The sequence below is a fragment of the Paenimyroides baculatum genome (genome assembly GCF_008629655.1).
Taxonomy (GTDB): Bacteria; Bacteroidota; Bacteroidia; order Flavobacteriales; family Flavobacteriaceae; genus Flavobacterium; species Flavobacterium baculatum.
This window is the reverse complement of record NZ_VWSG01000001.1, coordinates 1-57,671: the sequence shown is the minus strand read 5'-3', so window position 1 is coordinate 57,671 and position 57,671 is coordinate 1. Positions and strand designations below refer to the sequence as shown.

The 57,671-nt window shown below is 34.7% G+C and carries 52 protein-coding genes, 4 tRNA genes, 1 rRNA gene and 1 riboswitch (1 of these 58 running past the window's edge); of the genes, 24 read left to right on the top strand and 33 right to left on the bottom strand.

Translation table 11 applies throughout. From position 1 onward, the window contains the following. Positions 1–787, top strand: the 3' end of a protein-coding gene (locus F0460_RS00285) for a transglutaminase domain-containing protein (RefSeq protein WP_190304054.1). The gene continues 1,178 nt to the left of window position 1, outside the view; only the last 787 of its 1,965 coding nucleotides appear in the window; the start codon falls outside the window, past its left edge; its stop codon occupies positions 785–787. Beyond that, positions 774–2,735, top strand: coding sequence for a DUF3857 domain-containing protein (locus tag F0460_RS00280; protein ID WP_150009319.1), 1,962 nt, complete (start codon positions 774–776; stop codon positions 2,733–2,735). The genes F0460_RS00285 and F0460_RS00280 overlap by 14 nt, the downstream gene beginning before the upstream one ends. Positions 2,736–2,767: 32 nt before the next feature. Here F0460_RS00280 and F0460_RS00275 read toward each other — a convergent pair whose 3' ends face one another. Both F0460_RS00275 and brnQ read right to left on the bottom strand, forming a co-directional pair. Beyond that, positions 2,768–3,718 (bottom strand): hypothetical protein, encoded by a 951-nt coding sequence (locus F0460_RS00275; protein ID WP_223810737.1) that lies wholly within the window; start codon positions 3,716–3,718, stop codon positions 2,768–2,770. A 10-nt stretch (positions 3,719–3,728) separates the two neighbouring features. Next, positions 3,729–5,024 (bottom strand): branched-chain amino acid transport system II carrier protein, encoded by a 1,296-nt coding sequence (brnQ, locus tag F0460_RS00270; RefSeq protein WP_150009318.1) that lies wholly within the window; start codon positions 5,022–5,024, stop codon positions 3,729–3,731. 374 nt (positions 5,025–5,398) lie between these two features. Here brnQ and F0460_RS00265 point away from each other — a divergent pair, with 374 nt between their 5' ends. The 3 genes from F0460_RS00265 to F0460_RS00255 all read left to right on the top strand — a co-directional run bounded on the left by F0460_RS00265 (position 5,399) and on the right by F0460_RS00255 (position 8,364). Continuing rightward, positions 5,399–5,653: a hypothetical protein gene (locus F0460_RS00265; protein WP_150009317.1), complete on the top strand. Its 255-nt coding sequence runs from the start codon at positions 5,399–5,401 to the stop codon at positions 5,651–5,653. A 110-nt stretch (positions 5,654–5,763) separates the two neighbouring features. Beyond that, on the top strand, positions 5,764–7,518 hold the full coding sequence (gene aspS, locus F0460_RS00260; RefSeq protein WP_150009316.1) for an aspartate--tRNA ligase: 1,755 nt from the start codon (positions 5,764–5,766) through the stop codon (positions 7,516–7,518). Between the two features lie 129 nt (positions 7,519–7,647). Next, positions 7,648–8,364 carry a hypothetical protein gene (locus F0460_RS00255; protein WP_150009315.1) on the top strand — a complete coding sequence of 239 codons (717 nt, stop codon included), beginning with the start codon at positions 7,648–7,650 and terminating at the stop codon, positions 8,362–8,364. Between the two features lie 38 nt (positions 8,365–8,402). Here F0460_RS00255 and F0460_RS00250 read toward each other — a convergent pair. From F0460_RS00250 to pth, 6 genes are all read right to left on the bottom strand, one after another. Continuing rightward, a tRNA-Ser gene (locus tag F0460_RS00250) sits at positions 8,403–8,489 on the bottom strand. 45 nt (positions 8,490–8,534) lie between these two features. Further along, positions 8,535–10,028, bottom strand: a complete 1,494-nt coding sequence (locus F0460_RS00245; protein WP_150009314.1) for a carboxypeptidase-like regulatory domain-containing protein — start codon at positions 10,026–10,028, stop codon at positions 8,535–8,537. 86 nt (positions 10,029–10,114) lie between these two features. Then, positions 10,115–11,074 carry a T9SS type A sorting domain-containing protein gene (locus tag F0460_RS00240; RefSeq protein WP_150009313.1) on the bottom strand — a complete coding sequence of 320 codons (960 nt, stop codon included), beginning with the start codon at positions 11,072–11,074 and terminating at the stop codon, positions 10,115–10,117. Positions 11,075–11,172: 98 nt separating this feature from the next. Continuing rightward, positions 11,173–11,370, bottom strand: a riboswitch (cobalamin riboswitch). 6 nt (positions 11,371–11,376) lie between these two features. Further along, a complete protein-coding gene (locus F0460_RS00235; RefSeq protein WP_150009312.1) occupies positions 11,377–11,805 on the bottom strand; it encodes an energy transducer TonB in 429 nt (142 codons plus the stop codon). A 46-nt stretch (positions 11,806–11,851) separates the two neighbouring features. Further along, on the bottom strand, positions 11,852–12,376 hold the full coding sequence (locus F0460_RS00230) for a hypothetical protein (protein WP_150009311.1): 525 nt from the start codon (positions 12,374–12,376) through the stop codon (positions 11,852–11,854). A gap of 4 nt (positions 12,377–12,380) precedes the next feature. Further along, entirely contained in the window at positions 12,381–12,947 is a 567-nt protein-coding gene (gene pth / locus F0460_RS00225) for an aminoacyl-tRNA hydrolase (RefSeq protein WP_150009310.1), read from the bottom strand. A 105-nt stretch (positions 12,948–13,052) separates the two neighbouring features. Here pth and cls point away from each other — a divergent pair, with 105 nt between their 5' ends. After that, a complete protein-coding gene (gene cls / locus F0460_RS00220; protein WP_150009309.1) occupies positions 13,053–14,519 on the top strand; it encodes a cardiolipin synthase in 1,467 nt (488 codons plus the stop codon). A gap of 34 nt (positions 14,520–14,553) precedes the next feature. Beyond that, positions 14,554–15,027: a hypothetical protein gene (locus F0460_RS00215; RefSeq protein ID WP_150009308.1), complete on the top strand. Its 474-nt coding sequence runs from the start codon at positions 14,554–14,556 to the stop codon at positions 15,025–15,027. Position 15,028: 1 nt separating this feature from the next. On the opposite strand, the gene F0460_RS00210 is transcribed toward F0460_RS00215, so the two are convergent. The 6 genes from F0460_RS00210 to F0460_RS00185 form a co-directional block, all read right to left on the bottom strand. Next, positions 15,029–15,589, bottom strand: coding sequence for a hypothetical protein (locus tag F0460_RS00210; RefSeq protein ID WP_150009307.1), 561 nt, complete (start codon positions 15,587–15,589; stop codon positions 15,029–15,031). Further along, the gene (locus tag F0460_RS00205) at positions 15,567–16,139 is read right to left on the bottom strand and encodes a hypothetical protein (RefSeq protein WP_150009306.1); all 573 of its coding nucleotides are present in this window, start codon (positions 16,137–16,139) and stop codon (positions 15,567–15,569) included. The genes F0460_RS00210 and F0460_RS00205 overlap by 23 nt, the downstream gene beginning before the upstream one ends. A 147-nt stretch (positions 16,140–16,286) precedes the next feature. Further along, positions 16,287–17,687, bottom strand: coding sequence for a TolC family protein (locus F0460_RS00200; RefSeq protein ID WP_150009305.1), 1,401 nt, complete (start codon positions 17,685–17,687; stop codon positions 16,287–16,289). Between the two features lie 2 nt (positions 17,688–17,689). Then, the gene (locus tag F0460_RS00195; protein WP_150009304.1) at positions 17,690–20,833 is read right to left on the bottom strand and encodes an efflux RND transporter permease subunit; all 3,144 of its coding nucleotides are present in this window, start codon (positions 20,831–20,833) and stop codon (positions 17,690–17,692) included. Between the two features lie 11 nt (positions 20,834–20,844). Beyond that, positions 20,845–21,999, bottom strand: coding sequence for an efflux RND transporter periplasmic adaptor subunit (locus F0460_RS00190; RefSeq protein ID WP_150009303.1), 1,155 nt, complete (start codon positions 21,997–21,999; stop codon positions 20,845–20,847). Then, the gene (locus tag F0460_RS00185) at positions 21,989–22,471 is read right to left on the bottom strand and encodes a hypothetical protein (RefSeq protein WP_150009302.1); all 483 of its coding nucleotides are present in this window, start codon (positions 22,469–22,471) and stop codon (positions 21,989–21,991) included. The genes F0460_RS00190 and F0460_RS00185 overlap by 11 nt, the downstream gene beginning before the upstream one ends. 237 nt (positions 22,472–22,708) lie before the next feature. Between F0460_RS00185 and F0460_RS00180 the strand changes: the two genes are divergently transcribed. The 3 genes from F0460_RS00180 (at position 22,709) to F0460_RS00170 (ending at position 23,000) form a co-directional block, all read left to right on the top strand. After that, positions 22,709–22,781 (top strand) — tRNA-Gly (locus tag F0460_RS00180). A gap of 38 nt (positions 22,782–22,819) precedes the next feature. Further along, positions 22,820–22,892, top strand: a tRNA-Gly gene (locus F0460_RS00175). Between the two features lie 35 nt (positions 22,893–22,927). Beyond that, a tRNA-Gly gene (locus F0460_RS00170) sits at positions 22,928–23,000 on the top strand. A gap of 38 nt (positions 23,001–23,038) precedes the next feature. Here the strand turns inward: F0460_RS00170 and F0460_RS00165 are convergent. From F0460_RS00165 to F0460_RS00155, 3 genes are all read right to left on the bottom strand, one after another. Then, entirely contained in the window at positions 23,039–23,965 is a 927-nt protein-coding gene (locus F0460_RS00165) for a hypothetical protein (protein ID WP_150009301.1), read from the bottom strand. Between the two features lie 82 nt (positions 23,966–24,047). Continuing rightward, positions 24,048–24,437, bottom strand: a complete 390-nt coding sequence (gene mscL, locus F0460_RS00160; RefSeq protein WP_150009300.1) for a large-conductance mechanosensitive channel protein MscL — start codon at positions 24,435–24,437, stop codon at positions 24,048–24,050. Between the two features lie 57 nt (positions 24,438–24,494). After that, complete coding sequence (locus F0460_RS00155) at positions 24,495–26,921, bottom strand: bifunctional UDP-N-acetylmuramoyl-tripeptide:D-alanyl-D-alanine ligase/alanine racemase (RefSeq protein ID WP_150009299.1); 2,427 nt, start codon at positions 26,919–26,921, stop codon at positions 24,495–24,497. Between the two features lie 109 nt (positions 26,922–27,030). On the opposite strand from F0460_RS00155, the gene F0460_RS00150 reads away from it, so the two are divergent. The 3 genes from F0460_RS00150 to dnaG all read left to right on the top strand — a co-directional run bounded on the left by F0460_RS00150 (position 27,031) and on the right by dnaG (position 31,376). Next, on the top strand, positions 27,031–27,831 hold the full coding sequence (locus F0460_RS00150) for a sulfite exporter TauE/SafE family protein (RefSeq protein WP_150009298.1): 801 nt from the start codon (positions 27,031–27,033) through the stop codon (positions 27,829–27,831). Positions 27,832–27,907: 76 nt separating this feature from the next. Beyond that, positions 27,908–29,317: an MBL fold metallo-hydrolase gene (locus tag F0460_RS00145; protein ID WP_150009297.1), complete on the top strand. Its 1,410-nt coding sequence runs from the start codon at positions 27,908–27,910 to the stop codon at positions 29,315–29,317. A gap of 91 nt (positions 29,318–29,408) precedes the next feature. Next, the gene (dnaG, locus tag F0460_RS00140) at positions 29,409–31,376 is read left to right on the top strand and encodes a DNA primase (RefSeq protein WP_150009296.1); all 1,968 of its coding nucleotides are present in this window, start codon (positions 29,409–29,411) and stop codon (positions 31,374–31,376) included. 124 nt (positions 31,377–31,500) lie between these two features. Here the strand turns inward: dnaG and nadE are convergent, their stop codons facing one another. Beyond that, positions 31,501–32,307 carry an NAD(+) synthase gene (gene nadE / locus F0460_RS00135; protein WP_150009295.1) on the bottom strand — a complete coding sequence of 269 codons (807 nt, stop codon included), beginning with the start codon at positions 32,305–32,307 and terminating at the stop codon, positions 31,501–31,503. Positions 32,308–32,367: 60 nt separating this feature from the next. Here nadE and gldB point away from each other — a divergent pair, with 60 nt between their 5' ends. From gldB to F0460_RS00120, 3 genes are read left to right on the top strand one after another with little or no spacing between them, the layout of a single operon-like run. Beyond that, positions 32,368–33,327 carry a gliding motility lipoprotein GldB gene (gldB, locus tag F0460_RS00130; RefSeq protein ID WP_150009294.1) on the top strand — a complete coding sequence of 320 codons (960 nt, stop codon included), beginning with the start codon at positions 32,368–32,370 and terminating at the stop codon, positions 33,325–33,327. After that, complete coding sequence (gene gldC, locus F0460_RS00125) at positions 33,327–33,662, top strand: gliding motility protein GldC (protein ID WP_150009293.1); 336 nt, start codon at positions 33,327–33,329, stop codon at positions 33,660–33,662. The genes gldB and gldC overlap by 1 nt, the downstream gene beginning before the upstream one ends. 17 nt (positions 33,663–33,679) lie before the next feature. Further along, entirely contained in the window at positions 33,680–33,967 is a 288-nt protein-coding gene (locus tag F0460_RS00120) for a hypothetical protein (RefSeq protein ID WP_150009292.1), read from the top strand. A gap of 6 nt (positions 33,968–33,973) precedes the next feature. Here the strand turns inward: F0460_RS00120 and F0460_RS00115 are convergent, their stop codons facing one another. From F0460_RS00115 to F0460_RS00090, 6 genes are all read right to left on the bottom strand, one after another. After that, positions 33,974–34,960: an FAD:protein FMN transferase gene (locus F0460_RS00115; RefSeq protein ID WP_223810736.1), complete on the bottom strand. Its 987-nt coding sequence runs from the start codon at positions 34,958–34,960 to the stop codon at positions 33,974–33,976. A gap of 1 nt (position 34,961) precedes the next feature. Continuing rightward, positions 34,962–37,154, bottom strand: a complete 2,193-nt coding sequence (locus F0460_RS00110) for a PepSY domain-containing protein (protein ID WP_150009291.1) — start codon at positions 37,152–37,154, stop codon at positions 34,962–34,964. 7 nt (positions 37,155–37,161) lie between these two features. Then, on the bottom strand, positions 37,162–37,647 hold the full coding sequence (locus F0460_RS00105; RefSeq protein WP_223810735.1) for a DUF2271 domain-containing protein: 486 nt from the start codon (positions 37,645–37,647) through the stop codon (positions 37,162–37,164). A gap of 19 nt (positions 37,648–37,666) precedes the next feature. Beyond that, positions 37,667–39,142, bottom strand: coding sequence for an ankyrin repeat domain-containing protein (locus tag F0460_RS00100; RefSeq protein WP_150009290.1), 1,476 nt, complete (start codon positions 39,140–39,142; stop codon positions 37,667–37,669). Between the two features lie 80 nt (positions 39,143–39,222). Continuing rightward, complete coding sequence (locus F0460_RS00095; protein ID WP_150009289.1) at positions 39,223–40,566, bottom strand: hypothetical protein; 1,344 nt, start codon at positions 40,564–40,566, stop codon at positions 39,223–39,225. Between the two features lie 3 nt (positions 40,567–40,569). Next, the gene (locus tag F0460_RS00090; RefSeq protein WP_150009288.1) at positions 40,570–43,008 is read right to left on the bottom strand and encodes a TonB-dependent receptor; all 2,439 of its coding nucleotides are present in this window, start codon (positions 43,006–43,008) and stop codon (positions 40,570–40,572) included. A gap of 153 nt (positions 43,009–43,161) precedes the next feature. Between F0460_RS00090 and rpe the strand changes: the two genes are divergently transcribed. Beyond that, positions 43,162–43,824: a ribulose-phosphate 3-epimerase gene (rpe, locus tag F0460_RS00085; RefSeq protein WP_150009287.1), complete on the top strand. Its 663-nt coding sequence runs from the start codon at positions 43,162–43,164 to the stop codon at positions 43,822–43,824. Between the two features lie 13 nt (positions 43,825–43,837). On the opposite strand, the gene F0460_RS00080 is transcribed toward rpe, so the two are convergent. Then, entirely contained in the window at positions 43,838–45,724 is a 1,887-nt protein-coding gene (locus tag F0460_RS00080) for a TonB-dependent receptor plug domain-containing protein (protein WP_150009286.1), read from the bottom strand. Between the two features lie 77 nt (positions 45,725–45,801). Between F0460_RS00080 and F0460_RS00075 the strand changes: the two genes are divergently transcribed. From F0460_RS00075 to F0460_RS00060, 4 genes are all read left to right on the top strand, one after another. Beyond that, on the top strand, positions 45,802–47,292 hold the full coding sequence (locus F0460_RS00075; protein WP_150009285.1) for an aminotransferase-like domain-containing protein: 1,491 nt from the start codon (positions 45,802–45,804) through the stop codon (positions 47,290–47,292). A gap of 48 nt (positions 47,293–47,340) precedes the next feature. Beyond that, entirely contained in the window at positions 47,341–48,009 is a 669-nt protein-coding gene (locus F0460_RS00070) for a hypothetical protein (RefSeq protein WP_150009284.1), read from the top strand. Between the two features lie 62 nt (positions 48,010–48,071). Continuing rightward, positions 48,072–49,349: a DUF4026 domain-containing protein gene (locus F0460_RS00065; RefSeq protein WP_150009283.1), complete on the top strand. Its 1,278-nt coding sequence runs from the start codon at positions 48,072–48,074 to the stop codon at positions 49,347–49,349. A 22-nt stretch (positions 49,350–49,371) separates the two neighbouring features. Beyond that, the gene (locus F0460_RS00060) at positions 49,372–50,094 is read left to right on the top strand and encodes an MBL fold metallo-hydrolase (RefSeq protein WP_150009282.1); all 723 of its coding nucleotides are present in this window, start codon (positions 49,372–49,374) and stop codon (positions 50,092–50,094) included. Here F0460_RS00060 and F0460_RS00055 read toward each other — a convergent pair. Together F0460_RS00055 and F0460_RS00050 are read right to left on the bottom strand one after the other, a co-directional pair. Further along, positions 50,091–50,636, bottom strand: coding sequence for a DinB family protein (locus tag F0460_RS00055; protein ID WP_150009281.1), 546 nt, complete (start codon positions 50,634–50,636; stop codon positions 50,091–50,093). The two genes, F0460_RS00060 and F0460_RS00055, sit on opposite strands and share 4 nt — an antisense overlap. A 55-nt stretch (positions 50,637–50,691) precedes the next feature. After that, a complete protein-coding gene (locus F0460_RS00050) occupies positions 50,692–51,225 on the bottom strand; it encodes a Crp/Fnr family transcriptional regulator (protein ID WP_150009280.1) in 534 nt (177 codons plus the stop codon). 86 nt (positions 51,226–51,311) lie between these two features. Between F0460_RS00050 and F0460_RS00045 the strand changes: the two genes are divergently transcribed. Beyond that, positions 51,312–51,800: an SRPBCC family protein gene (locus F0460_RS00045; protein ID WP_150009279.1), complete on the top strand. Its 489-nt coding sequence runs from the start codon at positions 51,312–51,314 to the stop codon at positions 51,798–51,800. A gap of 9 nt (positions 51,801–51,809) precedes the next feature. Next, positions 51,810–52,583 carry a hypothetical protein gene (locus F0460_RS00040; protein ID WP_150009278.1) on the top strand — a complete coding sequence of 258 codons (774 nt, stop codon included), beginning with the start codon at positions 51,810–51,812 and terminating at the stop codon, positions 52,581–52,583. Positions 52,584–52,606: 23 nt separating this feature from the next. Here the strand turns inward: F0460_RS00040 and F0460_RS00035 are convergent, their stop codons facing one another. Both F0460_RS00035 and F0460_RS00030 read right to left on the bottom strand, forming a co-directional pair. Beyond that, positions 52,607–53,056, bottom strand: coding sequence for a hypothetical protein (locus tag F0460_RS00035; RefSeq protein ID WP_150009277.1), 450 nt, complete (start codon positions 53,054–53,056; stop codon positions 52,607–52,609). Between the two features lie 4 nt (positions 53,057–53,060). Beyond that, positions 53,061–53,618 carry a DUF4256 domain-containing protein gene (locus F0460_RS00030; protein ID WP_150009276.1) on the bottom strand — a complete coding sequence of 186 codons (558 nt, stop codon included), beginning with the start codon at positions 53,616–53,618 and terminating at the stop codon, positions 53,061–53,063. 109 nt (positions 53,619–53,727) lie between these two features. On the opposite strand from F0460_RS00030, the gene F0460_RS00025 reads away from it, so the two are divergent. Next, positions 53,728–54,636 (top strand): DUF808 family protein, encoded by a 909-nt coding sequence (locus tag F0460_RS00025; RefSeq protein WP_150009275.1) that lies wholly within the window; start codon positions 53,728–53,730, stop codon positions 54,634–54,636. Between the two features lie 30 nt (positions 54,637–54,666). On the opposite strand, the gene F0460_RS00020 is transcribed toward F0460_RS00025, so the two are convergent. From F0460_RS00020 to rrf, 4 genes are all read right to left on the bottom strand, one after another. Continuing rightward, positions 54,667–55,461, bottom strand: coding sequence for a class I SAM-dependent methyltransferase (locus F0460_RS00020; protein WP_150009274.1), 795 nt, complete (start codon positions 55,459–55,461; stop codon positions 54,667–54,669). 2 nt (positions 55,462–55,463) lie between these two features. Continuing rightward, a complete protein-coding gene (locus tag F0460_RS00015; RefSeq protein ID WP_150009273.1) occupies positions 55,464–56,171 on the bottom strand; it encodes a hypothetical protein in 708 nt (235 codons plus the stop codon). Positions 56,172–56,173: 2 nt separating this feature from the next. Beyond that, positions 56,174–57,289: a YARHG domain-containing protein gene (locus F0460_RS00010; protein ID WP_150009272.1), complete on the bottom strand. Its 1,116-nt coding sequence runs from the start codon at positions 57,287–57,289 to the stop codon at positions 56,174–56,176. Between the two features lie 299 nt (positions 57,290–57,588). After that, positions 57,589–57,671 (bottom strand): 5S ribosomal RNA (rrf, locus tag F0460_RS00005); the annotation flags it as partial.

The following is a 57,671-nucleotide window of genomic DNA, read 5'->3' as shown; positions in this document are numbered from 1 at the left end:
ATATATTAAAGACGGAAAGAAAATATACCTTGATGCTACAGATGCAAATGTACCTTTTGGCATGCCTTCTGGTTTTATTCAAGGTAAAGAAGCGCTTATTGCTCAAAACAGTTCGTACATTATAGCAACAGTACCGGAAGTTGATGCGCAGTTAAACAACATTACTGATGTAATAGATATTTCATTATCCGAACAAAAAATTATTGGAAAAGGTGTGTACGCTGCAAATGGTTTGGCAGCAACACAGTGTCGTAATGTAATTGGCGACAATGCACGCCATAGAAAAGAGTATGTTTTTTCTTTATTGGAAAAAGGAAATAACAAGTTTAAGCTTTCTGATTTTACCGAAAAAGATTTCGACAATAACGAACAACCTTACACCATTACCTATATTTTTGAATTAGATAATTACGTAGTAAGTTCTGGTGACGAAATGTATGTAAATCTTACCTTAGACAAACCTTTTCAAAACGATGCTTTTGAACCTACCCGTTCACAAACATACGATCACGAATTTTTAAGTAATCAGTCATACCGCGTTTCACTAAAAATTCCAAAAGGAACCGAAATAACATATTTACCAGAAAACGCATCTTTTTCTAACGATTTAATAGCTTTTAACTTTAGCTATTCTAAAAAAGATGCCACTATAGAATTAAATTACAATGTGCAAATAAAGCAAACACTAATTGCCCCTCAACAATTTGCTTTGTGGAACGAATCATTAAAAAAACTAAAAGAAAACTATTTAGAAACCATTATAATCAAAAAAAATGATAAAAATTAAAAGTGTACTACTAACCCTTTTCATTTCTGTAAGTGTATGGAATATGAAAGCACAGAAATTTGAGTTTAAGAACTACGAATTTTCAACAGCAGAATATAAAATAGATCCAAAATTTCAAAAAGAAGAAGAAATTATTTTAGAGCGCCACATTAAATCTGAATTTGTTTTTGAAGATGATACAGCATCGGAATACCGCCTTGTACATGAAAAAAAATTAATAAATTCTGATAATGCCATTGAACGTAACAACAAAGTTTACATTCCGGCCGGCATGAACGACAATCTTATTGCCAATAAATTACGTGTTATACTTAAAAATGGCAAAATTATAGAGTTGAAACAATCTGATATTAAAGAAGAAATTGACGAACAAAGGCAAACAAAGTATAATTATTTTGCAGTAAACGGATTAGAGAAAGGAGCAATTATAGAAAAATTTCACATTATAAAAAAAGAACCCGAAATTTCTGGTAGCTCCTTAAAATTACAAAGTAATGCTCCTGTTTTAAGAACCACAATAGAACTTATTTACCCAGAACGTTTACTGTTTAGTTCGGCATCATACAACGGATTCCCTAAAGCCGAAAGCAAACTAAAAAGCTATAAAGAAAAAAACTCACTTTTTGTAGAAGCTTTCAATATTCCGTCTATTCCTGATAACGAACGCCAAAGCAATATGCTTAAAAACAGTCAACGCTTTAGTTATAAATTAGACGAAAACATTTCTACGAATACCAAAAACATACACAATCATTCCGATTATGCTAAAAGCTTATACGAAGCTTATCACCGCGAACTTTCAAAAGCAGAAGAAAAAGCATTAGAAAATTTTATAAAGAAATTTCAAAAAACATCAGATCCACTTGCGCAAATTCAGAATATCGAAAAAAACATAAAAGAAAATATACAGTACAATCGATATTTTTCGGCAAATGAAAATTTAGCAGACATCATTAAAAACAAACAAGGAAATTTGTTCGATCTATTAAAACTATATGCTAATGCGTATAAAAAAATGAATGTTCCTTACGAAATTGTTTTTACAACAGACCGTTTCCAGAATATTTTTGATCCAAATTTTGAATCGTATCTTAATTTTAAAGAAGTACTTTTTTATTTCCCTACAGCCGATGTTTATGTAGAACCAGGAGCACCAGCCTACAGAACACCAATGTTTGATGACCAATTTGCCGGAAACCATGGCTTATTTGTAAAAACGAAAACCTTTGGTGGTATTAAAGTTCCCGTTTCAGAAATAAAAACAATTGAATTCCCTAAAAATCAAAGCATGTCTGTTATGGATATTCATGTTGATTTTTCTAACAGCGTTACAGATCCTGCGTTAGCATCAAAAATTAAATTCAATGGTTATGAATCATTAAATTTTCAACCAGCAAAAGATTTTTCTGATCCTACGGAATATCAAGAGATGTTAACTTTTATAGCGAAAAATTATATATTTGAATCAGAAATTGCATCGGTAGAAGCTAAAAACGAAGGTTTAGAATTTGTAGGAAAAGAACATTTTGTGATAGATGTTAAAGCCAATGCAAAAGATTTAATTACCAAAGCCGGAAACAATTATATATTTAAAGTGGGTGAAGTAATTGGTAAACAAATGGAAATGTACGAAGAAAAAGAACGTGTTTTACCTATAGAAATAGACAATCCACATTCTTATGACAGAACCATTACATTAACGCTTCCTGCAGATTATAAGATTAAAAACCCAGAAGTTTTTAATATGAATCAATCGTTAACCTATCAAGGAAAAGTTGTTGCCGATTTCATATCATCTTACGAAATTAAAGGCAACCAGTTAATTGTAAAAAATACCGAACATTATGAATTTGTAGAACTGCCAGCAAGCGTGTATCCACAATATCAAAAGATTATAAACGCAGCTGCAGATTTCAACAAACTGTCTGTGATATTAGAAAAGAAATAATATAAAAAAACCAACCTTAACGGTTGGTTTTTTTATGTTTCTATATTAATCTTGATCGATTTTAGTAATCGCTTTTCAAAATCGGAAATAATTTTTTCAGCCCAAAAATTCGCATACAAATTCATTTTAGAATTCAATCTGTAATCACAAGACAAAATTACTTTTGCTTTATTCGTATCTATTTCGATTAAACTATAACTTATTTTTCCAAATTTGAAATAATCGCTCTGTACCAAATGAATATCTGTTGGCTGATTTCTTAATTGCGATTTATCTAAATGAATTTGAAAACTTACAAATTCATTTTCTTTCAACGTATCAACACTTTCATATAACTCAAAATCGTCCGTAAAATATCCAATTCTATATCGATTTTCGCCATCGCTATACATTTTGGAATTCAATGGTTTTGGAATTCCTACTATTTGAAAGAAACCATTTCCATACTGTTTTTCATTTATGGTTTGAACTTCAAGCAAATTTGGAAAAATCTCTGATTTGTTTTTGTTGATAATTATCGAATGCTCAACCTTAAATTCTTCTGATTTATTTGGAATAATATTTTCAATAGGATTCAATATCAATGGTAATAAAAAGATCGAATAAATCTTTTTGTTAATCATTTTATCCTTCATATAAGTACCCAACAGAATACCAATTACTCCTGCCGCTATAAAAAAGGGAATACCAATTATAAACAAACAAAAAACATCTTCAAGACCAGTAACCAATGTAATAATCAAGAACAAAAAGATAGTTAAAACAGGATACAAAAATAATTTTAGTGGCGATAAATAAATTTTGCTAGACGAAAACATAATGGGAAATAATCCTATAAGCGCAGGAATAACCCAAATAAAAGTTATGCTGTAAACATTATAAAATCCGTCTAAATATTCCACATCAGAAATTAATCTGAAAACAAGCCCATAAATTATTCCCAATATAAAACCGAGATATTGAGTATTTGATTTAATTTTCATCTTGAGCAATCTACTTCCTATTCAAATTTCTACCTAAAGCAAAACAAGTTATTACAAATGTAAGTATTGCAGGTATTACCCATTCCAAATTAAATCGAGCAAAAGGCATCATATTTAAAAGTTGTGTGAAAGTTTCTTCATTAGGAAACCAACCTGCAAGCACTCGTAAAGACGATATAACCATGGTTACAATCAACGTTATAAAATAAGGTTTCTGATTTTGGATGGTTCTTCCGAATAACAGAACCGAAAGTATAAGCACTAAAGTTACCGGATAAATAAAGTTTAACAAAGCAGCAGCATATTCAATAATACCATCAACCCCTGTAATTGCTAATAAGGTTGATACAAGCGTTATTGATATTACACCTTCGATATATCCTAGTTTGCCTTTGGTCAATCGTTCAAAAAAGTTTGCAGAACCTGCGGTTAATGCAATTGCTGTTGTGATACACGCCAAAATCATTAAGATCGATATTAAATAAACTCCGTTCGATCCAAAATACTGTGTGGCAAGGTAGATCAATAAAGAAGACCTTGTAGTGTTTGCAGCATCAACTGTAGCATGTGCACCCAGATAAAACAAACCGCCGTAAACCAACAACATACAGATCGCTGCCAATATTGCCGATTTTACAACCACTTCAATTTTATCTTTTACATGCGTATAACTTTTACGATTGGCACCTGCTATCAATAAAACTGCGAAAATTAATCCTGCCAAAACATCCATTGTCTGATAGCCTTCTTGAAAACCAACGTAAAAACGGTCTTCAATAATTGTTGGATCAATGTTTACAGTCGATCCCATAAACAAACCCGGGACAATTAACAAGGCTAGGAAGAAAAGCAAAATCGGAGCGAAAATTTTTCCTAAAATTCCGGTAATTCTATTTAAAGAAAACGACGCACCCATTACAGCTCCAAAAAACAATACACACACCCAAACCGGCTGTGCATCTGGGATTATCGGCTTAATGGCAACTTCAAAAACCGATGCGCCCGAACGAGGCAAGGCAATTAGCGGACCAATACATAAAACGTTTATTGTTGATAAAATATAAGCCAGTTTTACGTTGGCACGCGAACCTAAATCGGTAAAATAATTACCCGAAACGGCTACTGCAAAAATTGCCAAAACGGGAGCTAAAATAGCGGTTAACGAAAAACCTGCAAACGTAGCCGTCCAATCTGTACGGGTTTGCAAACCTAAATAGGCAGGTAACAGTAAATTTCCTGCACCAAAAAACATAGCAAATAATGCCATTCCTAAAAAAAGAATGGTTTTACGTTTTCTTATATCCATGAATTTTTAAATTAATTTTCATTTTTTATCAAACATAATCATTTTTTTTAACAAAACCTTAAGTATTCTATCATAAAACACAATTTTTTAATAGAAATAAAACGTTTTGTTCTTTTTAAACAATTATTACTTTCTTCCGAATGTAAATCATAACCATCTGTATTATAACAATTTGTGATATTAAGCAATTTAATATAACATCAAGCGTTGTAGAATATTACAAGGAAACCCGCAAAGTATTGTTGTAAGTGAAAAATCTTATAAGTAAAGAATGCGAGATTTCTAGTAAATCTTATTTTTTTTGAAATGGAATGTATCTTTTTATGTAAATATTTAATCAATACCTTTAATTAAATATAAAAAAATGTATAATTATGATTAAAAATGAAATCCATCAAAAATTTGACGAAATGTTTGCACCTGTTCAAAGGAGAATAAAAGGTCTGTCTGGTATTGAATCATTTTCAGAAAAAAATGAATTACTTCATAAATTTATTACAAGTCCTGAATTTGAAAAATTTAAAAACGAATACACCTCGAAATATCCTGAAAATTCGCCTGAAAGTATAGAAGTTGTAGAAGCTATTTGTGAAATTCACAATAAAGCAATCAATGATTCGCTCTCATAAAAAGCCACACAGTTTAGAATTGGTTTTTTACATTTAAATTGGAATTGCAATTAAGCAAGCTGTTCGAACAAATTTATTTACATTTGCACAAACAATTTTTTTTTAGAAAAATGTACAGAAGTCACAATTGCGGCGAACTACGTTTAGCCGATGTAAATAAAGAAATTACGCTTGCGGGATGGGTTCAAAAATCTCGTGATAAAGGTTTTATGATTTGGGTTGATTTACGCGACCGTTACGGAATTACCCAGTTAATTTTTGATGAATCACGCACCGAAGAAACCGTTATGCAGCTTGCAAAATCGTTAGGTCGTGAGTTTGTTATTCAGGTTAAAGGAACGGTGATTGAGCGTGAATCTAAAAACGCAAATATCCCGACTGGTGAAATTGAAGTTTTGGTGAAGGAATTTAAGGTTTTAAACGAATCGCAGCTTCCGCCTTTTACCATTGAAGACGAAACCGACGGTGGTGAAGACATTCGTATGAAATACCGTTATTTGGATATTCGTCGTAATCCGGTTAAAAACAGCTTGTTGTTCCGCCATAAAGTAACACAAGAGGTTCGTAATTACTTATCGAATTTAGATTTCTGCGAGGTTGAAACGCCTTATTTAATAAAATCTACACCAGAAGGTGCACGCGATTTCGTTGTACCTTCACGTATGAATCCGGGTCAGTTTTACGCTTTGCCACAATCACCACAAACATTCAAACAATTGTTGATGGTGGGTGGAATGGATAAATATTTTCAAATTGTGAAATGTTTCCGTGATGAAGATTTACGTGCCGACCGTCAGCCTGAATTTACACAGATCGATTGTGAAATGTCGTTTATCGAACAAGAAGATATTTTAAATGTTTTTGAAGGATTAACGCGTCATTTATTAAAGAACATTCACAACATAGAAATAGAAAAATTCCCACGTATGACGTTTGATGAAGCGATGAAAACATACGGTAACGACAAACCGGATATTCGTTTCGGAATGAAGTTTGGCGAATTGAACGCTGTTGCACAACACAAAGAATTCCCTGTTTTCAATTCGGCAGAATTAGTAGTTGGAATTGCCGTTCCGGGAGCTGCATCATATACTCGCAAAGAAATTGATGCGTTGATTGACTGGGTGAAACGTCCGCAGGTTGGTGCATTAGGAATGGTGTATGTAAAATGCGAAGCAAACAATCAGTACAAATCATCGGTAGATAAATTTTACGATCAGGAAGATTTAGCGAAATGGGCTGAAGTTACCGGAGCTAAAGAAGGCGATTTAATTTTGGTATTATCGGGAGCTGCAAACAAAACACGCAGCCAGTTATCGGCATTGCGTATGGAATTAGGAAACCGAATGGGCTTTCGTAAACCAAACGAATTTGCCCCTTTATGGGTTGTCGATTTTCCGTTGTTGGAATGGGACGAAGATTCGGAACGTTTTCATGCAATGCACCATCCGTTTACATCACCAAAACCAGAAGATATGCACTTGTTAGATACCGATCCGGGTAAAGTTCGTGCAAACGCTTACGATTTGGTATTAAACGGTAATGAAATTGGCGGTGGATCGATCCGTATTCACGACAAAGACATGCAGGCTTTAATGTTTAAACATTTAGGTTTTACTACAGAACAAGCACAAGAGCAATTTGGCTTTTTAATGAATGCTTTCCAGTTTGGCGCACCACCACATGGCGGTTTGGCTTTTGGATTGGATCGTTTAACAGCGATTTTAGGCGGACAAGAAACCATTCGCGATTTTATTGCATTCCCTAAAAACAATTCGGGCAGAGATGTTATGATTGATGCACCTGCAACTATTGATAACGCTCAATTAGATGAATTATCAATTATGCTGAATGTAAAGGCATAGTTTTTAAGTTCTAAATATAAAAACGTCCATTGATTAATTTCAATGGACGTTTTTGATTTAAGAGATAATATTGTATTTTACAATTTAATAAAAAATACAGCCAATAAATTCAATATAAAAACAAACATTATGAACAATATAGATTTAAAAATTTATGTCGATAATGCAATGAAAACGCTTACCGCTTTATCTATTGATTTTATTACAATAATTAAAAATATTGAAGCAAATCAAAAAGACGCAAACTTCATTAGATCAAAACTCAATAGTTCACAATTGTCTTTTAGAGAATCTATATTTATAGATAATATTCTAATCGAGTATTTAGGAACTAATATTTCAAGCGTTATTGATTCAAAGCAATTTGATAATAAACGTAGGAAAGATAGAGAAATTTCGGATTATGATGTCTTAAAATTAGCTACCAGAATAAGTGGTAAAGAGAAAATTCTAAATGCTAAACAATTTAGTATTACTAAAATTAGAGAAATTCATAAAAAAATAGATTATAACAAATTAGTTGAAATTAAAAAAATCCGTGACCAGCATTATTCACATATTGATAGAAAAAGGAAAGATGGCACTGATATACTCGTTAAAGATATTGTAGACATAACTAGTTTATTTTTGAAAATGTTTGATGAAATATATAAAGCAATTAAAGGAAAATCAATTTATGATTTCCCTGTAGATTATCAATTGTTTGACTTAAAATTAAAATCTTTTAAATATGATATGATGATGAAATATTTAAGCGAGTCAAAAAATCCAGAATTAAACATCTTAAAATCTATGGATCAATATGATACCTTTGAAGATTCTTATAAAAATTTATTCAGCAAATAGTTAAAAACAAAATCCCTCACAACTGAAGGATTTATTTGCAGAGAGAAAGGGATTCGAACCCTCGATGCAGTTACCCACATACAAACTTTCCAGGCTTGCTCCTTCAACCACTCGGACACCTCTCTGTTTAGGATCGTAAATTTACAGTAAAGTTGATCTTGAAAAAAGTTTTAAGGCTTTTTAAATCCTTGCTTTAATATTTTTGAGACTACGTTTTTATAGAAGATGTCATTAAACTGATTGCCATACTTTTCACTAAATTCCTTTTCTTTTTTAACAAAATTTTCTTCGCGTTCTTTAATAGCATCGTGTAATGTATTTCTCTTATTATACATTGTTATGGCTTGTTCTGTTGTTTCAAACTTTGTTTTGCTTATATTTTCTTTAATCCAAGTTTCAAAATCGTTGTTTGAAAGTGTTTCATTTTCTTCTTTCAGCAAAGCAGTGAATTGCCTTTTAATCACACTGTACTCCATATATTCGTTAGATCCATAAAAAGCAGCGGCGGCAGTTTCAAACGCAACATATTCTTTATCATCTAAAATATTCTTAACCTTTTTAGGTACTATAGCTTTTTTCTCTGCAATAAAATCCACAGGTAACATATCTGCAGTTTTTAAGTCGGCAAAAAATCCGCTAAAATATACATCATTCGGGTTTAGTAAATGTCCGCCTTTTTGGACAAGAACACATTTTTGTTGAAAATACAATTGAGATTGCTCTTTAGTTTCTCTGTTGAAAACTACAAACGGCACTTCGATTTCGGTAGTATCCTTTTTCAATTTGGAATTTAGATTACCGCCTTTTATAACTACACCTGATGAATCGGGTCTTTTACGAGTAGGCATTTTTATTATACAAAGTTTATAACCATCGCTTTCAGGTTCTACTTTAAAATATTCTTCTACATTAACGCCCAAACCATTAACTGCAAGCATATAATCAGAATTTTCAAGATTTTCAGTAATTAAATCACTAAAAAAAGCAACGCTTGAATTGTTAAAGGTTTCTGCTCGGTTAGCTATTGTCTTTCTATTAGGTGTTCCATTTTCATTGAACAAAGAATATCCAAAATAATTACTGTTCATGTAATTTTTAGGATCTAACGTTTGATAATTGAACTGTACCTGAAATGATTCTAAGTGAAATTTTATGGTATATCCCAGATTTTCATTGCTGATAATGATCGGTTTATCTGAATGTGCGAATAACTGATTGGTTTTTGTATCGAAATAAAAAACTAAATCATTCTCGTTTAAAATTTTTGTTCGTTTGGCATTTTTGGTATTTCCTATGAAAAAGTGCTTAAAAGCTTTGAGCATCTGCTTTCGTGTAAAAACATTTTTATCGATCACCAGCTCATCTAAAATGGTTTCTTCGGGTTTCAGTCGGATCTTTAAATCAGTAGTTGCATCGGGGTTCGACACAAGGAAATATTCGTATCCAAAAGCACTTACAACCAATTGGTTTTTATTGTTTGCCAGAATATTTATTTGGAAATTTCCTTTGGCATCAGTTTCGGTTGATATAGTTGTATTATCTAAAAAAACCGACGCTGCTTCTACAGGCTTGCCGTTTTCTGCACTTACAACAACTCCTTTAATTGTTTGTGCGTTTGTAAATACACTTAAAAAACAAAATATCAATATGTAAAAATGCCTCATAATTAAAAACTTAACTTCTTAAAAACAAAAAACTACCTTAGAATATTCTAAGATAGCTTTTTTAGAAAGATTAACTCAAATCGATCTTATTTTTTTACGAATTTTAATGTAGCCGAACCTTTTAAAGTTTCAACTTTTAAAATATAAACACCTGCTTTTAATGCAGAAACATTAAGTGTTTGTGTGCTTGCCTGTAGTACTTTTTGCCCTGCAATATTATAAGCTATCACATTTGTAATAGTTTCGGCTGTTTGAATATTTAATATATCTGACGCTGGGTTTGGATAAACGCTTGCCTGAATAGTATTATGAGATGGATTAGAACTTGCTACTTTTTCGTTGATTACACCTACTGCCTGTAAATCGAATCCCCCAGAAGCAAACGGCGTTGGATATGAATCGTTTATTAAATTACCAAAACTATCTAACGTTCCGTATTGCGGATCTATTGTTCCAACAACATCAATTACTTTAACGTGTGTAATATTCTGTTTATCTAATAAAGGGTTTGCGGTAATTTCACTTAAATCGAACGGAGTGCCGTAAGTTCCGGCATATTTTCCTGCAATGTTGTTTAGATTCTCTGCTAATGGAGTTCCGAATGAACCAACCTGTGTAGCCGTTTGTGTTAAACTGTGCGTTGGAAAACCAAAAAAGTTAATTCCGTCTGAACTTACCTCAACAACTGCCAGTTCAAGAAAAGAAGTTCCTCCATTTTCAAAAACCGCAAAGTCGAATCCAGGGCCATCGTAAATAGGTTTAGCAAAAGTAAGTACTGCTGTACCTTTATCGCCCAAACTTACAATAGGTCCCGTTGGCGCGCCCAAAGCATCGTTTGGATTTCCTATAGAAACAACTCCCAAACTTGGGTTTGCAATATTCATGTAGCCTCTTTCAACAGTAATTCCAGTAGCCCATGCAACATAAGCAGTTGAATCTTTATGAATGGCGGTGGTTCCTGCAACACCTGCCTGCGGCGGATAAGAAGTTTGTGCAAAAATAATCTGCGTAAAAAACAGTAAGAATAACAAAGTAATTCTTTTCATAATATAGAAAATTTAAAGTTTTGTTCCCGAAACTTTATAGGAATATATTGTTATGAAAAGATTTTTTAAGAAGATTTCCCTAACACTTTTATTCCCGAAAGTTAAAAAATGATCAGGCAGGTCTCCTGGCTTGCATCTTATTGTAGGTCTTCCCAGAAAAAAATCCAGTGACGTTTTTAATTTACAATAAGTATGGTAGCATACAGTTGCGGGTACAGCTCAAGATTCGATGATATCTTACTTGATTCCCTTTTAAAGAACATGACGAATGTTCTACCAAAATCGGCACGAAGGTACAAAATTTATTCTAATGCTAAACGAATGGGAATACGAAAGCGGATACGTTCTGGTTTTCCATCAATCAAGATAGGTTTTAACCGTAATTTTCTTACAACGCGAATAGCTTCTAAATCGCATTCTCTGCAAACTCCTTTGTAAATAGTTGCTTCTTGCACCGTTCCGTCTTTTTCAACTACGAAATTAACAGAAATGGTTCCGCTAATTTCATTTTCGACAGCTTCGTCTGGGAAACTATAATTTTCGGCAACAAAGTGGTGTATGCTTTTGCCCGTAAGTGTGATATAATCTGATGCATTTCCATTTAAAATGCTGTCGTTTGCCGAATTACTCGCACGTGATTCATCAACGCCTTTTACATCTGGAGTAGGAATATTTTGAGAAAATCCTGCCCAGGAAAATCCAATTATAAAGAGTGTAACAATTTTTTTCATAAATTAAATATACTAAAAAAGATGCCTTTTTAGACATCTTTAGAACTTATTCTACAACAAACTCCACATTTTCGATTAACGAAGTTGAAGGTGCTTTAAACGACAATTTTATTTTTGTCTGTTTATCAGAATGATCTACCTTCAAAGTTCCTTGTGTTATTTTGTAGTAACCTGCTTCGCCTTTACAGTAGCAATGTTTTCCATAAACCAGTTTTACATCTTGCAAAGCGGTATCTTTATATTCTTTTTTAAATGCTTTTGCAGGAATTTCCAAGAACAATTCTTCTTTGTAAAAATCGTCAGCATAATTTTCTTTAGCCTTGTTTCTGTCGAAACTGTACTGCACTAAAACCGTTTCAGGATTATAGATTGTTTGCGGATACAATTGTTCAAAACCGTTTAAGTTTAAAGCCTTTTCAGACTCGCGGGTAGCTGTTACTTTTCCGTTTTCTGGTGCAACAGAAACCATTGTTACCTTTTTGCCTAACCAATTGGTAGATTCAACACCTTTTGTGGTTGAACAGCTTATTGCTACAGCCGAGAAAGCCAATAGCGCAATCATTTTTTTCATATATTTATTTACCGTTATAATTATTCATTGCATTGTTTAAACCAGCCAAAGCAAATTCTTTTACCGCTTTGGAAACCATGTTTAAACGTTCTTTTAAAGCCGTAGTTTCTTCATCGCTCCAATCGCCCAAAACATAATCAACTTGTTGCCCTTTTTTAAACTCGTCTGATATTCCGAAACGCAAACGCGGATATTCTGAACTATTTAAAATCAGCTGGATATTCTTCAAACCATTATGTCCGCCGTCTGATCCTTTTGGTTTAATTCGGATCGATCCGAAAGGTAAATTTAAATCATCTGTAATAATTAAAATGTTTTCTTTGGCAATTTTTTCTTTATCCATCCAATATTGTACAGCCTTACCCGATAAATTCATGTAAGTATTTGGTTTTAAAAGAAGTAATACTTTGTTTTTTACTTTTATCTGGGTTAACGATCCCAATTTCACTGTTTCAAAAGTTGCACCAGCTTCATTCGCCATAAAATCAACCGCTTTAAAGCCAATATTGTGGCGCGTGTTTACATATTCGGCTCCAATGTTTCCTAATCCAACAATTAAATATTTAGTCATAATGTCTGTGTTTGCTTGCGCGCGCGGCTTTGTAAACCACTTTGTTAAAAAATTCATTGCAAATGTATTAACTAATGGGTAATTTAGAACAAAACAACGCAATTTATGGATCACGTACAAATAATTTGGGAATTTGTAAAAGAATGGTATTGGATTCCTTTAACGCTGATAAATACCACCGCTTTTATTACCATTTTAGTTGAAAACGGCAAGCCCGAAAAAACCATTGCCTGGTTAATGGTTATTGTGTTCCTACCCTTTTTTGGAGTTGGTTTGTATTATTTTTTCGGACAGAAATTTCAAAAAGAAAAATATTTTAAAAAGTTAGACAACCGCTACAAAGTTAAATTAGAAGAACGTTGGAACGATTTAAAACCTTTTATAAGCAACGAAATTAAGCTTACCGAAACATACGACGATCATTTAAACGATGTTTTTGAATATCTGGCGCATACACAAACATCAATTCCTACATCAAACAACAGCGTGGAACTTTTAATTAATGGCGAAGAAAAATTTGCTTTGTTGCTGGAAGATCTTAAAAAAGCAAAACACCACATTCATATTGAATATTACATTTTTGATGAAGATGAAATTGGATCGCAGATTTTAGCCATTTTGATTGATAAAGCAAAACAAGGCATTGAAGTCCGTTTGATTATTGATGATTTTGGATCATCGCCTTTTGCAAAACGCAAAGCATATTATGAAAATTTAGGCATTCAGTTTGAAATTTTCCTGCCCGTGCGTTTTTCATCACTCGCAAACAGCAATTACCGCAACCATAGAAAAATTATTATTATTGATGGATTTATCGGTTATGTTGGCGGTATTAATGTATCGGACAAATACATCAATCCTAATAAATTCAACTTGTATTGGCGCGATACGGCGATTAGAATTCATGGCGATGCCACCAAAATGTTACAGGCACAGTTTTGGTTGCACTGGCAAAGTATATCGGCAAATTCGTTTACATTGAATTATAACTATCTGCCGGAAATGCAAACAGTTTTTGAAAAGAAATTACCAATGACTTTTGCTTTTTCATCGCCCGGAAATACGCCGCCGTATGTTATGGAATCGATGATTTTGAGTATTTCGGCAGCACAAAAAAGCATTCAGTTGTGTACGCCTTATTTTATTCCGACAGATTCTTTTAAAACTGCTTTGCTGATCGCTGTTTCAAAAGGTGTCGCTGTTTCGCTGATGCTTCCATCGAAAGGCGATTCTTCGGTTGTTCAGGCAGCATCGTTATCATTCTTAAAACCATTTATGGAACGCGGAATGAATGTTTTTTTGTACGAAAAAGGATTTATGCATGCAAAAACAATCTGCATTGACGGATTATTGAGCTACATTGGAACCACCAATTTAGACTCGAGAAGTTTTTTGATAAATTTTGAACTTTCGGCAGTTGTTTTAGATGAAAACATTGCCCAACAATTAACCGAGCAGTTTGAAAAAGATACTTTGGTAAGCAAATTTTTCACAGCAGATTTATGGAAAAACGAGAAGTGGTATTACAAAGCATTTGCATCAATCTGCAGATTGTTGGCGCCTTTGTTGTAAAATATTTTTACCAATATTTTAAATTAATCCCTTGATGAATTTCTTCCCAACAAAAAAATACACTTTTTCTCTGATTGATACAGATGATAAATCTATTGAAAGACTAAAAAGAAGAACCTATAATTCAGATAGCCTTATATCAAAAACTACAGATAAATCTTTTATAGGAATAATTAATGTAAATGATTTTAAGGTTATTTCCTCTGAAAGAGGAATTGGGGCATTCTGCGTTCTTGATGGTGAAATTAAAAATCAAAAAGGTGAAGTCGACATCTACATTAACAAGCCTTTTAAATATTTATTTTCAATTATTCTATTATTTCCATTGATAGCTTTAATTGGAATTTCTGCAACTGAAGGAATATCTTTAAGTATTTTATTTCTATGTCTCTTGCAATTTGCATTTATTAGATTTGCCTTTATAGGCTTATTCTTCTATATTTTATCAAAAAGAGCTGTAAATAAACTTGCCGACGTTCTAGATACGAAGGCAATATCATTAGTTTAAATCACAAAAGTTTTTCAATCCGCATTCCTGCAATCTGCTGCATTCCGGTTGGTTTGGTTACATGATCGTATTTCGGACTTTTATTGATATCGATATTCGATGTCGGAAGAATTTTAACCCAGAGTGAAATTTCATCATTTTTTTGCAATTGAACTTCGATTGGTGCAATTAAAAGTCCGGCGGCAACATCAAAATTCCCAAAACTGAATCGAAATTCGGTTTTACCAAGAATTTCTTCGGTTGGTGACTGCGGATTTTTAATCAGATACAACTCCATGTGGATACTGTCTTTAGACGAACTGCCCATTACGCCCGGATTGATGTTTGCAAAGGCTGAAACTTCAAACGTGCCCGATGACGAAATGGTTATTTTATCGTTTAAAAACTGTGTGATTTTATTGTAAACTACATCAACCGGTTCAAACTTTAACTGCTGCATAACTGACGGTGTATTTTCCAAATGAATACTTCGGATGCTTCGAATATAAAACGATTTTTCTTGTGCAGATCCGCCAAATCCAACCAACAAAATTAGAACCTTAATAATATCTTTGAAATCCATCTTGATCGCTGATTAATTTTATGTTCATAGAAAACGACGTACAGTTCTTGTTTTTACGGTTACAGCCAATTTCGCAACTTAACAGCACATTTCCCAACAAACCGGCGCTAATAGCAGGTGCTACAACCGCATCTTTTTGCAGATAAACTATGGTTGCATACACTTCAATCCTCGAAAACTCATCCTGATTTTTCTGATCGAACGATTTCCTTGTTGCCGCCACATACTGCTCTACCCCTTCTGCAATTTGAACAACGCCAAAATTCACTCCGCCTCTGTTAAACTTTATGACACTTGTGTTTGGATTAAAATGGAACGATGCCGAAATTTCGTAATAGCCGTTTTCGGGAATCGTTAGTTTTTGCGTTGTTTCATCGATCACAAATAAGGTGTTGGATACAATTTCCTGCTTATCCATTTTTATGTAGTAAAATGTTTTATCGGTTCCCGGACGCAGGTTAAAAAACTGCTGCTTATGGGTTTTGTAGCTGAACGATTCTTGCGAGAAGCCCATTAACGGAAAAAGCATCAAAAACAAAAAAAATCTCATGCTGTTTTCTTTCAAAGATACAAAAATTAAAAAACTCCTTTATTTCTGTCAAGACCTCACAGGTTTTAAAAACCTGTGAGGTCTGATAATTAAAAACTAATGCAGCTAAAATTAGCTGCATTAATCACTTTATATAAATAGAAAAAATTACTCTACACCGCCACCCATTGCTTTGTACAACTGTATGTTGGCATTCCATAAATTATACTGCGTGGTAATAATGTTCAACTGGGCGTTTAATTCGCTTTCTGTTGCCGTTAAAACCTCCAAATAATTTGCCATCCCATTGTTTAACAATTCTTGCGAATAGCTAACCGCAGATGTATAAGCTTCGGCTTCTTGCTGTTTTAAAATCAGTTTCTTTTTGTTGATGTCGATGGCATACAACGCATCAGAAATTTCTTTGCTGGCATTTAAAACACTCTGTTTATAATTTAAAAAAGCTTTTTCCTGATTAGACAAGCTGATTTCATATTGCGTACGAATTTGTCTGCCGTTTAAAACAGGTTGAGCAATTCCGGCTACAATGCTAGCAAAAAACGACGTTGGATCGAACAATTTTTCAAATTCAACCGATTGTAATCCGCCGCTTGCCGTTAATTTTAATGTAGGATAAAAACTTGCTTTGGCAACATTTGTCAATTCAAAAGCGTTTCTAAAACCTAATTCAGCAGCCTGAATATCTGGTCTGTTGTTTAATGTTTCAATCGACACACCTTCTTCTGTATCAACATTCAACTGCAAATCGGTAAAAGATGATCGCTCAATTTCTTTAGGAAACATTCCTTCTAAAATACTTAACGAATTTTCCTGAATTTTGATGTTATTTTCAATATCCAACAACAAAGCCTGTGCACTTAAAACCTGTGCTTCGGTTTGCTTAACGGCAACTTCGGTAACACGTCCGGCATCTTTCAATGCTTTATTGGTTTCTAAACTTTTACCTCGGTTTTCAATTGTTTTCAAGGCAACTTTCTTTTGGGCATCTAACGCTAATAAATTATAGTAGTTTGATGCTACCATTGAAATCAGTTCTGTTTTTACTGCCTGATGTGCCGCAACTGTTTGCAAGTATGTAGCTTCGGCTGCCAGTTTTTTGCTGGTGATTTTTCCCCAGATATCGGCTTCCCAACCTAAAGTTCCGGTGATATCAAACTGATCTAATCGTTGGCGCTGACCTAAAATTCGACCAAACTGTGTATTGATCGAGTTTACTGAATGCGTATAATTTGTACCTATTGAAAATGTTGGCAAATGTCCCATTCTACCTTGCGAAAGATACGATTGCGCCTGATTGATGTTTTCTAACGCCACACGAATATCCAGGTTATTATCTAACGCGGTTTGAATGTGCTGTTGCAAAGCGACATCGGTAAAAACCTGCTGCCAAGGCAATACATTTTGTACGGCACTGTCTTTAACAACATCGTTTGTATTAAACGATGCATGTTCCCAAGCATTTGGTTTTTGATAATCTTTTGTAGCAATACATGATTGTAACGAAACAGCTGTAATTGCCACAAAGGCTGTTTTATATATAATTCTCATAATTATTCTTGAATTGCTTTTTGATCGAATATTACCGGTTTGATTTTTTCTTGTAATGCTTGGAAAATCACAAACAATACAGGAATTACAAACACTCCTAAAATGGTTCCGATTAACAAACCAAACGCTGCACCCGTACCAATTGATCTGTTACCAATGTATCCAACACCGCCTGCGAAAACCAATGGCATTAATCCTAAAATAAAGGCAAACGATGTCATTAAGATTGGACGTAAACGTGCTTTTGCTCCATCAATTGCTGCCTGAACAATGGTTTCGCCGTGTTTTCTTCGCTGCAATGCAAATTCCACAATTAAAATGGCATTCTTGGCGAGCAGTCCCACGAGCATTACCAGCGCAATTTGGAAATAGATGTTATTCTCTAATCCTGCGACTTTTTGCGATAAGAAAGCACCCATGATACCTGTTGGCAACGATAAAATTACTGCGAATGGCAACATATAACTTTCGTACTGTGCTGCTAAAATGAAATAAACAAACACGATACACAAGGCAAAAATTAAGATGGTTTGCGAACCTGCGTTGATTTCTTCACGAGTTAACCCAGTAAAATCAACACCATAATTTGTAGATAATGTTTGTTGTGCAACTTCTTGTACCGCTTTAATAGCATCACCCGAAGAATAGCCCGGTTTTGGAGCTCCCGAAACGTTTGCCGATGTAAATAAGTTGAAACGGTTAACAGATTGTGGTCCGTACACTTTTTCTAACGTTACAAACTGACTTAACGGTGCCATTGCGCCAGTTGATGTACGAACGAACATTCCGTTTAAGCTCGAAATATTTTTACGATCGCCCGGTAAAGCCTGTAACATTACACGGTATTGTTTACCAAAACGCGTAAAATCGCTTACGTAATTACCACCAATGTATCCTTGCAAAGCAGAAAATATGTTACTTACCGATACACCCGATTGTTTTGCACGAACAATATCCAAATTAATTTCGTACTGTGCGTAATTGGTGTTGAATGGCGTTTGCGCATACATAATTTCCGGACGCTGCATTAATGCAGCGATGTATTCCTGCGTTTTTTTGTCGAATTCTTTTAGATCTCCACCTGATTTGTCTAACAGTTTCAATTCAAATCCACCCGAAAAACCAAATCCCGGAATACTTGGCGGTTGAAAGAAAATCATTTTAGCTTCAGGGAAATTTTTACCGGCTAAACCAAAAAGTTGTCCAATGGCTGCGTCGGTTGATGTTTCTGCTGTTTTACGTTCAGAGAAAGGTTTCATTTTAATCATAAGGAAACCGTAGTTAGATCCTGATCCGGAAATAATGCTTCGACCCGAAATAACCGTTACCGATTCTACTCCAGGAATTTTTTCTGCCTGTTTAGAAAATTCTTTTTCCAGTTTATACACACGGTCAACAGAAGCACCTGCTGGTAATTCTACGTTACCCATGATGAATCCACGGTCTTCACTCGGCACAAAACCTGCCGGCATTGTTTTATTTACTAGATATGTTCCGCCTAAACAAGCCAATAAAATTGCAAACGATACCCATTTATGCTTGAATAAAAACTTGAACGATCTACCGTATTTATTAGTCATTGCATTGAACGAATTGTTGAATGCATCGAAAAAGCGTTGAATAAAATTACGTTTTTTACCATGTGCAGCATCGTGCTGTTTAAGGAACAACGCACACAAAGCCGGACTTAACGTTAACGCGTTTACTGCCGATATCGCAATTGCAACGATTAGCGTTACACCAAACTGTTTATAGAAAACTCCGGTTGGTCCGCTAATGAATGTTACAGGAATAAACACAGCACACATTACCAAAGTAATCGAAACAATGGCACCAGAGATTTCGCTCATGGCGTTGTTTGTTGCTGTGTGGGCATCCTGACCGGTTTCTTCCATTTTTGCGTGCACGGCTTCCACTACCACAATGGCATCATCTACCACAATACCAATTGCGAGTACAAGCGCGAACAAGGTTAAAAGGTTTAAAGAGTATCCGAATAAATTCAAGAAGAAAAATGTTCCGATGATCGATACCGGCACCGCAATTAACGGTACTAAGGTTGATCTGAAATCTTGTAAAAAGATATAAACCACCAAGAAAACCAAGATAAAAGCTTCAATTAAAGTAGTTACAACTTTATCGATCGAAGCATCTAAAAATTCGTTAGAATCCAGGTTGATTTTATACTTAATACCTTCAGGTAAATTTTTCTCGATGATGTTTAATTCCTTCTTAATATCGTTGATGATATCTTGCGCGTTTGATCCCGGCGTTTGATAAATTGCCATTGCTACCGCAGGATTTCCGTTTAATTCTGAATATCCACCATAGGTTTGCGAACCTAATTCAATCTCGGCAACATCTTGCAAACGCAGCACCTGACCATTATTTAAAGATTTTATAACGATATCGCCATACTGTTCTTCGGTTTTGTATTTACCGCTGTATTTGATGATGTATTGGAACGATTCACCCGAATTTTCTCCTAACTGACCAGCTGCTGCTTCTAACGACTGTTCGTTAATTGCTGCACTAACATCGGCAGGAACTAAACCGTGTGCTGCCATTTTTGTAGGATTCAACCATATACGCATTGAGTAGTTTCTTGCCCCGAAAACCGACGCATCTCCTACTCCGTTAACCCTTTTAATTTCGGGAATAACGTTAATGTTCATATAGTTTTGAATATACGTAGCATCGTAATTTTTACTTTCTGAATAGAACGATAAAAACATTAACGACGACGTTTGCTGTTTTTGCGTTGTTACACCAGAACGCGTAACTTCTGTTGGTAACAAAGGCGTAGCACGCGCCACACGGTTTTGTACGTTTACCGCAGCTATATCGGGATCGATCCCTTGTTTGAAAACTACCTGAATTGATGCAGAACCATCGTTACTGGCTGTTGATGTGATATAATCCATACCTTCAACACCATTGATCTGCTCTTCAATTGGTACAATAACGCTCTCTAACACCGTTTGCGCATTTGCTCCGGGGTACGAAGCTGCTACCTGTACGGTTGGCGGTGCAATATCCGGGTATTGAGTTACCGGCAATACCGTTAACCCCAAAACACCCAGAATTACTATTAAAATAGAAATAACTGTAGATAGTACAGGTCTTTCAATAAAAGTTTTTAGCATAATAATTTAAATTAAAAAACAGGTTTTACAGCGTTAACAATGGTATCGAAATTTGCAGTTTTAGGCTTAATTGCCATTTTGTTTTTTAAAGATCCAACACCGCTAACCACAATAACATCACCTTCTTTAATTCCTTGTTTTACAATAATCATGTTGTCTACACGCGCCGTAACATCTACAACTGTTGAAACAACTGTATCTTTAACTACTTTGTAAACATTGATTTTTCCTTGTTGTTCGTACGATGCCACTTCTGGCACCACCAAAACATTGGTATATTTTTTAGGTAAGCGAATGGTTCCGCTGTTTCCGTTGCTCAACAATTTATTAGGATTTGAAAAAGCTACGCGGAATTGAACCGTTCCTGTTGCAGCATCAATCTGACCTGATACGGTTTCAATTTTTCCTTTTTCAGAATAAATGCTTCCGTCTGCCAGTTCTAATTCAACCTGTGGCAAATTTTTAATTTTTTCTCCTAATGATGTTCCCGGTGCTTCGTTCAAAAACTGAAAATATTCTTTTTCGTTCATTGAAAAATATGCGTAAACCGAGCTTATATCAGCAATGGTTGTCAATGCCATTTGATCTGCCGGACCAACCAAACTTCCTTTCTTTAAAGGCAATTGGCCAACAATTCCGCTAATTGGCGCGCGCACAACCGAATAATCTACATTAGCACTTGCACTACCAAAATTAGCTTTTGCCTGTGCCAGCATACTTTTTGCCGATGCCAGATTTGCTTTTGCTGTTTCTAACTGCACGTTGCTTATAATGTTTTTCTGAACCAGCGGAATTAGTTTATCAACTTCAACCTGTGCTACATTTACATTTGCCTGTGCTACCGCGATTCCCGATTTTGCAGCACTTGCAGTTTCGGTTAAATTATTCGCTTCCAACTTAAACAAAGGCTGTCCTTTACTTACGACCTGACCTTCGTGCACGTAAACTTCCTGAATATATCCTTGAATTTTTGCGCGAACATCGTTATTTATTTTTCCTTGAATAGTAGCAGGGAAAGTAGTGTATCCAACTACATCTTTCATAGTTGCCGCAACCACATCTAAAGCAGGGGCAACTGCTTGTGGAGCTTCTTCTTTTTTAGAACAACCAATTGTGGCTGTTCCTATTAGCACCATAAAAAGGGCTTTAATGGTATTATTCTTCATTTGGTTTAATATGGAGTTTTAGGTTTTGAATTGTTTTTTCTATTGAATTTATTGCATCGTCTAAATGCAGAATGTAAAAATTAAACGCTTCGGGCTTAAAAAGCGTGGTAGCGTTTGTTCTTTTGTATTCGCGAATTTTGGTGTACACCTTTTTTTCTTCGGTTAATCGTTCCTTAACATCTTCCATTCGTTTTAAGAAAAGATTTCTGTTGATTCTGAAGTATCGTTTACGCTCGTTTTCTTTTTTGTATTGTTCGATAAAATTCATTTCGATCAACGTATTCAAGCTATGCGAAATAGAACTTTTGCTTGATTGAAGTAATTCCAACAAATCATCAAAAGACAAACCGTCTGTACAATTATTGAACACCAGCAGCGCATAAAGGCGTGCTGTTAAGGGTTGCATTTTATGAAATCGCTCGTAATGTGCAGAAGTTTCTTTAAACAAATCGAGTTCTAATACCTTATGCATGTTAATTTTTTGTGCAAATTTAGTTTTAGTTCGGTGATTACCGAACTAAAACTTGTTAATTTTTTATTAAATCTAAATTAAACAATTGTACTGAACGCTTAATTATTTGATTGTTTTATCATTACAACTGAATCCTTATTTATGTGATAAAAAACATTAAAAAAAATTTGCATGTACTATTTTTTTATGGCTATATTTGCAAAACCAAAATCAAACGAAGATTTAAAAATCGTATATGCGAAAGTAGCTCAGTTGGTAGAGCGTCAGCCTTCCAAGCTGAATGTCGCGAGTTCGACCCTCGTCTTTCGCTCGTAAAAAAATCAAACGAAGATTTAAAAATCGTAAAATGCGAAAGTAGCTCAGTTGGTAGAGCGTCAGCCTTCCAAGCTGAATGTCGCGAGTTCGACCCTCGTCTTTCGCTCTTGAAAATCAAACGAAGATTTAAAAATCGTAAATGCGGAAGTAGCTCAGTTGGTAGAGCGTCAGCCTTCCAAGCTGAATGTCGCGAGTTCGACCCTCGTCTTCCGCTCTTGGAAACAAAAAACCTCATCAAATGATGAGGTTTTTTTATTCTATAAACTTTACTTCTAAAATTTCCTGATACTCTTTAGGTAACAGAAAGCGTTTCTTTTCAAAATCTATTCTAAACGAATATCTTTTATTGGTTTCTTTATTAATAAGAATAATCCATTCTTTTTCATCGTAAATAACATGGTTTCGATAATTTCCTTTTATTTGAAAAGGCTTTTGAAATTCGTTGGATGTAAAAATTGTATAGCCATCTTTATTATCAACACTAAAATATTCGGGCATTAGTGCCATAGCAGGCGGGTAATCTTCTTTTTCTACTTTGGTAAATTCACCTGAAATAGCTTCAAACATTTTAGAGTCGTATTCTGTATCAGACGGATATTCTTTTAAAAGTTTATAGTTTTTATCGTAAACATAAATGGCAGCGTTGCCGTAAAAAATAGTCAGATATTCTTCTTTTTGAGTCCTTTTTCGAAAAACAAAATCTTGATAAACCTTTTTTGCTTTGATGTCTTTTACTTTCGGGGTCTTAAAATTCGACTTCGCAAATACTTCAAACAATCCATCATGTTTCACTATTAAATCACTGCCGTTTCCAATGGCTTCGTGGTATTTCTTATTAAACGAAATTTTGATTTTGGCATCTCTTGGAATAAAAACACTCTTATCGTCTTTATAAAAATGTTTATAATAATTACCATTAAAACGCAATTCTTGATTGGTAGTTATATAAGTTTCTGCTTTTCCGGAAACACGATCAATAAAAGTATATTCGATACCTTTCATTAGAGCAATTGGATCGAAATAAGAGTTTCGTTCACTGTAAGTTGGTTCGATAAATTCATTTAAGGTGTTCATTTCAACTACACCAAATTTGTCTTCGTATTGAAAAGCTTCGTATTTTTCTTGAGCCATTCCAGACAAACTGCAAAGGCTTAAAAGAAGGATGATTATTTTTTTCATGGTAATTTTTTCTAAATTATTAAACAGAATAACAATTTGCCCTTTAAAAAAACTCAATCTGTTAAGGATTGAGTTTTTTTTGTTATTGTTGTTTTCTTAATAAATCGCGAATTTCTGCAAGCAGTTGTTCCTGCGTTGGTCCTTTTGGAGCTTCAGGTGCAGGCGCTTCTTCTTTGCGTTTTAAACGATTAATTCCTTTTATCATAATGAATAAAGCAAATGCTACAATGATGAATGAAATAGCAGCCGATAAAAAGTTGCCGTACTTAATTGCCGTTCCCGGAACAACCAGTTCCGATAAATTTTGAAGATTTGCAGCTTTTAAAGCAGGAGTTAAAATAGCCGGAGTAATAATATCTTCTACTAACGATGTTACAATTTTACCAAATGCACCACCAATTACAACCCCCACAGCAAGGTCGATTACGTTGCCTTTTACAGCAAACTCTTTAAATTCTTTTAAAATTCCCATAACAATTTTATTTTTTATTTTACTTAATGCGAAAATACAATTTTATGTTAATAAATTTTACTCTTTATAAAAAATTCGTTTCACACGTTGGGAAATCGATGTCATAACTTCGTAAGGAATGGTTTCCCAAATCTTTGCAATTTCGGTAATGCGTAAATCGTTTCCAAACACAATTACCTCATCGCCAATCTTTACATCCATATCGGTAACATCAATCATTAGCATATCCATACAGACTGTTCCGGCGATAAACGCTTTTTGATTATTTACCAAAACACAGCCTTTTCCGTTGCCGTAACTTCTGCGAATACCGTCGGCATAACCAATGGCTATTGTTGCAATTTTGCTTTTTCGTTCCGCTTTAAATCGGCGTCCGTAACCAACTGTTGCATCTTTTTCAATATCGTTAATCTGTAAAACAACCGTTTTTAAAGTCGCTACATTTTGCAATTGCGCATCTTCATTGGTATCGTTCCCTACTCCATACAAACCAATGCCTACGCGAACCATATCCATTTGATATTCGCCAAAATTATAAATGCCCGACGTATTTAAAATATGTAACGTTGGATTGATATTCAACTGATCTTTAATATCTGTCGACCATTTTTGAAATAATTGAATCTGTTGTAAGGTAAAATCTCGTTCTTCGGGCATGTCGCTGGTTGCCAAATGCGAAAACATACTTGCAACTTCCACCAGATTTGTTTGTTTTAAAAGATTGATCAAACTATCGAAATCCTTCTCTACAAAGCCTAAACGGTTCATGCCCGTGTTCAGTTTTAAATGGATTGGGTAATTGTATAAATTCTGATTTTCTGCGATCTGCAAAAAAGTATTTAATTCTTCGATATTATAAATTTCGGGTTCTAAATTATAGGCAATCATGGTAGAAAACGCTGAATTTTCGGGATTCATTACCACAATAGGAATTTTAATCCCGGCTTTTCGCAATTCCACACCTTCATCGGCAAACGCTACACCCAAATACGACACCTGATGATGCGCCAGCAATTTTGCAATTTCGTAACTGCCGTTGCCATAACCAAAAGCCTTAACCATTACCATAACTTTGGTGGTTGGTTTTAGTTTTGATTTATAGAAATTAAGGTTATGACTGATTGCATCTAAATTGATTTCAAGAACGGTTTCGTGCGTTTTTTCTTCTAATTCGGCAACAATTTTTTCGAACTGAAAACTGCGCGATCCTTTAATTAAAATAGTTTCGCTTCGAAAAGATCTCAAATTAAAATCGTTTAGAAACGTTTCGGTATCCGGATAACTTTGAAACTGCGGAACATTTGTTAAATAACTACCGATTTTATTGCCGATACCAATTACGCGCGTAACATGATTCTGATTTAAAAGTTGAGCTACTTTTTGATACAAAACTTCGGGCGTAAATCCGCTTTGAAAAATATCTGATAAAATAACGGTTTTCTGCTGATGCGTTTTTTGCTGTTCTAAAAAATCGAGTGCTATTTTTAACGACTGATAATCGCTACTGTAACTATCGTCAATCAACAAACAATCGTTCATTCCTTTTTTTACCTGCAAGCGCATTTGTACGGTTTGCAGCTGCGGAATTGCTTCTACTATATAATTTGTATCAATCTTTAAAAACAACAATGCAGTAATACAAGTTGCTATGTTTTCTACAGAAGCTAAATCGGTAAACGGCAGATCGACAGAAAACTCGGCATTATTAAACTTTACATTTAAGACAGTATCGATCTTTTTAAACTGAACATCGGCAGTTTCGTTAAAACTCCATGTGAACCATTGTGCTTTTTCGGATTTGCTTGCTACAATTAAATCGGTTTTTTCACTGATTAAAACATCGGCATTTTTAAAAAGTTTAATTTTCTCTTGCAGTTTTTCTTCTTTGGTTGAAAATCCTTCGTTATGTGCCGGACCAATGTTAGTTAAAATTCCGATGGTTGGCTGAATAACTTCTTCCAAAAAATCCATTTCGTTGGGTTGGGATATTCCTGCTTCAAAAATTCCCAAATTATGCTCCTCATTTATCGCAATAACCGAAAGCGGTACACCAACCTGCGAATTATAACTTTTCGGACTTTTAATAATGTTGTAAAAAGGCAAAAGCAACTGGTTTAACCATTCTTTTACAATGGTTTTTCCGTTGCTTCCCGTGATTCCAATAACCGGAAACGTATATTTTTTTCTGTAAAAAGCCACAAAACGCTGTAAAGCCCGTAATGTATCATCAACCTTAAAAACAACAGCATTGTGCGGTAACGAAACATCTTGCGAAACCACAAAATATCGTACGCCTTTTGCATATAAATCGTTCAGAAAATCATGTGCATTGTGGTTGTTTCCCTTCAAGGCAAAAAACAAGGTATTTGCAGTGTTGCGCAACGAACGTGAATCAACAGAAATATCTAAAACATTCAGTTCATTTTTCGTTACGGGAGCAATAGTATGTAAAACGTCCCTTAAAACGCTTGTTTCAATTTTCATAATCGGCAAAATATACCCAAAGGTAACAAGATATTTTATGAAAAATCACTGAAATTTTAGCTTTGTTAAGCAACGATATTATCGTAATTTGCAAGGTCTTAAATTATTTATGCACGACATACATTTTTATATCGGGTTGATACTTGCCTTATTTATAGGTATTACTTTAGGATTGGTTGGCAGTGGCGGATCAATCTTAACGGTGCCTATTCTGGTATATGTGGTAGGAATTGATCCTTTAATTGCTACGGCTTACTCGCTTTTTATTGTGGGCAGCACATCGGCAGTGGGCAGTATCAGAAACACGCTCGATAAAAATGTAAACTTTAAAATAGTACTGCTTTTCGGTATTCCGTCGTTGCTGGCTGTATTTTTCACGCGGTCGCAACTGCTTCCGTTATTGCCCGATGCTATTACGTTGAGCAACAATGTAAGTATTTCAAAATCGAAATTGATCATGATTGTGTTTTCTATCGTAATGTTTGCGGCATCATCTAAAATGATCAAAAAACCAAGGCAGAAAAATCTGGCATCAAATCAAATAGTAACATCGGCAACACCATTAATCACACAAGGTTTATTGATCGGAACCGTTTCGGGACTTGTTGGTGCAGGCGGCGGCTTTTTAATTATTCCGGTTTTGGTATTTTTTGCCAATTTACCCATGAAACAGGCAATCGGCACCTCGTTAACCATTATTGCAATTCAATGTTTAATAGGTTTTACGGGCGATTTAAGTCAGCATACGATTGATTGGACTTTGGTTTTGTCTTTTTCGGCAGTATCAATTGTAGGATTATTTATTGGAAACCGATTGTCTAAAAGAATCATCGACGGAAATTTACGCAAGATTTTTGGCTGGTTTATTTTAATTATGTCGCTGTATATTATGTTTAAGGAATTGTTTTAACGGATATGATCGTTATCATTTCCATCAATTAAGAATTTAGTACTTTTGCAATTACGAATGTTTATCGTTTTAAGTTATGAAGATAGAACAAATTTATACCGGATGTCTGGCTCAAGGCGCTTACTATATTGAAAGCGACGGTGAAGTAGCTATTATTGATCCATTAAGAGAAGTTCAACAATATATTGATAAGGCACAAGCCAATAATGCAACCATAAAATATATTTTCGAAACGCATTTTCATGCCGATTTTGTAAGCGGGCATTTAACTCTTTCGCAAAAAACAGGTGCGCCTATTGTTTACGGAGCAACTGCAGAACCTACGTTTCAAGCTCATATAGCAACCGATGGCGAGGTGTTTAAAATTGGCAAGCTAACAATTATTGCACTGCATACACCTGGGCACACTATGGAAAGTACCACGTATTTGTTGCGTGATGAAAACGGAAAAGACCACGCGATTTTTAGTGGCGACACGTTGTTTTTAGGCGATGTTGGCAGACCCGATTTGGCACAGAAAGCTGCAAGTATGACACAGGAACAGTTGGCGGCAACCTTATTTCACAGCCTGCGTACCAAAATTATGCCTTTGGCTGATGATGTAATTGTGTATCCGGCGCATGGTGCGGGATCGGCTTGCGGTAAAAACTTAAGTAAAGAAACCGTTGGTACATTGGGTGAACAAAAACGCACTAATTATGCCTTACGTGCCGATATGACCGAAGCTGAATTTGTAAAAGAAGTTACCGATGGTTTATTGCCGCCACCTGCTTATTTTCCTGAAAATGTTCGATTGAATAAAAACGGATACGAAGCTATTGATATCATTATTGAAAAAAACAAGGCGTTTACACCAGCAGAATTTAAACAAGCTGCAGACGAAGCGTTGATTTTAGATGTTCGCGATGCCGACAGTTTTGGGAAGGTTCATATTCCCGGAGCTATTTTTATTGGGATTGATGGTGGATTTGCTCCTTGGGTTGGATCGTTGATAACCGATATTAACCAACCGATTATTTTGGTAACTCCCGAAGGTCGCGAACAAGAAACAATTACGCGTTTGGCTCGTGTTGGTTACGATAATACCTTGGGATATTTGGCAGGCGGAATGCAAACTTGGATAAATGCCGGTTTAGAAACCGCTTCTATTGGCAGAATCACTGCTAATGAGTTGGAAACATTGATGAATAACGGCGAAGAATCAGTTATTGATGTTCGTAAACCAGGCGAATACAGTTCGGCACATATTGCCAACGTACCAAACCTTCCATTAGATTTTATTAACGACCATATTGCCGATTTTCCATCGCAAAAAACAACCTATCTACATTGTGCAGGCGGTTACCGTTCTATGATAGCGGCATCTATTTTAAAAGCACGCGGTTTTCATAATATGATAGATGTAATTGGCGGTTTCGGCAAAATTAAAGAAACCAACTTACCAATTGTAACTCAAGAATGCGAAAGCAGTTGTAGTACGAAATAATTTAAATCCGACTTTGCAAGTCGGATTTTTTTATATCTTTCTATCTTTGTAAACATTTTATAAAATCTTATTCGGATTCTATTTCATTACTATGATTAAAAAAGAAACTATAGACGCAATTTTTGAGGCAGCCCGTGTGGAAGAAGTCATTGGCGACTTTGTGCAGCTTAAAAAAGCGGGCAGTAATTACAAAGGATTAAGTCCGTTTGTGAACGAAAAATCGCCGTCGTTTATGGTTTCGCCTGCCAAACAAATCTGGAAAGATTTCTCGTCGGGCAAAGGCGGCAATGCCATTAGCTTTATTATGGAGCACGAACATTTTTCGTATCCCGAAGCCTTGCGTTACCTTGCCAATAAGTATCAGATTGAAATTGAAGAAACCGAACAAACCGATTTAGAAAAGCAAGCCTTAAACGAACGCGAAAGTTTGTTTGTAGTTTCAGAATTCGCTAAGAAATACTTTCACGATGTGTTGCTGAAAACCGATGAAGGCTTGGCAATTGGTCATTCGTACTTTAAAGAGCGTGGCTTTACCGAAGAAACCATTAAAAAGTTTCAGCTGGGTTATTCGCCTGATCAATGGGATGCTTTTACAAACGAAGCCTTGGCAAAAGGTTACAAATTGGAATTCCTTGAAAAAACCGGATTGACGATTGTAAAAGACGATAAAAAATTCGATCGTTTTAAAGGGCGCGTTATGTTTCCTATCGAAAGTATGAGTGGTCGCGTGTTAGGTTTTGGCGGACGAATTTTAACCAACGATAAAAAAGCGGCGAAATACCTGAATTCGCCCGAAAGCGACATCTATCATAAAAGCAAGGTTTTGTACGGAATTTTCCATTCAAAACAAGAAATCGCATCCAAAGACAACTGTTATTTGGTTGAAGGTTATACTGATGTTATTCAAATGTATCAGGCGGGAATTAAAAACGTGGTGGCTTCGTCGGGAACGGCTTTAACGCCCGATCAAATCCGCTTGATTAATCGTTTAACCAAAAATATCACGGTTTTGTTTGATGGCGATGCTGCCGGAATGCGCGCATCGTTACGAGGTATCGATCTGATTTTGGAAGCCGGAATGAATGTGCGTGTTTGTACGTTTCCCGATGGCGATGATCCAGACAGTTTTGCCCGAAAAACTCCGATTGATGAATTGCAGAACTATTTAAAAGAAAACGCTACCGATTTTATTCGATTTAAAGCGAATCTTTTAATGAAAGATACTGGAAACGATCCTATTAAGAAAGCCAATGTAATTCGCGATATCGTAGTTTCTATTTCTAAAGTACCCGATTACATTCAGCGTGAAGTTTATGTGCAGGAATGTGCATCGATCATGGATATTTCAGAAGATGTTTTGTTCAGCACCTTGGCACAAATCGGTAAAAAAGAACTGCAGGAAGCCAACAAAAAATTTGTTCAGGATAAAAAAATGGAAGTTGTAAAATCAACTCCTGAAGAATCAAAAGAAAAAGTCGATGTTATTTATCTTTTAGAACGAAAAATCATCGAAATTTTGTTGATTTATGGTAATTACGAAGAACTTTTCGACGAGTATGAACTTACGGTTGAAGACGACAAGGTAATTACACAAGAAAAAAAGGTAAAGCGTAAAGTGTTCGATAAGGTTTTTTTAAGCCTGCAAGAAGACGAAATTGAAATGAGCAACGCTAATTTTCAAACAATTTTAAAGGATATTCTTGTATTCTATCACACCAATGAAATCTGGAATTTAGAGAATTATTTGCAGCAGGTTAAACCCGAATTGACCGATGAAATTACATCGATCATTATGGATGATGAACGTTACAATCTGCATAATTGGGAAAAACAGAACATTTTTGTAAAAGGCAAAGATTTAGGCGTGCAGCAATATGTAAACGAAACTATTTTAACGCTTCGATCGTATTTGATTTTTGAAATTATTGAAGGTTTAAAGAAACAGATACAGGAAAATCCTGAAAAAGCTCGGGATTTATTGACTGATGTTGTTGATTACAACAATTTAAAACATACTTTTTCTAGTGAATTAGGACGAGTAATGTCTAGATTTAGTTAGTTTTAACCTCCAATGTCACTCTGAACTTGTTTCAGAGTCGCATCAAATAGTTTACTAAAATCAACTCTGCCAAAGTTTGGAACTTTGGCAGAGTTTTATTTTATTAAGATTAAAAAAAATCAACCTAGAACTTTACCTCATCAGAAATTTCACAAACCGGAATCGGGTTCATTTTATGTTGATTGATTGTATGTAAACGTTTGTAAATTTTAAAAACCTCTAATTCTCGATCTGTAAAATCTGCTTCGGTTTTGCCGGCATCAAAAGCTTTCATTGCAAACTCTAACTCATCATAATTTGCTCCCAATTGATCTTCGTCTGATCGATCATCACCAAACAAACCATCGGTAGGTTTTGCCTTGATAATATTTTGGGTAATTCCTAAATAAGTTGCCAACGTTCGCACTTCAGACTTCATTAAATCGGCAATCGGACTTAAATCAACTCCACCATCACCGTATTTCGTAAAAAATCCAACTCCAAAATCTTCTACTTTATTTCCTGTTCCTGCTACCAAAAAACCGTTGATTCCTGCAAAATAATACAAAGTCGTCATGCGTAAACGCGCTCGCGTATTTGCCAAGGTTAAGTTTAAAACCGCTAAATTGTCTGTTTTTGGCAGTGTAGCACTCATTAAATCAAACGTATCGGTTAAATCGGCAATGGTGTTTGTTACGTTTTTATAGCTATCTTTTAAAAACTGAATGTGTTCCTGACCACGCGAAACCTGGCTTGGAGCCTGATGTATAGGCATTTCGACACATAACGTAGGCAAACCGGTTTTGGCACATAAAGTAGAAACCAAAGCAGAGTCAATTCCGCCCGAAATTCCCACCACAAAACCTTTCACTTTAGCGTTTTCGGCATACGTTTTTAACCAGTTAACAATGTGGTTTACTATTTTTTCAGAATTTATCTTTTTATCTTCCATTGCAAATTTTTGATTAACTATATTTGTGATTTAAAATTATAAAATCTATCGCTTTTTACGATGAAAAACACGTTTTATTTACTGCTTTGTTCGATATTTTTTGTAGCATGCCAAAAAGAAAATGCTGTAAACAAAGAGGTTTTAAACATTCCTGTTGAAGCAAAGATCGATCGTTTTGATCAGGAATTCATGCAAACAAGTCCGGAAAACTTCAATACTTTAAAACAAAAATATCCTTTGTTGTTAAGCGAGAATGTTCCCGATTCGGTTTGGTTCAACAAAAAAAACGACACCTTATTTAACGAATTGTACAGCGAAACGCAAAAACACTTCAAAGATATATCGGCTTTAAAAGAAGAGCTAACATTACTTTTCAAACATATAAAACATTATTATCCTAACGAAAATCCGGGAAGGGTTATAACCGTTTTGTCTGAAGTTGATATTACCAGCCGTGCCATTTACTCCGATTCTGTTTCGATTATTTCTTTGGATACATATCTGGGTAAAAATCATAAATTTTATGTAGATTTTGACGCCTACACTTTAGGCGATTTTGAACCTAACAGAATTGTTGTGAATTTGGCAGAAAACTTTTCTATGCAGAAAGTTCCGCAACCGCAAGACAGACAGTTTTTAAGTCAGATGATCTACTGGGGGAAAATTATGTATATGAAAGAAATGCTATTGCCGGAAGTTAGCGATGCATTAAAAATGAATTATACCGAAGAGCAGTTAAAATGGATTGAAACCAACGAAACGCAGGTTTGGAAAAATTTTATTGAAAGTAAATATCTGTATGATAATGACCCTAAATTAGTTGCCCGTTTTATTCAGCGTGCGCCGTTTTCTAAATTTTATTTGGAACTGGATCAGGAATCACCAGGAAGCGTTGGGGTTTACATTGGCTGGCAAATTGTGCGTTCGTACATGAAAAATAATAATGTAACTTTGCAGGAACTAACATTAAAAGATGCTAAAACTATTTTTGAGCAATCTAAATACAAACCTAAAAAGTAATGGCTAACAACAAATCTACAATTAAAATAAACGTGTCGGTTGACGAAAATAAAGTTCCGGATGATATTAGATGGACAGCAAGCGATGGCGGTATAGAAAACGAACAAGCAAAGGCAATGTTGCTATCAATCTGGGACAGTAAAGTTCAGGAAACATTGCGAATTGATTTATGGACGAAAGAAATGCCTGTTGATGAAATGAAGGTGTTTTTTCACCAAACTTTAGTGGCAATGGCTGATACTTTTGAACGTGCTACCGACGATAAAAAAATGAGCGATACCATGCGCGATTTTTGTGCATATTTTGCCGAAAAATTAGAACTTCATAAAAAGTAAGATCCATAGAAGCAATTATGAAGAATCCGGCTTCAAAAATGAAACTTTCGCAGATTGTTTTCGTTATAAGCTTATTTACAACTATTTATTGGCTGGTTGCGTTTAACACAAACGTTTACCATTACGCATTTACAGGAGCTATTTTTGATATGACTTCTTTTTTGCTTATGATTAGTTTATACACGCTGCCCGTTTTGATAATTGCCCTGATTTTACGTTTAAAACAAAGAACTCCTAAATTGCATTATGTTAGTTTAGGAATTCTTTTATTTATGCTGATTTTAGTATTTGGTGTTTATCAGTAAGTAGAATTATCTTAATCTCTTTAGAATCTTATTGAAGTTTTTAGATTTTTTAACCTTGCCTTTATCGGTTAAAATCAAACAGGCATAATTTGGATAATTCTTTAGTAACTCCAAACCTTTTTCGTGCCCAAGAACCATAATCGAAGTACTTAAACCATTAGCGGTTTCGGCATTTTCTCCAATTACGGTAACACTTATCAAACCCGAAGCTGGCATGCCGGTTTTTGGATTGATAATATGCGAATAACGTTTATTATTAAATTCAACATACTTTTCATAATCTCCAGAAGTTGTAATTGCAGCGTTTTTAACTTCTATAATTTTTAAAGATTTGTTGGGATTTATTGGGTTTGTAATTCCTATTCGCCAAGGTGTGTTGTCGGGCTGCGTTCCCCAAGTTGCCATATCGCCCGATGCATTTACAATACCGGCTTTCACATTTAGTTGCTGCATCAACAATCTACCTTGATCTGCGGCGTAGCCTTTACCGGTAGCGCCAAAACCAATTTTCATCTCAGGTAATTTTAAAAAAATAGTGCTTTCTGCTTCATTAAGTTCGATATTCTTGTAACCGACTTTCTCAATCGCTTTTAAAAGTGTATTTTGTGAAGGAAGCTCTTCCATGGATTCATCAAATTTCCAGATCTTATCCATGGCAGCAATACTTATATCAAAAGCTCCGTTGGTAATTTCAGAAAAAGACAAAGCTCGTTTGGTTAGATCGAAAAGTTCTTTGTCAACTTTTACAGGTTTTAATCCTGCATTTCGGTTGACTTCTGATACTTGCGACGACGGTTTCCATTCGGAAATCAAATTTTCAATCCTGATTATTTCATCAATTACCAAATTAATGTTCTTTTCGGCAGACGTAGAATCAGCAGCAACAATGGTAATGTCAAACCCGCTTCCCATTAAAACGGCATCTCGTTTTACAGCAATCTGCGCGTTCGCATTACAAAAAATCAATGCGATTAAAAAAGAAAGAAGTTTCATCTTAATAACAATCGGTTTTAATCTGGTTATTTTCTTTGTAGAAATTAAGTGGCTTATTGTTTATCTCCAAACAAATTCTGTCTAAAACTTGCTCCACATCTTTTTGCATGTTTAACGATCCACAAATCATGATTATCCCTTTGTTTTCAAGTGTTTTAGCAAACAATTCAGCATCGCGTTCAATGCTGTTCATAACATATTCTGACTGATCTTCACGAGAAAAAACAAAGTTAAAACCAGTTAGTTTTTTCTGTTTGATTTCTTCTTCAAGAAAAGTTTTATAAGCACTTGTAGTATCATTTTGATTTCTGAAACCTGCGTATAAATGTGTCGGAATTTTGGATTTATTTTCTTTAATCAATCCTAAAAACGGAGCAATTCCTGTTCCGTTGGCAATCATGATTATTTTTGAAGCTTTCTTTGGAAAATGAAATGATTTATTGCTGATTACCGCTGCTTGTAACTTGCCATTTACAGATAAATCATGTAAAAACTGTGAACTTAGACCGTTTTCGTGCAATTTAACAACCAAATGAATGTTGTTTTTAATTTTTGCGATGGAATAAAAACGTTCGGTTTGATTTTTATCTGGATAAATTGCCAGTAAATCGCCCGATTGAAAAGCAGTCCTGCTATTTGGCTTTAAAGTAATTTGAAAGGTTTGGTTATCGTTTGAAACATTTGTTTTGGCTAATACTTTGAAACTTTTAAGCTTCGGTGTTTTTTGCTTATACACCGCAGGAGTTAAAGTCAAAGGAATTTCATTGGTTTTTGACCAATCTTTTACCCACGAAATAAAATCATTCGCAGATTTATCGTTCACCGTATAAACATCGAACAACGGATTTGCCCAAGATTTATCAGCCAGCAATTGATGAACTTTGTAAGCAAAAGCGCAGAAATCTTGATATTTTATAGAACCAAAACCAACAACAGAAAAATTTACTTTATTGGTTTGTGGAAATTTTTCAAGCAACTTTTCAAACTGGTTGGCGTTTACAGGCGCGTCGCCCGAGCCATAAGTAGATGTAAATATAATAAGCTGTTTGGCACTTTCAAAAACGTTATAATCATTCAAATTTGTAAGATATGCGGTTTTGCCGTTCGCAATAAGTTGTTTTAATATTTTATCGGCAAAATGCAACGTGCTGCCTTTTTCAGACCCAACCAAAATTATATACTCGGCTTCGTCTGGTTTGAATTTATTCAATATTTTAACTGCTTTACGTTTAAACGTAATCACAAAACCCGAATAAATAAAAAACAGAATATTTAACGATGCGATCGCCAATAAAATTGCCCAAATACTGTTAGTTCTGCCGGTATGCAGATCTAAACTTAAGGTTTCTAAAACAGTTGTTACAGGGTATTTTGTTTCACTTACAATTTGTCCCGTTATTTGATTTACAAGAAGTTCTTTGTCTTTTAGCTTTATTTTGAAGAATTCTTCGGGATCATCAGCAAACGGAAATCCAATCTTTTTTACATCTTTTAAATAGATTTCTTTAAAAACAGGAAAGTCTTTCAGTGGAATTTCTTTGGCTTCTTTGTTTTGAATTTCGGTTGGAACAAATTCTTCCTTTTGAATCACATCAAACCGAACCAAAAACAAAAAAGTTCCGGTTATAGAAATAATCAAAATAGGTAGCAATAACAATCTTCCTGCTGCAATATGGAAATACTGTTCGAAAAACTCGCGATTGATTTTTGCAAAAAACTTTCTAAAACCTTGTTGCTGTTTAACAACCAATGCGATTCCCGAAACGGCGATCAACATCAGTAAAAAAGACACTATGCCAACAATAAACCGACCAGTTTCATGCAGAAAAAAGGATCTGTGCAAAGACGTTATCCATTGAATGAATTCGCTTTTTACAATAGGATCCGCCTTTTTTTCACCCGAAACCGGATCGGCAATAAATTTAAAATCGTTTCCTTCGTCATCAAAACCTTCAATGGTTACAAACTGGTTGTGATCAATGCTTAATTCGATAATTTCCGGATAAACTTCACGTAATTTAGGTAAGGTTTGAGATAATGTCAATTCATCGAAATTGGCATTTTTATACGCAGGAATTTTCTCGTTAACCGTATCAATCGCCAAAATAACTCCGGTTACCGAAGCTACTATCAGAAACGAAAACGAAAGAACTGCCAATGCCAAATGCGCGAACCGCCAAACCGAAGAAACCATTTATGTACTATTGAACTTTGTTTAATTTTACGTAACGAATGTATCCTTTGCCATCGGTTTTTTGCGTAATTGCCTCGGTAGTCAACGGAATTTCAACATCGGCAGCGAAATATTTCTGATCTTCCACAGCGGTTTCAAAACGCAATTTGTAGCCTTTGCTCATTTTAGATTCGTCAATAGTAAATGTCGTAATGCTGCGATCACCCGCTGCAACTGATGCGCCGGTAACGGCACTTAACTTTTCGTTCTTTTTTGACTGGTTTTTGTACCAATCTTTAAAACCGTTGTACCATTGTTTATCGGTTCCCATTACGTAAAGCGTTTTCTCGTATTTGCCTTTAGCATCAATCAACGATACAACCACATAAGCTTCCAACCCTTTGTAATTGGTCATTTGCAACATGCATTTGTATTTTGAATTTTGTGCAACAGCCGATAAAGAAAACAGGAATATAAAAATGGTGAATGCCTGTATTTTAGTCAGTATTTTCATTTTACTATGGTTTAATAAATTACTTTAAAAAATCTAACGATACTTTATTTTCTAAAAGTGTTTCGTTTTCTTTTGCCAAATCGTAGGCACTTTCATCAAATTCCGTCAAAATATCTTTCTTTGCACCTTTAGCAATCAGGTATTTTAAAATCGTATCATCTTTCGCAACCAAAGCAGCTTTGTGAAGCGCGGTCATTCCTTCCTTATTTTCAACATTCAGATTTATGTTCAAACTTTCTAACTGCTTTAACAGGTTAACATCGTTTTTTACAACGGCTAAATGATACAGTGAATTACCTTCGTGCTGCGATGCATCAAAATTAACACCTGCGTTTTTAATAATGGCTAATTTTTCGGCAAAATCATTTTTTTGACCTTCTCTTAAAGGTTGATACGACTGAATTAAATAAGCCGCCAAATTGTTTCCGTCTTTATCAGCCACCTGAACATTTGCTTTTTTATCGATTAAAAGCGAAACCGTCTCCGGCGAACCGTAAGCAATTGCCTGAGCCAATGCCGATGTTCCTTTGGCATTTACCTGATCGATGTTTTTTGTGTTTTTAAGGATCAATTTTACAACACTTTGATCGTTGTTACGAACGGCTTCCATTAAAACAATGTTTCCGTCTTTATCTGCCTGATTTACGTTTGTACCTTTATCGATAAAATAAGTGATGATATCATTTTGATCTTTTTTGCGAACCAGATTATGAAGCACGTTTTCGCCTTTATCGCCGGTAGCATTTGGTTTGATTTTAATATCTTCAACCAAATATTTAAAAGTTTCTAAAGTAACAGCAGACCAACGCGTCCCTTGTGATGCAAAAATTAATGCTTGATTTGTTGGTTTAACACCTTTTTGTGCAAGCGTTTTAAGTAAAGCAACATCGCCCGTTTTTGCAGCGTAATCAAAAGCGGTGCTGCCATTATCATCGGTATCTTTTAACGACAAACCTTTAGTTGTAAAATATTCGGATAGCTTTAAATCTTTATCATAAGCTATATAAAGCAACAATAAATTAGCTCCGTTCTGGAATTTTTGTTTAGGATTATTTCCTGCCTTAAACAACAAATCGTAAACAGCCGTGTTGGTTTGTCCGTTTCCGGCAGCAAAAGAAATCGGGGTTGCACCTTTATCGTCAGTTCTATTAATATCTGATCCTTTTTCTAAAAGATATTTCACTAGTTCGGCATTGCCTTTACTTGCTGCCCAATGTAGATAAATTCTACCATCGTGCGTATTTTTACTGATGCTGTTTCCTGGTTGTTCAATTAGATAGATAATTGTTTCTAATGGAGCGTTATTATTGATGGCGATACTTGCAACATCGTGATTTCCACGATTTGCTTCCGCCGGATTGTTTCCTTTTGATATTTCTGTTTTAACCGATGCCAAATCGGGCGTGCTTTTCCAAAAATCTGAATTTAATAAAGAATTCTGTGCGTTTACAAAAAATCCAGAAAGCAGTAAAGCTGCTATTATATATTTTTTCATTACAATAATTAATAGTTAGTAAAATAAATACGTTGTGCATTTTGAGGAGTCAAAATGCACAACGTGTAAAAATAACAATATTAATAAACACCTATATAATGGTTACCTGCTTTATTTTTTAATTTAGCACCTTTAGTCACCGTACCTGTTTTACTGTTTAAGATGTAAATATTACCATCTTTACCCACCGGTGTTACAGCAATTAAAACTTCGTCGCCATTAACAACAAAACCTTGATATTGACCAAAATCTAAACCAGCCTCGTACGGTAATTCTACTCTTGTAGCTGTTTTTGAATTTAAATCTACACGAGCAACAAAACCTTGCTCTTCTGCCCCTTTATGATTGTACATAACGTAAGCAATACCATCACCAGCATATCTCCATGCATCAACATAAGAACCTGTAACACCTAAAGCACTATCTAAACTGAATACATACGAATTATCATATTGATTGTTTTGACCAATTTTTAAGATATGAGAACCTTTTGTACCGCGCTGTGTAGCTTGATAAATATTACCATCGTTAGCAACAAACGCATTAAAACTGCGATATCCGCTTGTATCACCATCATCAACAGTAGATGTAATTAATGTAGGATTTTTTAACGAAGGATAATCAACTACTAACGATTTTGTTCCTAAACGACCGTTTATAAAACGGTTAGTACCTGTTGCCGGATTTGTTTGACGCATCCACGTACCAACAATTAATTTATTACCTGCTTTATTAAGTACCGGAGAATCTAAACGAAATATATGGTGCCCTGCTAATTCTTCTTGTGCAGTTAAAGGCAATTCATACGTTTCGTATGTTTTTATCGACGTGTTTTCTAAATCTAACGATAAAACGGTTGCTTTACCTCTGTAATATTTAAAAGGTATAGTGTTATCAACAGTACCATTAACAACGTTATTAGCAGTTGGTGCTGTAACATTAACTGCAACACCTGTTTTGTCACCATCGAATAATTTTACCCAACGTGGCGATGTTCCAACATATTGTGAAGCATTCGCTCCCTTTAAATATCCAAAAGCATTACCACCAGCTACATTGTATTTATCTAACTGACCACCATCGACTCCTGTATATTGTATATTAAATAAAAACTTCCCGTCTTCTGAAGATTGTAAACGAGCCGTTCTGCTAGAATGTACGCCAAAACCATTATCGTAAATTGAAACCTCATAATCTGGGTTTTTAGCATTTGTTAATGAAATTGAATATACTACAGTACCACCATTACCATCGCCAGGATTATCGCCCATTTTAGCTCCTGCTAAAGTTATCCAACGATCATCAACCTTAATTGGTTCTTCTGGGTTAACAACTGGTTCTACTGTATCATCTGAACAGCTTCCAAAAAATAACGCTGACGTTATTAAACTTAATGAAACGAAATTTAAAATCCTTTTTTTCATGATTTATAATTTATTAAATGTATAATTGATTTTAAAATAGAAGGCACGACCTGGTTTTTGAACCGCAAAATTGTCAAATGCTTGATTGTTAAAAACATTCTTAGCATCAAAACTTAAAACAAACTGCTTGTTAGGAAAAGTATAGGTTAAACCTAAATCGTGAATAAATTGTTGTGGCGTTTCGGCTTCGTCTAAAAGCGCTTGTTTATTTGATACATTTTGTTGCCAAATGGTATAAAAACTATCAACAAAACCAAAAGCATAATTTAAAAACAATCTACTTTCTTTCTGTATGATATTTTTAAATTGATATTGAATATTGGCGTTTGCTGTAAAAAAAGGCTCGTTTGGTAATTGCTGATTGTAATGATCGTAAATTTTACCATTTGGATCGAACTGCAATTTATATAAAGATCTAAAATGCGATAAATTAACATGAAATGTTAACTTATCATTATAAGCATACATAACTTCAGCTTCAAAACCAATAGCACTAACTTTTCCTAAATTCTCGAAAGGTGCCGATTGTAAAGCTTCGTTTATTTTATTATCTACTTTTCTAACAATTTTATCTTTTACATTGCGAATAAAACCATTCCCTGAAATAGAGAATTTATGGTTATTTATTTTATAATCGCCAAATTTTAAACCTAAGTTAAAATTCTCACTCATTTCTGGTTTTATGCCGGTGTTAGATACCATATTTTCGCTAGGATCGCCAAAAATCTCACCCTCTGATGGCAATCTTAACGCCCGTTCTGCAGAAAACAAAACAACTATAGATGGTGATAATAAGTAAGACGATGCTAAACCATAACCTGTGGTATTGGTAGTATTGGTTCGTTCAACATCAACCTTAATAGCTTGTCCATTAACCATTTGTGCGGTTGGTTGAATTTGCTTAATTTTTTGTTCGTATAACTTTACAAAAGCATTTACTTTCAGTTTTTCATCAAAAGCTTTAAAATCGTATGCAAAAGATGTAATATTCTTTTGTAAGGTGTTTGATGTTGCATAAAGTCTTTGTGCAATTGGTTTTAACTGATCTTCATCGGTTCTATCAACATCGTATACTACATGGTTAATAAACAATTTATGATTATCAATAAACTCATAACTTAACCCCGTACGTAAAGTTTTTATATTTCGGGTAATATTATTTAACGTTGGTGCACCTTGTTGTGCACCACCTGTAGTTCGTAAATCTTCGCCTTTTAAGCCTTTTACAATTTGCCCGTACCAATTGTATCTGTACGAAACGGCATCACTTACTAACTGATCACGTTCACTAATCATTCCATTTACATCAAAATTTAAACCTTGTACAAATAAATTCTTCTTTTGATAGTTTAAAAGTCCAACTTTTGCTTCGCTTTCAGTGTATCTACCTTTATAAGGCACTGTCATATACACACCGTGCTGTATTTGGTTATATGCGTCGGATATATTAAAACCTACAAAGAAATTATCTGCCCATTTAACATCGGTAAAACCAATTTCCGCTCTTAAACCGGTTGATCTATAAGCATCATTAAATCTCCGTGCTTTAACATATTCATAAGTACCATCTGGTAAAATGTTTCTAGCAAACTTTCCCCATATTTTATAATCATTGTCTGATGAATTATGAAAACCCGAAGTTTTAAAGGTTAATCTGTTTTTATCATTGCGAAACATACCACCATAATTAGCTTGAAACGTGTTGAACGATCCATAAGATAATGAGCCGTTAAGCGAGTTTCGAATCCCTTTTTTAAGCACAACATTTATAGCGCCACCCAAAGCATCATCTGATAGATGAATAGGAACTACCCCTTTGTAAACCTCAATACGTTCTATTAAAGCTGGCGGAATACTATTTAAATCGAAAGATGATCCGTAGGTTGATAAAGGTAATCCATCGATAAAAATACGAACCGAATTTCCTGTCATTCCGTTTAAATTATATTCTACCGCAGCACCTAAACCACCGTTTTGACGCACACGCACACCTACCGACCTATCTAATAATTCATTGGTTTGAATATTTCTTAATGCTGCGTCTTTAGTTTCAATAACATTCATAGCAAAACCTTCTTTTTCTAATTTAGATTTTACCGATTCTATGTTTATAACCAAATCATCCAAAACTGATTCATTTTCAGTTAATGAATCAAAGCCTATGTCTACTACCTGATCTTGATCTTCAACCGTAATACTAAATGCTTCTTTGCGAGTATCTCTCTTTAATATTAACTGATATTCACCGTTCGATAAATTTGTAAACTGATACTTTCCTAATTGATCTGACTTGACAGATTTGGTTGTTTGATCTTTAATCAATAAAACTTCAGTGTTTGTAAGAAGTGAGTTGTTTTCGTCATAAATAAATCCCGAAATCTTGTATTGGGCATTTACAAACTGATATAAAAAAAGAAAACTAAGCAATAAATAAGGGCGCATAAGGGCATTTTTGCGATTTCTGTTTGCAAAGTTATTTTTATTTAGACAAAATCCAAATAAAAATAATATATTTTTTTATGATTATTTTAACCTACTATTTCTAATCTAAAAAATACATTTTAGTTTGTATCTTTGCATAAACAACACACAACAATGAAAAATACGCTAATTGCTCCGTCGGTTTTAGCTGCCGATTTTGCAAACTTACAACGCGATGTAGAAATGATTAACAACAGCGCTGCCGATTGGTTTCATATCGATATCATGGACGGTGTTTTTGTACCAAATATATCTTTTGGAATGCCGGTTTTGGCTGCTATTAACAAACACGCAAAAAAAACAATCGATGTACATTTAATGATTGTTGATCCTGACCGATACATTGAAACTTTTAAAAATTTAGGTGCAGATGTTTTAACGGTTCATTACGAAGCATGCACGCATTTGCACAGATCTTTACAAGCTATTAAAGCAGCTGACATGAAAGCAGGTGTTGCTATTAATCCGCACACAAATGTTGCTTTGTTAGAAGATGTAATTAACGACATTGATTTGGTTTGTATTATGAGCGTGAATCCTGGTTTTGGCGGACAATCATTCATTGAAAATACGTATAAAAAAGTTCAGCAGCTTAAAGAAATTATTGTTAGAAACAATGCTACTACTTTAATTGAAATTGATGGTGGTGTTACCGATAAAAACGCTGCAGATTTGGTAAAAGCGGGTGCAGATGTTTTAGTTGCGGGCAGTTTTGTGTTCACGGCACAAGATCCGATTGCAACAATAGAAAACTTAAAAAACATTACTGCTATATAACAAAAAAGACTTCCTATTCGGAAGTCTTTTTTAAATTTAAACGGTAGTTTACACCTAACTGTATCCAACGGCTTGGCATAGGTACAGCAGCAACTTCCTTATACGTACTGTTGAATATATTGGTTGCCTGCGTATAAATTTGAAATGATGGAAACTGATACATCAATCGTAAATCTGATACAAAATAACCATCGTTCAATTCACGTTTTAAATATCGGTTTTGAAACTGCATTCCAAAATCATTTATACTATAGTTAATTCCTACAATTGCCTGTTGTTTTAAACTTTCGATAGTGTATTTTGAAATGATTTCGCTTGCAGAATCTTGTTTTTTCGGACTTAAATATTGATAGCTTAACGAATATCCTAATTTTTGATTCATAGCAATCTGAATATCCTGATTGTATCGAACATTCAACCCGCGCATTACCTGATCTCCTAAATTCTGTGGTTGGTACGGAACATCGGTAGAAATTCTTGTCCAATCAATAAAATCAGAAATATTACGTTCAAAAACACTCGCAGCAAATCGCTTGTTTTGTTTGGTATAATTTACTCCAACTTCGTACTGCCAAGCTGCTTCGGGTTTTAAATCAGGATTTCCAATGTTTCCTGGTCTTTGATTTACATACAAATCGGTAAACGACGGAATACGCTGACTACTGCCAATACTCGCCTGAACTTTCCAATCATTATTCAACAGATAAGCCACATCGGCACCCGGATACCATTGAAAACCGTAATCGGTATTATAATTCCAGTAAGCACCAACATTCACGAGTAATTTCTCGAAAAAAGTATTTTTATATTCTGCAAACCAACCATGATTTTTACGGTCGTGTTCGCCAAGGTTAGAACTGTTAATATCTTCCAAACGCATTTCGTATCCCACACCAAAATCTCCGACCGTTGATGTATAAACTCCGTTCAATTCAAACATAAACGCATTGGAATAATGTAACGAACGCGCTCTGCTTAAATCGTTGCGGTAAAAACGGTAATCATCTTCGTTGTAACGGTTGCTAATGCGTGGTTTAATGGTTAAGTTATCTGTAATTCGGTGGTTACTGCCAACACTTAACATTAAAGTTTGTACAATTTCGTACGATTCCTTATCATGCGGAGCCGCATAATATCCGTTAGCACCAAATTCGTTATCCAAATAGCCACCCATCCAGTTTACCGAATTATTATCATTCAAGGCAACATTTCCCTGATACATGGTTTTCAAGTTTTTTGCCGCTGTATTGTAACGTTGCCCGTTGGTTTCTTCTTTACCAATGCTTACCAAATGATTCACTTTTCCGGTATTGATACCTGCCGTTGCCTGCAAACCGCCACCTGCATACATTCCGTTACCATCGCCAGCATCTTTATCTTTAAACGAACTTCCGCCGTACGCGTGCAGTTGCAAAAAGTCGTTAGTCTGCGTTTTTGTAACAATATTTATAGCACCGGTTAAAGCGTTGATTCCGTAAATACGTGCAGCCGGACCTTTTAAAACTTCGATTCGTTCAATAGCTTCCAAAGGAATGGGCAGGTTCATAGAGTGATGCGCCGTTTGTGCATCGCCCATTTTAACACCGTTCCACAATACCATAGTTTGCTCGAACGATCCACCGTCGATACTGATATCTGCCTGCGAACCAAACGGACCACGTTGACGAATATCAACTCCGCTTACATAAGTCAGTACTTCATTTATCGATGAAACCGGCAGTTTTTTGATATCTTCTTTTGTTATAACCTGAATATTTCTTGTTGATTGTTGAAAAGGTATCTGCATGCGGTTTTCGTGAATGATCAACTCATCCAATTCAGCTATTGAATCATTTGTAACCTGCGCTTTTCCCACAAAAGGAACAACAAGCAAAGCCAACAAAACGTATTTATTCTTCATTTTAAAATTTATTTTTTAATAAAACAGTGCAAAAGTCGTAACTTACCGGACGATTTAAATAGTCCGCTTTTAAAACAATGAATAGTCCGGCTGAAGATATCTTGCAAAATATTATCACGATTGATAAAAACAACACCGCAGCAGTTTATGTACAAATTGCGCAGCACATTATTAATGCGGTTCAGCGCGGCTATTTTTCGGTAGGAACCTTATTACCCGGGACTCGCAGTTTAAGCAATTTGCTTAAGATCCACCGAAATACGGCAGTTGCTGTTTACGATGAGCTGGCTTCGCAAGGTTGGGTAGAAATTGTTCCGAATAAAGGTACTTTTGTTTTAAATCCGATCAGACAAAAACCGATTGTTGGCAATTTTAATGAACTGAAAAACGAAGAATATCCAACCAAAACCGGTTTTCATTTTTACGAAAGTGCACATTTGGCATCGCCTTATGAAAAAGTTGAAACCATTTATACCTTTAACGACGGACAAACCGATATTCGCCTGCATACCGACAAACAATACAATCGTTGGTACAATGCGGTTTTAAAGCGTACATCGGTCATAAAAAAATGGAATACTTTTTTGTTTGATCAATCATCGTTTTTAAGCACGCAATTGTGCAATTATTTAAATGCGACGCGCAACTTACACATTGCACCAAAAAACCTGCTAACCACTCGCAGCACCGAAATGAATTTGTATTTGGTAGCGCAACTGTTGTTAAAACCAAATGATGTTGTTTTGGTGGGGAATGTAAGTAATTTTGCTGCCAACATGATTTTTCATCAGGCAAAAGCAAACATAAAAACCATCCCTATTGATGAAAACGGATTAGATGTTTCGTTCATTAAAAAAAACTTCACAAAAAACAGTATCCGCTGTGTGTATTGCACGCCGCAACGCCACTACCCTACTACGAACAGTTTAAGTGCGCAACGCAGATTACAGTTGATGCAATTAGCTAAAGAATATGGTTTCGCCATTATTGAAGACGATTTCGATTTCGATTTTCAGTTTGATGCCACGCCCATGCCCCCAATGGCAAGCGCCGATACCAACGGACTGATTATTTATCTGGGAAAAGTTGGTCAGGCGTTGTTTCCTGCTTTTGAAACCGGTTTTATCGTGGCGCCCGAAAATTTAATTACCGAAGTTAAAAATTATTACCGAATGATTGATCCGCAGGGCGATTTAATCAAAGAGCAGATTTTGGCAGAAGTAATTCACGAAGGCGAAATGCATCGGCAGGTTAAAAAGAAAATCTTACTGTACAAAGCTCGGCGCGATACCATGTGCGAAGCTTTAAAAAATACGTTTGGCGATTTAATTACTTTTAACAAACCTAACGGTGGTCTGGCTCTGTTTATTCAATTCAACAAGCCTATTTCTTTGGTAAAACTGTCAGATCAAGTTTCAAAATACAATGTTACGTTGCCAAAACACTTGCTGTATCAAACCAAAAACATGTGCGGAATTCGTTTGGGATTTGGTCATTTGAATCTGGAAGAAATCAATCATACCATTCAAATGCTTAAAAAAGCTTATGATGATTTAACTGTAAAATAACTGAAGATTTATTATATTTATAAGTCAATCGAAAATATAAAAACACTCATGAAACGTATTTTTATACTGTTTTTTATCGTTCTAAATTTAAAAGCCGTTGCGCAGGATATTGCTATTTATGATCCTTCAAAAGATACCGTTCGTATTTTTACAGAAATTGCCATGGAGGTTTTTAAAACCAATAAATATCTTGATTTTAAAGGATACGATTCGTTGAAACTTTATAAAGACGACATTCTTTTTAAAACTATCAATTTGAACACATATTTTGATCGACCTAAAAACTGGACAAGGATAGAAAGTGAGTCCATTAAAGATTATTATAGGAAGAAAGACGGGTTTTACGAAAGAAATTATAGCTACACAGAAACAGACAGTACACTTACCGAAACCTACGATTATTACGGCGTAATGGAACATTTAATAAAAAAGAAAACGGTTTACAACAAAGCCCTTTTTGTAATTTATGAAGAAAATCAGTGGTTTGATAAAAATTTAAATCTGATTAAAACCGACAAAACATACAACTACTTTTTAAGCAACAATCAATTATACAAAATTGCCAAATACAATGAATTACCTGTAGAAGAAGAAGGTAAATTTCCTCCCCAAGAAAATGATTTGTATATAATGCACAACAAAAACGCAGTTCATATTCAAGGGAATTTTGGCAGGATTCGAGCCGAATTTCTTCCTGCAAAAAAATCCGTCAAATAAAAATCAAGGTAAAATACATCGATAAAAAATTAGTATCTTTAAAATAACTAATTAAAATTGATATGGGTTTATATGAACAAATTGCAGAAGAAGGACTGCGTTTAGCGTCAGAAATGGGCATTTTCGGGCGAAACAATTCCACAAATTTTACGTTCGATCATTTTCAGAACCAGCTAAAACAAGTAAAAGACTTTGAAGTGGTAAGTTTTGAAGAAGTTGGTGTCGATACGGAAAATCCTTCCTTAAAAAAACAATTCCTTTTAAACATTATCTACAAGCAACTGCCGTACGACATTAATTTGTTTGTGGTTGAAAGCAATGTTTTAGATCTGGACAATTACGCCCGCATTAACTATATCGATGAAAATGATGTGCAGCTAGCAAAATCCGAATCGTTTTATTTGGAATCTTCTATGTATTTTTCCACAAATATTTTAGAAAGTTTTCATTTACAGCTAAAAGTGCTAACAGCATTAATTCCTAACCCAACCGTTTTGGTCGATTTTATGCCGGCACGTTTACTTTCTGGTCAGTGGGCTGTGTTTTCGTCAAAATTGATCACACCGCCGTCGCCACATTACATTTACACCATTCACGGAGTTTTTGACGAAGTTGATGGCGAAAAAGTTTATTGGTTACACACGCATGGTTTGCATCGTTGTGGATCGGTTGAACTGGAAATGATCGATATTAAAAACGGCGTGAACGAACTAAACGGACTGTTAGATGCCATGGTTACTAAATTTATTTATGAACCGGCAAACGAAAACGATCCTTTTAACATTGGATATATTGGTTACGATTTAAATTTCACTTGGGTTCGTTGGGAAGAAATGGTTGGGCAATATCCTGCCGAAATTCCGGGCGGTTTGCAAGAACGATCTCCGGAAGAAGAAAATTATGGCCCGTCGGGAATCGTGTTTTTAATTGAAAATGACGAACTTTATCCGCCGGATGTATTGGCAGAAGATTTAAAAGAAAATCCGGTATATTTTATTAAGAACGAAGAAACCGAACGTATGTCTGCATTGGCTTACGAACAGTATCATTATTACAAAAAAGTTTTTAAGCAATACAACGGCGAGGAAAACTGGCGTTTTCTTGTAAAATTAGGATTACCTATTGATGAAGGCGAAGGCAACGAACATTTGTGGTTTGATGTGACCGATATTAATGACGACGATACAATGAATGTAATTTTACTGAATCAGCCGTATCAGATTGAAAAATACAACCAGAACGATGCGTTGGTTTTACCGATTGGACATCTTACAGACTGGCTGATTTACGGACCTGAAAAGAATTATACACCCGACAGTATTTACGAATTATTCACGTAATACTTTCAAAAACAATAAAAAAATGGAACTTACAGTAATTAAACAAGGCGACTTTAAAGTAGATAAACGTAAAAATTTTGAATATTTAAAGCCGAATGACGAAAGCACAAACATTAAACTTGCCATTCAGCCTTTTTTAATTACTCTTGGTTCTGATACCATTCTGCTTGATCTTGGCTTGGGATTTTTAGAAGATAACCAACCTGTTATTTTAAAACGATTGAAAGATCAAAATATAAATCCGAACAACATTACAAAAATTCTGCTTTCACACCTGCATAAAGATCATGCCGATGGTTTGGGATATTTTAAAGAAAACGAATTTGTTCAGAATTTTTCCGATGTAGCAATTTACATTCAAAAACGCGAATACGATTTTGCCTTGCAACAAACCGAAAATCCTTCGTACAATATTCCGTTGTTAAATGAATTACAAAATCTATCAAACATTGTTTGGTTGCATGATGATGAAGGAGAAATAACACCCGAAATTACTTTTAAGGTAACGGCTGGGCATTCTAAATTTCATCAGGTTTTTTGGATAAAAGAAAATACTTCCACAATTTTTTACGGAGCAGATGATTTGCCTACAACCGGTTATTTAAAAAGATCTATTGCCTACAAAACAGATTACGACGGGCACAAAGCCATGGAATTTCGCAAAATTTGGAAAGAACAGGCTGAAGCTGAAAATTGGCAGGTTTTATTTTATCACGATTTAAAAAATCCGATAGTACAGTTTTAATTAGCAAGCACTTTTTGCGCCTGAACTACGTGTCTTTTGTTGTGATAAATTAAAAATTTAAACGTATCGCCCAACTTCAATTTTATAAATGTAGTTATGCTGATGCTTGTTTTAACTTTATTAAGATTCACGTTTCTACTTGCATTTAACAAATCTAACAACTGCTTTTGCTGATTTATAAAAATCATAACCGTATTTTTAGACAAACTGCTGTGAATTGGATTCATAGATTTAAACGCCTTCATTTTATTCAGATTTTCTTTTGGTAGCATACTTTGCGCAAAATAATTCCCCAACCAACCACTTTTAAATTCTGTTGTAGCTTTGGTAGTTGATGTTTCAATGCGATTTTTAATTTCGAGCAGATAAAAATTTCCGTACAAATTCAAATGCTCCAAACATTCTAAAACGCTCCAGCTTTCGTTGGTCATTCTTTTGTTTAATTCTGCATCGGTTTTTAATAGCAAACCTTCGGCAAACGCTAAATGCTCTTTTGTAAGTTCAACTAATTCGTTTAGTAGGTTTTCGGTTGAAATTGTCATTGTTCTAATTTTAAGCAAATATCCAACTTTGTAAATCATTAAAAATTGATCAAAATCAAGATTTTTTCAAACGCGACAATGTTTCAGGTTTCATTCGTAAATAGCTTGCAATGTGTTTGTTGGGAATTTCCTGAAAAAGCTGCGGACTTCTCTTTAAAGCGCGTTGGTATCGTTCTTTGGGCGATGTGATCAACAGATCTTTTTCGCGTTCCATCTGCTGTAAAACCATGTCTTCTAAAATAGTAATCCACAACTTTAAATAACCGGGATCTGAATTTAAAAATGCCATAAAATCTGCTTTAGAAATAATTTTCACAGTCGTTTTTTTAATTGCCTGAATGTAGAAATCAGAAGGTTTTTCAGACAAAAAAGAATCTAACGAAGCGATAATATTGTTTTGATATCCAAATCGTATAATCTGCTCTTCGTCATCGTTAACAACATAAATTTTCAGGCTTCCTTCCTTAATAAAATAAATATCGGTATCAATTGCTCCACTTGTCGATAAATATTCGTTTCTATCTAAACGAAGCTCTTTAGTAAACAAATTATTTGCTTCGAATAAATTATAAAGGTCGGTAACTTTCATGTTCTAGATTTGTAAATTAAAAGTACTTAAAACCATACAATTATAAAAATTTATTAAATTTATAGATACTTTTAAATGAATGAGCTATGGAAACGAACACCTTTATTGTTAACGAAGAAAATTTGTCTGTTACAATAAACAGAACATTTAAGGCTCCCCTAGAAAAAGTTTGGGACGCTTTTACAAATCACGAAACTTTAGACAAATGGTGGGCGCCAAAGCCTTGGAAATGCAGAAGTAAACGTCAAAATTTCACAAACGGCGGCGAATGGCTGTATGCAATGGTTGGTCCGGAAAACGAAGAACACTGGGCAATAACTACGTATAAAAATATTTCAGAGAACAATAGTTTTGGACTTACCGATGCTTTTTGTGATGAAAACGGAGTGATTAATTCTGATTTGCCAACATCGGAATGGAAGCTGGATTTTACCGAACACAATAATTCAACCCAGCTTAAAATTGTAGTGAAACAGATATCTTTAGAAGATCTAAAAAAACTGATTAATATGGGCTTTAAAGAAGGTTTTGAAGCAACTTTGGAAAGTTTAAGGGTTTTGTTGGAAGAAAGATAAACTTGAATCATGAAAAGAATACATCTTTTTGAGTTTGAAAATCAAACATGGTTTCCATCTTTTTTAAGAAATTACGTAACCGATTTTCTTCAGTTTTTATCGAACAAAGCCAAAGTATATGAGTCTGTTATTCCGGAAATCAATCAGGCATTAAAACAGACAAATTCTACAAAAATCATTGATTTGGGTTCAGGAAGCGGTGGCGGATTATTGTGGTTGGCAACCGAACTTAAAAAAGAAAACAGTGATTTAAAAATAGTCTTAACCGACTTATATCCTAACGAAACTGCTTTTAATAACGCTGCAAAATCGTTGCTTTATTTCACGTATAACAACCAACCAGTAAATGCAACAAACGTTCCCGAAACACTGAAAGGTTTTAGAACTATGTTTTTATCGTTCCACCATTTTAAACCAGAACAAGGAATAGAAATATTGCAAAACGCGGTAAACAGCAACCAGCCAATTAGTATTTTCGAAATTCAAGAGCGATCAATTCCAAGCATCATTGCCATGTTGTTATCGCCTATCAGTGTTTTACTCACAACACCATTTATAAAACCGTTTAGTTTGCTTCGATTGCTTTTTACGTACATCATTCCAATTATTCCGATCATTGTTTTATGGGACGGAGTGGTGTCAAGCCTTCGAACTTATTCTGTTGATGAAATGCAACAACTTATAAAATCAGTTGAAAACAATGAGAATTTCCATTGGCAGATCGAAAAAAAGAAAGCTAAAATGGGATTTGTAATTTATACCATTGGTATTCCTAAAAAATAAAACTCGCTTTTATAGCGAGTTTTTTATTCAAATATTACCAACTCATCATTAGGTAAATCGTATTCGTACAAAATATTATTTTCAGCATCGTAAAAAAGCCATTGAGCTTTGGTAATTCTGCCTTCTGTTACCGTTCCAATTCCTAAAACGGTGTACTCCTTTTCGTCTCTCCGTTGCTGTTCAACTGAATATTCTAATCTGTTTTTATTAGCAATGATATTTTTAAGTAGTTCGTTTTTAGAATTTGCAACGTAATATTCCACTTTCAGATAAAGTTCCTCTAAATACTTTTGACTATAATTAAATTCACCGCTGTAATTGTAATAAATTTCTTTTCCGTAATTCTTTCGAAAATCAGAAACCTCTTTGCTTACATCGGCAGAATCAGCAGCTGTTTTTTTGTTTTTATCCGATATTGATGAACAACAGCTGGAAAGCAACACTAAAACAAAAAGAAAAATACTATTTTTCATATCATTAAATCTTTAGCAATCCGCGAAAACCTCGTGCTGCATAGTACGATGATGCGCCGTTGTGATAAAAAAACACGGTATCATATCTAAAATCGCCGAACAAAGCACCATCTAAATCTCGAATTTTCTTCGGAGTTTCAATCCAACTCGATGTTTTATTATCAAAAGCTTCTAAAGATTGCAAAGCGCGATATTCTTCTTCGTTCAACAACTTAATTCCGATTTCATTCGCTGCATCAATAGCACTGTTCGCAGGTTTATGCTCTTTTCTCGCATCTAAAGCCGGTCGATCGTAACAAAAACTGCGACGACCTTTCGGGCTTTCGATAGCACAATCACAAAAAATAAGTTCGTTCGATTTTTCATCAAAAACAACCACATCAGGTTCGCCTCCGGTTTCTTCCATCTTAAATAACACATCAATTTTCGAAGGATTTTCCTCTAATTTCGACTGAACATCTTTCCAATCGATATTTTTATGACGGTGCATATTCTTTGCAAAACGCTTTTTTAATGTATCTAATAAACTTGACTGTTCTTCTGGTGATAATTTACTTTTCATAGTTTTATTTTTGCCGATTGTATGAAATCCTTTTTATTTTGATAACGAATTAAAAAAATAAACCTAAAGATAAATTTATATTTTTACATTTGAAAAATTTTAAATAGATATGGCATCAGGTTTTTTTGCAATTTTAGACGACATCGCAGCTTTAATGGACGATGTTGCGGTTACAAGTAAAATTGCGACGCAAAAAACAGCTGGAATTTTAGGTGACGACCTTGCTGTGAATGCTGAAAAAGCAACAGGTTTTCTTTCATCGAGAGAAATTCCCGTATTAATGAAAATCATGAAAGGTTCGTTCATCAACAAACTTATCATTGTTCCTTTCGTTTTCTTGTTAGAATGGCTGTATTCGCCGGCAATCACTATTATTTTAATTATCGGTGGATTTTATCTGGCTTACGAAGGTGTAGAAAAAATTGTGGAGTTTTTATTTCACAGAGAAAAAAAGGGCGTTGAAGTTATTGAGGAAGCTACGGAAGTTAACGAAGACGGCGAGGCTGTAGAAAAAGCCAAGATTAAATCGGCTGTTACAACCGACTTTATTCTATCATTAGAAATTGTGATTATTGCGCTTGCTGCTGCTAAAACGAGTTACGAAGCGTTAAAATCGCAGTTTAATCCGCTTTTGGTTGAAATTGTTACGGTTTCTATAGTAGCGATTATTGCAACGGTTGGTGTTTACGGAATTGTAGCGTTAATTGTTCGTATGGACGATGCGGGTTACAAACTGATAAAAAAATCGAAAAATGAAAAGGGAATTTTAGCTACGGTTGGAAACTTATTGATTAAAGCGCTTCCGTTGGTAATTAAAGCTTTAGCAGTTATTGGAACGTTGGCTTTACTATTGGTTTCGGGTGGTATTTTTGATCATAACATAGCGTATCTACATCATTTGTTACCAAATGTACCTGAAATGCCAAAGCAATTCTTGTACGGTATTGTTGCCGGCTTAATTGTAGTTTTACTGGTTACAGCTTATAAAAAGATATTTACTAAAAAAGTAAGTCATTAAAAATATAAGAGGATCATTTTGATCCTCTTTTTATTTGGTTGCCGTTAAAGAATAAACCATTGGAATATTGTTTCCCAAATGCTCAATTCTAAACTTATTGGGTTCAAATTCTATTGTCTTTTCAAAGCAGTTGTAAGGCGAATAATCGTATTCGTTAAACGAATTTATCTGTAATCCTTGTTTTAACAAACTACTTAAAACTTCGCTTAAACTGTGATTCCACGTAATAAATTGCTGCTTTAAATCGGTTGTTGCTTCAGTGTAACTTCCTTCCAATGTTTCAATAGCCTCACTTTTAAAATAATTGTATTCGATCTTTTCAAAAGCATCATCGAACATCCAAACCACCGGATGAAATTCAGCAAACACAAACTTTCCTCCAGGTTTCAAGAATCTCGAAACTACAGCTGCCCATTTGTCTAAATCGGGTAACCAACCAATAGTTCCGTAACTTGTAAAAACAATGTCGAACGTTTTGTTTAAATGATTAGGTAAATCATATAAATCACAACAAAAAAATTCGGCATCGGCGTTTAACTTTTCTGTCAATTCCTTCGCGATTTTTATCGCTTTGTCAGATAAATCAATCCCTGTAACTTTTGCTCCCATTCTGCTTAACGACAACGTATCCTGACCAAAATGGCATTGCAAATGCAAGATCGACTTTTCGCTAACATCGCCTAACAATTCTAATTCAATCGAGTTTAATGATGATTTTCCTTTCATAAATCCATCCAAATCATAGAAATCAGATTTTATGTGAACATCGGTTCTATTGTTCCATGATTCCTTGTTTATCTCGATATAATTTTCTTCTTTCTTCATATTTAATAATATTCGTAATATCTAAACACAACCGATTTTGGAAACCGACTGTGTTCTTTTTCATAAAAATAAATAACGGTGGCGTTGTTAAAAACATCAACCGATTTAATTACACGCACATCGTCTTTAACTGTTGTAACATCTTTTTCTGTTGAAGTTACTTTATATACGATCTTTTCCAACTGATTTTCGTTGTTGTAATGATATAATGCCTTTTCTTCACTTTCAAAATTCAAAGCCTTAAAATTAACTTTATCAATCGTAAAATCTGGGTTAAGAATGATAAATCTACTGGTTGAATCTTTCTCGCTTAAAGGTTTAATTTCATATTTCAACGGATCGATCCAAACAAACTTATAATTCATGTAGATTTCTGCTGCATCGTTTACTTTACTTGACTCTTTGTATGAAATATTTTTGCCAGATCCTGAAAAAACCGCTTTACTTTTATACAGATAATTCGGCATATCATAAAATCTGTGGTAAGTGGTTATATCGCCGTTCTTAGTAAAATTCATAGTGCTTTTTCCAAAATAATTTAAGGTGTCGCTTGGCACATTATAATGCACAACATTCACCATATAAGCCGTTACCTTCTTAACCGGGCCGTTATAACCATATTCTTTTTTTTGATTGTACGCATTTTGACCATTCATAATGAAAGGCAGAACAATTACAACAACCAAAATTACTTGTTTAATAAAATTCATTTTTACTTCGTACTTTTTATTTTGATCTTTTTAAGATCTGCCAACCACTTTATTTCGTTTTGTTGTAATTCTTCTGGCTTCGGCACATAATCTTTATTCGGAATATACCAAGGCATTTTTTCGTAATAACTCTTTAAAACCGCATTGCTAAATATATAACCTCTTCGCGCATACGGCAAATTCTGAAGCACTTTTAAAGCATTTTCATTTGTCGCTTCTTCAAAATACGGATCCGAATCAGTAGTCAAAGGCAAATACATATCCAAACTAAAAGGTTCTTGATAGGTTAGATAACGTGGATTGAACAAAAATAATTCTCCTTTAGGATGAAAATTTTTCTTCTTGAACTGAACAATGCCCTTCTGAACAAAAAAAGCAGCAGCATTTTGCCCGTTAGAATGACGGTATTCTTTCATGAAACCATCAACTTTTTCTCCGATACCATTTACAGTCCACTCATCAACCGACTTAAAAAAAGTAGGATTTATGTAAAAATCCTGATAATCACCCATATCAATAGTAAGCGTAAAATCGTCAATTTTATTGTTTGCCCAACGGTTTGCAGCAGTTAAAATATATTCAAAATTGTACAGATAATCTACCGAACCAGACAAACGGAACTTGTAAGTATGCACCAAGCGGTTTTCGCCTGGTTGAAACGTTGCATTGAAATGATATACATAGTAAAATTCGGCATAATCGAACTCTTTAATGGTGTTTTCGATATCCTTGAGGGAAAGTTCTTTTTTTGCATCTTCGGTTGATACATACGAAATTTCGTACGGAAGTATCTTTTGATTTAAGTTCACAATGAAATCGTTCATATAAGGATGCTGACCATTCTTTGGATAGAAATCTGCATCACCAGACGGAGAGAAAGCTTCAAACCCCACCAAGATTGTTTTGGATGTCTTTTCAGGATTGAAAAAAGTATAATCAACAGTTACTTCTAAAAAATCATTCTGAACACGTTTTAGAGATAAAATTTCCTTACGAACCTGAACACTCGATTCTTTTATAGGAACCAATTGATTTCCGCTCATAAAATAAGCACCATCATTAGCAAAAAGAATATTTGATTGTAATAGTATAAGAAGTGTGAACAAAAAACCTTTCATAAGCCGTTTAATTTAAAAAGAAAGGTACGGATAAAAGTTGAATTTTTTGATGAATGTTTGATGTTTGGTGTTGGTTTGAAGTGAGAATTGAGATACAGATGTTATATTTCGGCGCATTAAGATCAATTGCGTCGGGCTTTAGCCCGATGTAACGGATAATGTAGAGTTGGCTTCAGCTAAATTTTTGCTGTATTTTGTATATTATAAAATTTTATGCTTAAAAAATCCGTATTAATCCTTGCAATCTGTGGTTATTATAAAACAAGAAACCCCGATCTTTTCAGATCGGGGTTTATAAAAAAAGGCGGCGACATACTCTCCCACATTAAGATGCAGTACCATCTGCGCAATCGGGCTTAACTTCTCTGTTCGGAATGGGAAG

Excerpts from the sequence above, each read along its gene's own strand:
- F0460_RS00280 (WP_150009319.1), top strand. The coding sequence starts at position 774 with ATGATAAAAATTAAAAGTGTACTACTAACCCTTTTCATTTCTGTAAGT.
- F0460_RS00275 (WP_223810737.1), bottom strand. The coding sequence starts at position 3,718 with ATGAAAATTAAATCAAATACTCAATATCTCGGTTTTATATTGGGAATA.
- brnQ (WP_150009318.1), bottom strand. The coding sequence starts at position 5,024 with ATGGATATAAGAAAACGTAAAACCATTCTTTTTTTAGGAATGGCATTA.
- F0460_RS00265 (WP_150009317.1), top strand. The coding sequence starts at position 5,399 with ATGATTAAAAATGAAATCCATCAAAAATTTGACGAAATGTTTGCACCT.
- aspS (WP_150009316.1), top strand. The coding sequence starts at position 5,764 with ATGTACAGAAGTCACAATTGCGGCGAACTACGTTTAGCCGATGTAAAT.
- F0460_RS00255 (WP_150009315.1), top strand. The coding sequence starts at position 7,648 with ATGAACAATATAGATTTAAAAATTTATGTCGATAATGCAATGAAAACG.
- F0460_RS00245 (WP_150009314.1), bottom strand. The coding sequence starts at position 10,028 with ATGAGGCATTTTTACATATTGATATTTTGTTTTTTAAGTGTATTTACA.
- F0460_RS00240 (WP_150009313.1), bottom strand. The coding sequence starts at position 11,074 with ATGAAAAGAATTACTTTGTTATTCTTACTGTTTTTTACGCAGATTATT.
- F0460_RS00235 (WP_150009312.1), bottom strand. The coding sequence starts at position 11,805 with ATGAAAAAAATTGTTACACTCTTTATAATTGGATTTTCCTGGGCAGGA.
- F0460_RS00230 (WP_150009311.1), bottom strand. The coding sequence starts at position 12,376 with ATGAAAAAAATGATTGCGCTATTGGCTTTCTCGGCTGTAGCAATAAGC.
- pth (WP_150009310.1), bottom strand. The coding sequence starts at position 12,947 with ATGACTAAATATTTAATTGTTGGATTAGGAAACATTGGAGCCGAATAT.
- cls (WP_150009309.1), top strand. The coding sequence starts at position 13,053 with ATGGATCACGTACAAATAATTTGGGAATTTGTAAAAGAATGGTATTGG.
- F0460_RS00215 (WP_150009308.1), top strand. The coding sequence starts at position 14,554 with ATGAATTTCTTCCCAACAAAAAAATACACTTTTTCTCTGATTGATACA.
- F0460_RS00210 (WP_150009307.1), bottom strand. The coding sequence starts at position 15,589 with ATGGATTTCAAAGATATTATTAAGGTTCTAATTTTGTTGGTTGGATTT.
- F0460_RS00205 (WP_150009306.1), bottom strand. The coding sequence starts at position 16,139 with ATGAGATTTTTTTTGTTTTTGATGCTTTTTCCGTTAATGGGCTTCTCG.
- F0460_RS00200 (WP_150009305.1), bottom strand. The coding sequence starts at position 17,687 with ATGAGAATTATATATAAAACAGCCTTTGTGGCAATTACAGCTGTTTCG.
- F0460_RS00195 (WP_150009304.1), bottom strand. The coding sequence starts at position 20,833 with ATGCTAAAAACTTTTATTGAAAGACCTGTACTATCTACAGTTATTTCT.
- F0460_RS00190 (WP_150009303.1), bottom strand. The coding sequence starts at position 21,999 with ATGAAGAATAATACCATTAAAGCCCTTTTTATGGTGCTAATAGGAACA.
- F0460_RS00185 (WP_150009302.1), bottom strand. The coding sequence starts at position 22,471 with ATGCATAAGGTATTAGAACTCGATTTGTTTAAAGAAACTTCTGCACAT.
- F0460_RS00165 (WP_150009301.1), bottom strand. The coding sequence starts at position 23,965 with ATGAAAAAAATAATCATCCTTCTTTTAAGCCTTTGCAGTTTGTCTGGA.
- mscL (WP_150009300.1), bottom strand. The coding sequence starts at position 24,437 with ATGGGAATTTTAAAAGAATTTAAAGAGTTTGCTGTAAAAGGCAACGTA.
- F0460_RS00155 (WP_150009299.1), bottom strand. The coding sequence starts at position 26,921 with ATGAAAATTGAAACAAGCGTTTTAAGGGACGTTTTACATACTATTGCT.
- F0460_RS00150 (WP_150009298.1), top strand. The coding sequence starts at position 27,031 with ATGCACGACATACATTTTTATATCGGGTTGATACTTGCCTTATTTATA.
- F0460_RS00145 (WP_150009297.1), top strand. The coding sequence starts at position 27,908 with ATGAAGATAGAACAAATTTATACCGGATGTCTGGCTCAAGGCGCTTAC.
- dnaG (WP_150009296.1), top strand. The coding sequence starts at position 29,409 with ATGATTAAAAAAGAAACTATAGACGCAATTTTTGAGGCAGCCCGTGTG.
- nadE (WP_150009295.1), bottom strand. The coding sequence starts at position 32,307 with ATGGAAGATAAAAAGATAAATTCTGAAAAAATAGTAAACCACATTGTT.
- gldB (WP_150009294.1), top strand. The coding sequence starts at position 32,368 with ATGAAAAACACGTTTTATTTACTGCTTTGTTCGATATTTTTTGTAGCA.
- gldC (WP_150009293.1), top strand. The coding sequence starts at position 33,327 with ATGGCTAACAACAAATCTACAATTAAAATAAACGTGTCGGTTGACGAA.
- F0460_RS00120 (WP_150009292.1), top strand. The coding sequence starts at position 33,680 with ATGAAGAATCCGGCTTCAAAAATGAAACTTTCGCAGATTGTTTTCGTT.
- F0460_RS00115 (WP_223810736.1), bottom strand. The coding sequence starts at position 34,960 with ATGAAACTTCTTTCTTTTTTAATCGCATTGATTTTTTGTAATGCGAAC.
- F0460_RS00110 (WP_150009291.1), bottom strand. The coding sequence starts at position 37,154 with ATGGTTTCTTCGGTTTGGCGGTTCGCGCATTTGGCATTGGCAGTTCTT.
- F0460_RS00105 (WP_223810735.1), bottom strand. The coding sequence starts at position 37,647 with ATGAAAATACTGACTAAAATACAGGCATTCACCATTTTTATATTCCTG.
- F0460_RS00100 (WP_150009290.1), bottom strand. The coding sequence starts at position 39,142 with ATGAAAAAATATATAATAGCAGCTTTACTGCTTTCTGGATTTTTTGTA.
- F0460_RS00095 (WP_150009289.1), bottom strand. The coding sequence starts at position 40,566 with ATGAAAAAAAGGATTTTAAATTTCGTTTCATTAAGTTTAATAACGTCA.
- F0460_RS00090 (WP_150009288.1), bottom strand. The coding sequence starts at position 43,008 with ATGCGCCCTTATTTATTGCTTAGTTTTCTTTTTTTATATCAGTTTGTA.
- rpe (WP_150009287.1), top strand. The coding sequence starts at position 43,162 with ATGAAAAATACGCTAATTGCTCCGTCGGTTTTAGCTGCCGATTTTGCA.
- F0460_RS00080 (WP_150009286.1), bottom strand. The coding sequence starts at position 45,724 with ATGAAGAATAAATACGTTTTGTTGGCTTTGCTTGTTGTTCCTTTTGTG.
- F0460_RS00075 (WP_150009285.1), top strand. The coding sequence starts at position 45,802 with ATGAATAGTCCGGCTGAAGATATCTTGCAAAATATTATCACGATTGAT.
- F0460_RS00070 (WP_150009284.1), top strand. The coding sequence starts at position 47,341 with ATGAAACGTATTTTTATACTGTTTTTTATCGTTCTAAATTTAAAAGCC.
- F0460_RS00065 (WP_150009283.1), top strand. The coding sequence starts at position 48,072 with ATGGGTTTATATGAACAAATTGCAGAAGAAGGACTGCGTTTAGCGTCA.
- F0460_RS00060 (WP_150009282.1), top strand. The coding sequence starts at position 49,372 with ATGGAACTTACAGTAATTAAACAAGGCGACTTTAAAGTAGATAAACGT.
- F0460_RS00055 (WP_150009281.1), bottom strand. The coding sequence starts at position 50,636 with ATGACAATTTCAACCGAAAACCTACTAAACGAATTAGTTGAACTTACA.
- F0460_RS00050 (WP_150009280.1), bottom strand. The coding sequence starts at position 51,225 with ATGAAAGTTACCGACCTTTATAATTTATTCGAAGCAAATAATTTGTTT.
- F0460_RS00045 (WP_150009279.1), top strand. The coding sequence starts at position 51,312 with ATGGAAACGAACACCTTTATTGTTAACGAAGAAAATTTGTCTGTTACA.
- F0460_RS00040 (WP_150009278.1), top strand. The coding sequence starts at position 51,810 with ATGAAAAGAATACATCTTTTTGAGTTTGAAAATCAAACATGGTTTCCA.
- F0460_RS00035 (WP_150009277.1), bottom strand. The coding sequence starts at position 53,056 with ATGAAAAATAGTATTTTTCTTTTTGTTTTAGTGTTGCTTTCCAGCTGT.
- F0460_RS00030 (WP_150009276.1), bottom strand. The coding sequence starts at position 53,618 with ATGAAAAGTAAATTATCACCAGAAGAACAGTCAAGTTTATTAGATACA.
- F0460_RS00025 (WP_150009275.1), top strand. The coding sequence starts at position 53,728 with ATGGCATCAGGTTTTTTTGCAATTTTAGACGACATCGCAGCTTTAATG.
- F0460_RS00020 (WP_150009274.1), bottom strand. The coding sequence starts at position 55,461 with ATGAAGAAAGAAGAAAATTATATCGAGATAAACAAGGAATCATGGAAC.
- F0460_RS00015 (WP_150009273.1), bottom strand. The coding sequence starts at position 56,171 with ATGAATTTTATTAAACAAGTAATTTTGGTTGTTGTAATTGTTCTGCCT.
- F0460_RS00010 (WP_150009272.1), bottom strand. The coding sequence starts at position 57,289 with ATGAAAGGTTTTTTGTTCACACTTCTTATACTATTACAATCAAATATT.